Source organism: Chryseotalea sp., assembly GCF_057350905.1.
In genome coordinates, this window is the sequence record NZ_JBMRCF010000009.1 from 1 (window position 1) to 57,671 (window position 57,671).

The 57,671-nt window shown below is 40.6% G+C and carries 50 protein-coding genes and 1 riboswitch (1 of these 51 running past the window's edge); of the genes, 25 read left to right on the forward strand and 25 right to left on the reverse strand.

Features of this window, described 5'->3' with window-relative positions:
- Positions 1-243: 243 nt before the first annotated feature.
- The 3 genes from ACO1XM_RS12820 to ACO1XM_RS12830 form a co-directional block, all read right to left on the reverse strand.
- Complete coding sequence (locus tag ACO1XM_RS12820; RefSeq protein WP_486229562.1) at positions 244-4,431, reverse strand: tetratricopeptide repeat protein; 4,188 nt, start codon at positions 4,429-4,431, stop codon at positions 244-246.
- A 292-nt stretch (positions 4,432-4,723) separates the two neighbouring features.
- Entirely contained in the window at positions 4,724-5,527 is an 804-nt protein-coding gene (locus tag ACO1XM_RS12825) for an anti-sigma factor (RefSeq protein ID WP_486229564.1), read from the reverse strand.
- Positions 5,524-6,027 (reverse strand): RNA polymerase sigma factor, encoded by a 504-nt coding sequence (locus ACO1XM_RS12830; RefSeq protein ID WP_486229566.1) that lies wholly within the window; start codon positions 6,025-6,027, stop codon positions 5,524-5,526. The genes ACO1XM_RS12825 and ACO1XM_RS12830 overlap by 4 nt, the downstream gene beginning before the upstream one ends.
- A gap of 599 nt (positions 6,028-6,626) precedes the next feature.
- Here ACO1XM_RS12830 and ACO1XM_RS12835 point away from each other — a divergent pair.
- Positions 6,627-7,169, forward strand: coding sequence for a fasciclin domain-containing protein (locus ACO1XM_RS12835; RefSeq protein WP_486229568.1), 543 nt, complete (start codon positions 6,627-6,629; stop codon positions 7,167-7,169).
- Between the two features lie 71 nt (positions 7,170-7,240).
- Here the strand turns inward: ACO1XM_RS12835 and lpdA are convergent, their stop codons facing one another.
- Complete coding sequence (gene lpdA / locus ACO1XM_RS12840; protein ID WP_486229570.1) at positions 7,241-8,632, reverse strand: dihydrolipoyl dehydrogenase; 1,392 nt, start codon at positions 8,630-8,632, stop codon at positions 7,241-7,243.
- Between the two features lie 98 nt (positions 8,633-8,730).
- On the opposite strand from lpdA, the gene ACO1XM_RS12845 reads away from it, so the two are divergent.
- From ACO1XM_RS12845 to ACO1XM_RS12890, 10 genes are all read left to right on the forward strand, one after another.
- A complete protein-coding gene (locus ACO1XM_RS12845) occupies positions 8,731-8,919 on the forward strand; it encodes a hypothetical protein (protein ID WP_486229572.1) in 189 nt (62 codons plus the stop codon).
- Positions 8,900-9,646 (forward strand): 3-oxoacyl-[acyl-carrier-protein] reductase, encoded by a 747-nt coding sequence (gene fabG / locus ACO1XM_RS12850; protein ID WP_127121403.1) that lies wholly within the window; start codon positions 8,900-8,902, stop codon positions 9,644-9,646. The genes ACO1XM_RS12845 and fabG overlap by 20 nt, the downstream gene beginning before the upstream one ends.
- Positions 9,647-9,684: 38 nt before the next feature.
- Positions 9,685-9,993 carry a DUF3566 domain-containing protein gene (locus ACO1XM_RS12855; protein ID WP_486229574.1) on the forward strand — a complete coding sequence of 103 codons (309 nt, stop codon included), beginning with the start codon at positions 9,685-9,687 and terminating at the stop codon, positions 9,991-9,993.
- Positions 9,994-10,169: 176 nt separating this feature from the next.
- The gene (locus ACO1XM_RS12860) at positions 10,170-10,634 is read left to right on the forward strand and encodes a DinB family protein (RefSeq protein WP_486229576.1); all 465 of its coding nucleotides are present in this window, start codon (positions 10,170-10,172) and stop codon (positions 10,632-10,634) included.
- 99 nt (positions 10,635-10,733) lie between these two features.
- A riboswitch (SAM riboswitch) is annotated at positions 10,734-10,847 on the forward strand.
- A 299-nt stretch (positions 10,848-11,146) separates the two neighbouring features.
- Positions 11,147-12,496, forward strand: coding sequence for an O-acetylhomoserine aminocarboxypropyltransferase/cysteine synthase family protein (locus ACO1XM_RS12865; protein WP_486229578.1), 1,350 nt, complete (start codon positions 11,147-11,149; stop codon positions 12,494-12,496).
- Between the two features lie 15 nt (positions 12,497-12,511).
- A complete protein-coding gene (locus ACO1XM_RS12870; protein ID WP_486229580.1) occupies positions 12,512-13,552 on the forward strand; it encodes a homoserine O-acetyltransferase family protein in 1,041 nt (346 codons plus the stop codon).
- Between the two features lie 25 nt (positions 13,553-13,577).
- Positions 13,578-14,804 carry a homoserine dehydrogenase gene (locus ACO1XM_RS12875; RefSeq protein WP_486229582.1) on the forward strand — a complete coding sequence of 409 codons (1,227 nt, stop codon included), beginning with the start codon at positions 13,578-13,580 and terminating at the stop codon, positions 14,802-14,804.
- Positions 14,805-14,977: 173 nt separating this feature from the next.
- Positions 14,978-16,273, forward strand: coding sequence for an NADH:ubiquinone reductase (Na(+)-transporting) subunit F (gene nqrF, locus ACO1XM_RS12880; protein ID WP_486229584.1), 1,296 nt, complete (start codon positions 14,978-14,980; stop codon positions 16,271-16,273).
- Between the two features lie 203 nt (positions 16,274-16,476).
- Positions 16,477-16,818 (forward strand): DUF6970 domain-containing protein, encoded by a 342-nt coding sequence (locus tag ACO1XM_RS12885; RefSeq protein ID WP_486229586.1) that lies wholly within the window; start codon positions 16,477-16,479, stop codon positions 16,816-16,818.
- A gap of 59 nt (positions 16,819-16,877) precedes the next feature.
- The gene (locus ACO1XM_RS12890) at positions 16,878-18,014 is read left to right on the forward strand and encodes a formimidoylglutamase (protein ID WP_486229588.1); all 1,137 of its coding nucleotides are present in this window, start codon (positions 16,878-16,880) and stop codon (positions 18,012-18,014) included.
- Positions 18,015-18,133: 119 nt separating this feature from the next.
- On the opposite strand, the gene ACO1XM_RS12895 is transcribed toward ACO1XM_RS12890, so the two are convergent.
- The 6 genes from ACO1XM_RS12895 to ACO1XM_RS12920 all read right to left on the reverse strand — a co-directional run bounded on the left by ACO1XM_RS12895 (position 18,134) and on the right by ACO1XM_RS12920 (position 27,107).
- Positions 18,134-18,523: a fibronectin type III domain-containing protein gene (locus ACO1XM_RS12895; protein WP_486229590.1), complete on the reverse strand. Its 390-nt coding sequence runs from the start codon at positions 18,521-18,523 to the stop codon at positions 18,134-18,136.
- A 346-nt stretch (positions 18,524-18,869) separates the two neighbouring features.
- The gene (locus ACO1XM_RS12900; protein WP_486229592.1) at positions 18,870-21,191 is read right to left on the reverse strand and encodes a prolyl oligopeptidase family serine peptidase; all 2,322 of its coding nucleotides are present in this window, start codon (positions 21,189-21,191) and stop codon (positions 18,870-18,872) included.
- A 349-nt stretch (positions 21,192-21,540) separates the two neighbouring features.
- Positions 21,541-21,765: a CDGSH iron-sulfur domain-containing protein gene (locus tag ACO1XM_RS12905; RefSeq protein WP_486229594.1), complete on the reverse strand. Its 225-nt coding sequence runs from the start codon at positions 21,763-21,765 to the stop codon at positions 21,541-21,543.
- Complete coding sequence (locus tag ACO1XM_RS12910; RefSeq protein WP_486229596.1) at positions 21,765-22,643, reverse strand: YicC/YloC family endoribonuclease; 879 nt, start codon at positions 22,641-22,643, stop codon at positions 21,765-21,767. Before ACO1XM_RS12910 ends, ACO1XM_RS12905 begins: the two co-directional genes overlap by 1 nt.
- A gap of 64 nt (positions 22,644-22,707) precedes the next feature.
- Positions 22,708-26,022 carry a TolB family protein gene (locus ACO1XM_RS12915; RefSeq protein WP_486229598.1) on the reverse strand — a complete coding sequence of 1,105 codons (3,315 nt, stop codon included), beginning with the start codon at positions 26,020-26,022 and terminating at the stop codon, positions 22,708-22,710.
- A complete protein-coding gene (locus tag ACO1XM_RS12920) occupies positions 26,019-27,107 on the reverse strand; it encodes an NAD(P)/FAD-dependent oxidoreductase (protein ID WP_486229600.1) in 1,089 nt (362 codons plus the stop codon). The genes ACO1XM_RS12915 and ACO1XM_RS12920 overlap by 4 nt, the downstream gene beginning before the upstream one ends.
- A 58-nt stretch (positions 27,108-27,165) precedes the next feature.
- Here ACO1XM_RS12920 and ACO1XM_RS12925 point away from each other — a divergent pair, with 58 nt between their 5' ends.
- Genes ACO1XM_RS12925 through ACO1XM_RS12945 form a run of 5 tightly spaced genes read left to right on the forward strand, consistent with a single transcriptional unit; the run spans position 27,166 to position 34,348 of the window.
- Positions 27,166-27,813 (forward strand): MBL fold metallo-hydrolase, encoded by a 648-nt coding sequence (locus ACO1XM_RS12925; protein ID WP_486229603.1) that lies wholly within the window; start codon positions 27,166-27,168, stop codon positions 27,811-27,813.
- Complete coding sequence (gene pssA / locus ACO1XM_RS12930; protein WP_486229605.1) at positions 27,810-28,502, forward strand: CDP-diacylglycerol--serine O-phosphatidyltransferase; 693 nt, start codon at positions 27,810-27,812, stop codon at positions 28,500-28,502. Before ACO1XM_RS12925 ends, pssA begins: the two co-directional genes overlap by 4 nt.
- A 16-nt stretch (positions 28,503-28,518) precedes the next feature.
- The gene (gene porU, locus ACO1XM_RS12935) at positions 28,519-31,887 is read left to right on the forward strand and encodes a type IX secretion system sortase PorU (protein WP_486229607.1); all 3,369 of its coding nucleotides are present in this window, start codon (positions 28,519-28,521) and stop codon (positions 31,885-31,887) included.
- 28 nt (positions 31,888-31,915) lie between these two features.
- Positions 31,916-33,088 (forward strand): type IX secretion system outer membrane channel protein PorV, encoded by a 1,173-nt coding sequence (gene porV, locus ACO1XM_RS12940; RefSeq protein ID WP_486229609.1) that lies wholly within the window; start codon positions 31,916-31,918, stop codon positions 33,086-33,088.
- 3 nt (positions 33,089-33,091) lie between these two features.
- A complete protein-coding gene (locus ACO1XM_RS12945) occupies positions 33,092-34,348 on the forward strand; it encodes a M16 family metallopeptidase (protein WP_486229612.1) in 1,257 nt (418 codons plus the stop codon).
- 43 nt (positions 34,349-34,391) lie between these two features.
- Here the strand turns inward: ACO1XM_RS12945 and ACO1XM_RS12950 are convergent, their stop codons facing one another.
- Both ACO1XM_RS12950 and ACO1XM_RS12955 read right to left on the reverse strand, forming a co-directional pair.
- Positions 34,392-34,709 carry a DUF6787 family protein gene (locus tag ACO1XM_RS12950; protein WP_486229614.1) on the reverse strand — a complete coding sequence of 106 codons (318 nt, stop codon included), beginning with the start codon at positions 34,707-34,709 and terminating at the stop codon, positions 34,392-34,394.
- A complete protein-coding gene (locus ACO1XM_RS12955) occupies positions 34,706-35,377 on the reverse strand; it encodes an RluA family pseudouridine synthase (RefSeq protein WP_486229616.1) in 672 nt (223 codons plus the stop codon). Before ACO1XM_RS12955 ends, ACO1XM_RS12950 begins: the two co-directional genes overlap by 4 nt.
- Before the next feature lie 121 nt (positions 35,378-35,498).
- On the opposite strand from ACO1XM_RS12955, the gene ACO1XM_RS12960 reads away from it, so the two are divergent.
- Together ACO1XM_RS12960 and ACO1XM_RS12965 are read left to right on the forward strand one after the other, a co-directional pair.
- Positions 35,499-36,773, forward strand: coding sequence for a Glu/Leu/Phe/Val family dehydrogenase (locus ACO1XM_RS12960; protein WP_486229618.1), 1,275 nt, complete (start codon positions 35,499-35,501; stop codon positions 36,771-36,773).
- Between the two features lie 120 nt (positions 36,774-36,893).
- Positions 36,894-37,550: a phosphatidylserine decarboxylase family protein gene (locus ACO1XM_RS12965; RefSeq protein ID WP_486229620.1), complete on the forward strand. Its 657-nt coding sequence runs from the start codon at positions 36,894-36,896 to the stop codon at positions 37,548-37,550.
- A 133-nt stretch (positions 37,551-37,683) separates the two neighbouring features.
- Here the strand turns inward: ACO1XM_RS12965 and ACO1XM_RS12970 are convergent, their stop codons facing one another.
- Both ACO1XM_RS12970 and ACO1XM_RS12975 read right to left on the reverse strand, forming a co-directional pair.
- On the reverse strand, positions 37,684-38,145 hold the full coding sequence (locus tag ACO1XM_RS12970; RefSeq protein ID WP_486229622.1) for a hypothetical protein: 462 nt from the start codon (positions 38,143-38,145) through the stop codon (positions 37,684-37,686).
- Positions 38,146-38,172: 27 nt separating this feature from the next.
- Positions 38,173-38,622, reverse strand: coding sequence for an acyl-CoA thioesterase (locus ACO1XM_RS12975; protein WP_486229624.1), 450 nt, complete (start codon positions 38,620-38,622; stop codon positions 38,173-38,175).
- A 73-nt stretch (positions 38,623-38,695) separates the two neighbouring features.
- Between ACO1XM_RS12975 and ACO1XM_RS12980 the strand changes: the two genes are divergently transcribed.
- Entirely contained in the window at positions 38,696-39,550 is an 855-nt protein-coding gene (locus tag ACO1XM_RS12980; RefSeq protein ID WP_486229626.1) for a bile acid:sodium symporter family protein, read from the forward strand.
- 178 nt (positions 39,551-39,728) lie between these two features.
- On the opposite strand, the gene ACO1XM_RS12985 is transcribed toward ACO1XM_RS12980, so the two are convergent.
- From ACO1XM_RS12985 to ACO1XM_RS13005, 5 genes are all read right to left on the reverse strand, one after another.
- Positions 39,729-40,136: a GxxExxY protein gene (locus ACO1XM_RS12985; protein WP_486229628.1), complete on the reverse strand. Its 408-nt coding sequence runs from the start codon at positions 40,134-40,136 to the stop codon at positions 39,729-39,731.
- A 225-nt stretch (positions 40,137-40,361) separates the two neighbouring features.
- The gene (locus ACO1XM_RS12990; RefSeq protein WP_486229630.1) at positions 40,362-40,769 is read right to left on the reverse strand and encodes a DUF3592 domain-containing protein; all 408 of its coding nucleotides are present in this window, start codon (positions 40,767-40,769) and stop codon (positions 40,362-40,364) included.
- Between the two features lie 4 nt (positions 40,770-40,773).
- Positions 40,774-41,967 (reverse strand): homogentisate 1,2-dioxygenase, encoded by a 1,194-nt coding sequence (locus ACO1XM_RS12995; RefSeq protein WP_486229632.1) that lies wholly within the window; start codon positions 41,965-41,967, stop codon positions 40,774-40,776.
- A gap of 40 nt (positions 41,968-42,007) precedes the next feature.
- Entirely contained in the window at positions 42,008-43,189 is a 1,182-nt protein-coding gene (locus ACO1XM_RS13000; RefSeq protein WP_486229634.1) for a cation:proton antiporter domain-containing protein, read from the reverse strand.
- A gap of 46 nt (positions 43,190-43,235) precedes the next feature.
- Positions 43,236-44,864, reverse strand: a complete 1,629-nt coding sequence (locus ACO1XM_RS13005; protein ID WP_486229636.1) for a S41 family peptidase — start codon at positions 44,862-44,864, stop codon at positions 43,236-43,238.
- Between the two features lie 129 nt (positions 44,865-44,993).
- On the opposite strand from ACO1XM_RS13005, the gene ACO1XM_RS13010 reads away from it, so the two are divergent.
- Positions 44,994-45,749 carry an iron-sulfur cluster repair di-iron protein gene (locus ACO1XM_RS13010; protein ID WP_486229637.1) on the forward strand — a complete coding sequence of 252 codons (756 nt, stop codon included), beginning with the start codon at positions 44,994-44,996 and terminating at the stop codon, positions 45,747-45,749.
- A gap of 167 nt (positions 45,750-45,916) precedes the next feature.
- On the opposite strand, the gene ACO1XM_RS13015 is transcribed toward ACO1XM_RS13010, so the two are convergent.
- The 4 genes from ACO1XM_RS13015 to ACO1XM_RS13030 all read right to left on the reverse strand — a co-directional run bounded on the left by ACO1XM_RS13015 (position 45,917) and on the right by ACO1XM_RS13030 (position 50,909).
- Positions 45,917-47,332 (reverse strand): DUF5723 family protein, encoded by a 1,416-nt coding sequence (locus ACO1XM_RS13015; RefSeq protein WP_486229639.1) that lies wholly within the window; start codon positions 47,330-47,332, stop codon positions 45,917-45,919.
- Positions 47,329-48,921 (reverse strand): hypothetical protein, encoded by a 1,593-nt coding sequence (locus tag ACO1XM_RS13020; protein ID WP_486229641.1) that lies wholly within the window; start codon positions 48,919-48,921, stop codon positions 47,329-47,331. Before ACO1XM_RS13020 ends, ACO1XM_RS13015 begins: the two co-directional genes overlap by 4 nt.
- A 187-nt stretch (positions 48,922-49,108) precedes the next feature.
- The gene (locus tag ACO1XM_RS13025; protein WP_486229643.1) at positions 49,109-49,873 is read right to left on the reverse strand and encodes a ZIP family metal transporter; all 765 of its coding nucleotides are present in this window, start codon (positions 49,871-49,873) and stop codon (positions 49,109-49,111) included.
- 4 nt (positions 49,874-49,877) lie between these two features.
- A complete protein-coding gene (locus ACO1XM_RS13030; RefSeq protein ID WP_486229645.1) occupies positions 49,878-50,909 on the reverse strand; it encodes an FAD:protein FMN transferase in 1,032 nt (343 codons plus the stop codon).
- A 90-nt stretch (positions 50,910-50,999) separates the two neighbouring features.
- Here ACO1XM_RS13030 and ruvB point away from each other — a divergent pair, with 90 nt between their 5' ends.
- Both ruvB and queG read left to right on the forward strand, forming a co-directional pair.
- Positions 51,000-52,034, forward strand: a complete 1,035-nt coding sequence (gene ruvB, locus ACO1XM_RS13035; protein WP_486229647.1) for a Holliday junction branch migration DNA helicase RuvB — start codon at positions 51,000-51,002, stop codon at positions 52,032-52,034.
- Between the two features lie 143 nt (positions 52,035-52,177).
- Positions 52,178-53,104 carry a tRNA epoxyqueuosine(34) reductase QueG gene (queG, locus tag ACO1XM_RS13040; RefSeq protein WP_486229649.1) on the forward strand — a complete coding sequence of 309 codons (927 nt, stop codon included), beginning with the start codon at positions 52,178-52,180 and terminating at the stop codon, positions 53,102-53,104.
- 57 nt (positions 53,105-53,161) lie between these two features.
- Here queG and ACO1XM_RS13045 read toward each other — a convergent pair whose 3' ends face one another.
- The gene (locus ACO1XM_RS13045) at positions 53,162-54,283 is read right to left on the reverse strand and encodes a fatty acid desaturase family protein (protein ID WP_486229651.1); all 1,122 of its coding nucleotides are present in this window, start codon (positions 54,281-54,283) and stop codon (positions 53,162-53,164) included.
- Between the two features lie 242 nt (positions 54,284-54,525).
- Positions 54,526-54,894: a DUF1573 domain-containing protein gene (locus tag ACO1XM_RS13050; protein WP_486229653.1), complete on the reverse strand. Its 369-nt coding sequence runs from the start codon at positions 54,892-54,894 to the stop codon at positions 54,526-54,528.
- A gap of 146 nt (positions 54,895-55,040) precedes the next feature.
- On the opposite strand from ACO1XM_RS13050, the gene ACO1XM_RS13055 reads away from it, so the two are divergent.
- From ACO1XM_RS13055 to ACO1XM_RS13065, 3 genes are all read left to right on the forward strand, one after another.
- Positions 55,041-56,309, forward strand: a complete 1,269-nt coding sequence (locus tag ACO1XM_RS13055) for a sensor histidine kinase (RefSeq protein WP_486229655.1) — start codon at positions 55,041-55,043, stop codon at positions 56,307-56,309.
- A complete protein-coding gene (locus ACO1XM_RS13060) occupies positions 56,306-56,998 on the forward strand; it encodes a response regulator transcription factor (protein WP_486229657.1) in 693 nt (230 codons plus the stop codon). The genes ACO1XM_RS13055 and ACO1XM_RS13060 overlap by 4 nt, the downstream gene beginning before the upstream one ends.
- A 62-nt stretch (positions 56,999-57,060) precedes the next feature.
- On the forward strand, positions 57,061-57,671 hold the 5' portion of the coding sequence (locus ACO1XM_RS13065) for a tetratricopeptide repeat protein (protein ID WP_486229659.1). It continues 340 nt past the right edge of the window; the window shows 611 of its 951 coding nt (coding positions 1-611); its start codon is at positions 57,061-57,063; its stop codon lies off the right edge, out of view.

Below are 57,671 nucleotides of genomic sequence, written 5' to 3' on the forward strand. Positions count from 1 at the left end.
ATTTAGAATTTAGAATTTAGAATTTAGAATTTAGAATTTAGAATTTAGAATTTAGAATTTAGAATTTAGAATTTAGAATTTAGAATTTTTAAAATCCAGTAAATCTTGCTCCTTTTGGTGTTAATTTTCGGTATCAGGATTTTTAGGATTTAAAGATTAGCAAGATTTAGTGATGTTTTATAAATTTTTAGATGAATTATTTGCTCTAATCTTGTTCACGCAGTAAATCCTTAAATCCCGTTCTTACTTGCAATATGAATCAATTGAGAACCTTGCTTTAGGGTCACCCAGTACAACGGCTTGTCTCCAATCAACACAGGCTTTTTTAGTATCCTCCATTTGATAATAGAAATTACCCCGCTGCTTAAAATAAGAAGCATTTTTTGGTTCTATGCGAATCGCTTCGTCCATGTCGGATATCGCAGCGCCAACATCTTCATTGTTAGCCTTACATGTGGCACGATTATAATAAGCCAGACCATCCTCAGGGTTGAGCTGAATAACACGGTTGTAGTCCAGAATAGCACCTTCAAAATCTTCAATCTCCTCTTTGATCAATGCTCTGTTAAAATAGTTATTGGGATTTTTTGGATCAACATTAATGGCATTGCCAAGCTCTGTAATAGCAGATTTTGTATCGTCTAATCCTAGATAAGCTTTGGCCTTGTCGGCAAAAAGTATGGGTGTATTCTCACCTGCCTTCTGTGCCTCATCATAGCTCTTGATGGCCTCTCTGTACATCTCCTGCTCCAAACTTACGCGACCACGCCTGTAGAAAATATTTTTATCCTTTACACCAGAAGCAATGAGTCGATCTAAATATTCCTCGGCAGCCACAAAATTATTTCCATTGTAGTAGGCATCAGCCAACTGGCGGTTCAGTTCAGGATCAGGTTTTTGCGTAATCTTTTCCACCATGCGAAAGTCCTTGGCGGCTTCATCAAACTTGTTTGTTTTTACAAAGAGGGAGCCTCTGTTTTGGTAGGCGCTTACGTACTCTTTATTACTGGTAAGTGCTGTGTTAAAATCTTTTAGCGCATCAGGATAATTCTCCATTTCCAGATAAACGCGACCTCTGTTGTTGTAGAGTGCAGGGTCACGATGGCCCAATGTAACGGCTTGTGTATAATCATCTAAAGCAGCAGTAGCATTTTTTAGCCAATAACGCGCGTCACCACGGTGAAAAAAAGCAACAGCTAGTTTAGCGTCTTTTTCTATAGCCGTTGTGAAATCACTTTGAGCATCATCATACCTTTTAGCCTCCAGCTTACAAACACCACGCATATCATAAGCCACTGCATCATTAATGCCACTGTTAATAGCATTGTCTAAATCAGTAAGGGCTCCGGTGTAATCTTTTAATTGATAGCGTGCAGTGCCGAGCTGGTAATATACTTCTGCAGTTCGTTCTCCCATTTCAACTGCTTTGGCTAAATCACTAATAGCCTTGTCGTATGTTTTAAGTTTAAAATGCGATCCACCTCTTGCTTCATACACTTTGGCATTGGTGGTGCCGGCATCAATAGCTTTAGTAGCAGGATCAAGCGCACCTTTATAATCTTCTGTCTTGTATTTGGCGATGGCTAATATAGTAAATTCATCTACCCCCGCCTGATTGCGAGAGGCAACGATCGCCATATCAGCAGCAGCACCTTTAAAATCATTTAAAGCAAAGCGTGCCTTGCCACGGTTATTAAAGGCAAGTGTGTATTCATTTTTTAATCCGATGGCGCGGTCAAAGTCTGAAAGTGATTCCTGCACGAGTCCTGCATTGACTTTGGCCTTACCTCTGTTATTATAAATGACTTCATCATTCTGGCCTAAAGCAATGGCTTTGTCGTAAGCTTCTATACTGCCCGTAAAATTATTTTGTTTAAAACGACCATTACCTGCAGCATAGTACACCTCTTTATTTTGAGAATTTAATGTCACAGCTTTTTCAAGAATGGGTTGAGCCTCTTCTTCCTTTTTAAGCTGTAGTTTACTAATAGCCAGATTTTCAAAAGCCACTAAGTCGCTGGTATTTTTGGCAATTGTTTTTTGCAGATCAATCTCGGTTGCCACATAATCTTTTAATTGAAAAGAAGCCTTGCCCCTTTTTTCGTACACACCATCTTCCTTTTCCCCTGCAACTTCAGCAGCAGTTAGTGCTTCAACGGTACCCTTATAATCTTTTGCATCATAACGCAAATAGCCTGCATAAAGCAGCACCTTTGCGTCTTTTACTCCGGCTTTAATAGCTTTTTCCAGATAGTCTTTTGCTGCATCTTTTTTAGCTGTGTTGTAATTGGCCAGTGCAAGCATTTGTAGTAATTCAGCTGTTTCCCCTTCAGCTACTTTCGCTTTTTCCAGATCAGGTAGGGCGCCTGCATAGTCTTTTGTATTGTATTTGGCGGTACCTCTGTTTAAATAAGCTTTCGAATAATCATTTTTCAATTGGATAGCTTTGTCGAAATCTGCGATGGATGCAGTCACTTGATCGCTATTCATTTTGGCTTTTCCTCTGTTATTGAAGAGTACTGGGTCTTTGTCATTCAGCACAGAAGCTTCGTTGTAATAAGAGATTGCCTTGGAAAAATTATTTTTCTTGAAATTGATATCGCCCAGATTTTTGAAAGCATCAAAATCTTTAGCCCCCAATGAAATGGCTTTTTCCAAATCCGGTTCAGCAAGATCTGGTTTCTGCAGGTTGATGGCAGACAAACCTTTCATTAAGAATAAATCGGCACTACTGGCACCGGCAGTTGCCGCTTTGCTCAATGACTCCAGTGCGCCACTAAAATCTTTATTCTTGTATTGGCATGTACCTAACTGATTAAGTGTTTCAGCATCGCTGATGCCCATACTTACTGCGGCTGCCAGGTTTTTAGACGATTCTATACAGTCAGCATTTTGTGCCTGACTCAAGCCCAGCATTTTGTAAACGTCTTTATCTTTTATGCCTTTAGCAACTACTTTACTCAGAGCATCCGCACTTCCCTTAAAGTCTTTAAGCGTGTATTTGGCTGTACCAGTTTTTTGCAGAAATTCTGTTTCAGTTTTACCTGACGCAATCAGTTTATCAAAATCCAATGAAGCTTCTTTCCAGTTTTGTAAAGCGTAATGTGTGTTAGCACGATTTTCAATGGCCTTATCGTAATCTGCTTTAAGTGAGATAGCTTTATCAAAATCAGGGATGGCATTTTTAAGATCTTGTGTGTTTGCTTTAGCCTTACCACGATTATTCCAGACAATTGGATCTTTGTCGTTTAGGGCGAGTGCTGCATCGTAATGTTTGATGGCTGCTGTAAAATCATTTTTCAAGAAACTGATGTCTGCCATATTTTTGAAGACATCATACTCCTTAGCACCAAGCGAAATCGCTTTTTCATAATCTTTGGCAGCAGCTTCATTATTTTTGGTGTTGAAGTATGCATGACCACGCATCACAAATACATCGACTTCATTGACCCCAGCAGTAATGGCTCGACTTAATGATTCGATAGCGGGTGTGAACTCTTTGTTTTTAAACTGACAGCTTCCGAGTTGACGAAATACATCTTTATCGGTGCTACCCATAGCTACAGCAGCACTCAGGTTTTTTTGTGCTTCTGTACAGTCACCTGAGGTGGCCTGACTGAGACCAAGCATTTGAAATACATCTTTATCGCGAACACCTTTGGCTGTTACTTTACTCAGTGCTTCAATAGTACCCTTGGTATCTTTTAACTCATATTTGGCTGTTCCTGTTTTCTGAAAAAGTTCTATTTCAGTTTTTCCGGCAGCAATCATTTTGTCGAAATCTTCCACACTGCCTTTCCAGTCTTTTAGAGCATAACGTGTGGCAGCTCTGTTTTCAAGGGCTTTGTCATAATCGCCTTTTAATGCCAGGGCTTTATCGAAATCAGGTAAGGCATTTTGAAAATCTTGTAAGTTGAATTTGGCCTTACCGCGGTTATTGTAAAGTATGTGATCTGCTTTACCGAGCGCTATGGCCTTGTCGTAATTAGCAATAGCATCTTTATAGCTTTCCAGTTTAAATTTGGCATTCCCCAACGTAGCGAAGACATCGAAATTATTAGCGCCCATGCTTGTGGCTTTTTCCAGATCAGTAGCTGCTCCTGTAGCATCGTTCAAATTGTATTTGGCGAGCCCGCGGTATTCAAAAAGTTCGGCAGTATTGATGCGTGCCTTTACCGCTTCATCCAGGTCTAACCGGGCTTTGTCATATTGTTGTTGTTTGGCATAGGATAGTCCTCTTTTTACATAGACTTCTTTATTAGCGAAGCCAGAGTTAATCAGTTGAGTGAATTGGAGGATGGCATCATTCAAATCATTAGCCTCCAGTTTTTTTAATGCGGAAGCATATTGCACCTGCATGATTGAGTCTTGCTTTTGCGCGTGCAGTGTTAAACTGAAAAGGAGTAAAATGCCAATAGTGTATGCCTTCATGGTTGAAGCTGTTTAGTCTGCTAAATTATCAAAAAAACAGCGCTTATCTGAAGGCAATCAGATCAGGAATTATACCAATTATAGAGGTATATAAGGGTAAGAATGGCTAAAATAGCTATAAGCATGAAGCCAAAGACTTTTGCTCTTTTGTAATAGCCTTGTACGGGTAGATTCTTTTTCACTTTTAATTAATGGTCAAAGATACGCTTTAGTAAACCATTGTTGGGGTAAAAAGTCTAAAAAGGCTGTTAAAAAACAAAAAAACAAGGCGATTTAAGTCTTTTGAAAGACATTAACCTGCAGTTGTATTGCCAAGTACTTGCATGGTTTCAAGTGTAGGGCTTGCTTTGCCTCCCTTAGGTTCAATGGTTACAGCGAAGGCAGCTGCTCCTTGTCCGATGTTTTTCATTTTAATAAGTCCTGCCAGATTGCCATCAAAAACTCCAGCATCAACAGGTTTACCATCAATAATTGCCCAAAGCTGGTATTGATTTTCTGTTGAGAGCTCCTTCATATTTTGAAGACTCAGGTATACTTCCTCGGTGTTTTCATTCCAATACACTGCTGCAAGCGCCTGTGGTGCATTGGCTGTGCCTTTCATCACAATTCGTTTGAAGTCAGGACTGTTGATTACGCGCAAATCAGTTTCAATTTGACTAATACGGTTGTTAACAGTGTTATAATCTTCAGCAATCTGCTGGTTGCGTGTCATCAGATCGTTTAGGCTAACAACAGTAGTGCGCCATTTATTATAATAGTTGTAAGCTAAGAATGAACTGATTATCGCTAGACTTAAGGAGGCGGCTACCGCAAATTGCCAGAAGCGTGTTTGATTACTTGAAGGCCTTAAAGGAATTACTTTCTTATCTGCTTGCTGATCGAGTGCTTCAAAAAGTTGATTTTTAACTTTGGCAGAAGGCTGAATAGCTGTTTTCATTAACAGTAGCTCCTGCGTTGCTTCTATCTGCTCCAGTTCAATTTTCAGCGCGGGGTATTGTTGCAAATGCAGTTCTACCTCCCTGCGTTCATTTTCCGCAAGTAAGCCGGCAGCATAAGCCTCTAAAACTCCACTCGATATGTATTCTTCTAAATTCAAGCGCCTACTATTGATCGTAATTGTTGCATGGCTGAACGCAATCTCGTTTTTACTGTACCCAACGGAATATTGAACTCTTCCGCCAGCTCAGATTGTGAATAGCCTTTAAAGTAAAGGTGCTCCACAACAAAGCGTTGTTCTTCCACTAATTTGTTTAAAACCTCTTTTAGGCCTATGCCGTCTATATTTTGTTCAAGAGCATCTTGCCTGTCGATTGTATGTACGAGAGAATCAATGCCTTTGGTTTTCTGATCCTTAGAAATTTCTTTAGAGCGGGTTTTGTCTATCGCCTGATTACGGGCAATGTTCAACATCCAGGTGAATAACTTGCCCTTAGAAGCATCATATTGGTCAATGCGATCCCAGATTTTTAAGAATATATCCTGTAAAACCTCCTCCGCAATGTCTTCATGTTGAAGAATACGATGAATGACTCCATATAAAGCGCCTGAATAATGATCATAGAGATAGGACAGGGCTGACCTGTCTTTGGCCAGCAAGCGGCTGACCAGTTCTTTCTCCTCTATGTGTATTCTTAAAGCGATGGTTGTAGTGATTAAAGCCTCAAATTATTAAAAAAGAGTCATATTGAAAATGTTTGCAAGGAGCATTTAAAAATTAAGTAGGACACCGAGTTATTGCCAGATAAATACCTTGAACAAAGTCTGTACTGAATACATCCTAATAAATAGTCAGGTTTGATCTCTGGTTCTTAAGCTTCTACAGATTGACCTATTGCTTTAGTTCTATGTTGTTCCATACGCAAGGGCAGGTTAAGTGGCGATAAAAAAGTAATGAGCATCAAAATAGTTTAGGTGTTAAACAAAATGAATACTGTTATAAAGTTAGATTTTGAATAACCGTACCATTTTTATAAGCAGTGTATTGTTTTAATTCTCAGCATGGAATATGATTTCGAGGTACTAAATGGTTAAAAGACTATGTTACGTTAAACAAAACATTTTTATATTCTTTTCATGTTACTCATCACCCGTTAACTACCGTTTAACGGTGTGATAAGTATTTTTTTGATTTAATAAAATCCAACCGATAACCATCGTTCGTAAGTGGTGTTAATTAAATAAACAAAACTCATTTTATGAAAAAAGTATTGATTGCATCATTTAGTTTATTGTTATCTGTTGCGGCATATGCACAGAAACCAGTTACTGTAGGAGGCTCACCGATGTATCCGACAAAGAACATCATTGAGAATGCAGTAAACTCAAAAGATCACACAACACTTGTGGCCGCAGTAAAAGCAGCAGGTTTGGTTGAAACATTATCAGGTGCAGGTCCTTTCACCGTATTCGCTCCAACAAATGCAGCATTTGAAAAATTGCCTGCTGGCACTGTAGAAAATTTATTGAAGCCTGAGAACAAGGCAACACTTACTGCAGTATTGACTTACCATGTTGTAGCAGGTAGATTAAGCGCAGCGGATGTAGCCAATGCTATTAAAGCAGGTAAGGGTACAGCTACCTTAACAACAGTGCAAGGTGGTAAACTTCAGGCGATGATGAGCGGCAAGGACGTATTGTTGAAAGACGAAAAAGGAAACACATCTAAAATCTCTATCTTCGATGTGAACCAGTCCAACGGTGTGATTCACGTGGTAGAATCAGTAGTGTTACCTAAATAATCAGCAACATTGAAAAATAAAAAAGCTCACCAGAATGGTGAGCTTTTTCTATTCATTAAAATGTGTAAGACCTAGAGGTGAATCACTTCACCATAGGCTGCTGCAGCCGCTTCCATAATGGCTTCGCTCATGGTAGGGTGAGGGTGTACAGATTTCACAATTTCATGACCAGTAGTCTCCAGGTTACGGGCCACTACTACTTCAGCAATCATTTCAGTTACGTTAGCACCAATCATGTGTGCGCCTAACCACTCGCCATACTTGGCATCAAAAATTACTTTTACAAAACCATCGGGAGCACCACCAGCTTTCGCTTTGCCTGATGCCGTGAATGGGAACTTGCCAACCTTTACTTCATATCCGGCTTTCTTGGCTGCTTCTTCTGTATAACCTACTGAAGCAATTTCAGGCGATGCATAAGTACAACCAGGAATGTTATTATAGTTAAGCGGATGAGGATTTTGTCCTGCTATTTTCTCTACGCAAATAATGCCTTCAGCTGAAGCTACGTGTGCCAGGGCAGGGCCTTTCACAACATCACCAATGGCATAGATGCCTGGTACGTTTGTTTTGTAGTAATCGTCAACGATAATTTTTCCTTTCTCGTGTTTCACACCGGTTTCTTCCAAACCAATACCCTCCAGGTTGGTTACAACTCCGGCAGCCGATAACACGATATCAGCTTCTATCTTGATTTCACCAGTAGGCGTTTTAACAGTTGCCACACAGCCTTTACCACTTGTATCAACACCGGTTACTTCTGAGCTGATGTGTATGGTCATGCCTGATTTTTTGAAAGACTTTTCCAATTGCTTGGAAACCTCTTCATCTTCTACAGGCACAATGCGTGGCATAAATTCAACAATGGTTACTTCCGTACCGATGGCGTTGTAGAAGTAAGCAAACTCAACGCCAATAGCGCCAGATCCTACCACCAATAATTTTTTAGGTTGTTCTTGCAGCACCATGGCCTCGCGGTAGCCAATAATTTTTTTGCCATCGAATTTCATGGAAGGTAACTCGCGTGAGCGACCGCCAGTAGCAATAATAGTGTGCTTAGCTTCGTAGTCAGTTTTTTTGCCTTCGGCATCTGTTACTTCTACTTTACCGCCTTTTTTTACTTTACCGAAGCCAACAATATGGTCGATCTTATTCTTCTTAAATAAAAATTGAATGCCTTTGCTCATACCAGCCGCTACATCGCGACTGCGTTTTACCATGTCTTTAATATCAGCTTTCGCCTCGCCTACCGTAACGCCATAATCTTTGGCGTGCTTGATATATTCAAAAACGTTGGCACTCTTTAATAATGCTTTTGTAGGAATACAGCCCCAATTCAGGCAGATACCGCCCAATTCTGCTTTTTCGACCACACCCACCTTCATGCCCAGTTGAGAAGCACGGATGGCGGCCACATACCCACCAGGCCCACTGCCAATAACGATTAAATCATATTTAGACATAGCTATGCTTTTAAATTCGCTGCCAAAGATAAGCCTGCATTTGCGCTTTCAAAACTCAAAATTTAACAGATTTATGGCTTTTGCTTACTTTTGACAAAATGAAGATCGTCCACATTGTACTTTTATCCATCAGCTCGCTGGCCATAGTGGGTGGTACTTTTATGAATTTAAAATTCCACATGGTTGAAGGGCTTTTTGTGCGCGATGCCGGACTGGTCGGTATAGTCGTATTTATCATCCTATTTTATAAACACCTAAAATCCAACAATGAAACTACTTCAAAATAAAACGGCTTTGGTTACCGGAGCCTCTAAGGGTATTGGAAGATCCATTGCTTTAAAGTATGCTGAGCAGGGTGCAAATGTGGCTTTTACCTATTTATCAAGTGTGGAACAAGGACAAGCACTGGAGGCAGAACTGGCCGCCAAAGGGGTAAAGGCAAAAGGCTATCGCTCGGATGCCTCTGATTTCGCACAAGCCGATAAACTGATTGCTGATGTAATTGCTGATTTTGGTTCATTGGATATTTTAGTAAACAATGCCGGCATTACCATGGATAACCTGTTGCTTCGCATGAATGAAGAAGCCTGGGATCGTGTGATCAACGTTAATTTGAAATCATGTTTTAATACGGTGAAGGCGGCCACCAAGCAAATGATGAAGCAGAAAAGCGGCTCTATTATTAATATGACTTCTGTGGTTGGCTTAAAAGGCAATGCAGGTCAGGCCAACTATTCAGCATCAAAAGCAGGTATTATCGGTTTCACAAAATCAGTAGCCCTTGAGTTGGGTTCGCGCGGTGTGCGCAGCAATGCAATTGCGCCTGGTTTTATTGAAACAGAAATGACTGGTAAACTAGATGAGAAAACAGTGCAGAGCTGGAGAGACGCCATTCCTTTGAAACGTGGCGGCAGTCCGGATGATGTGGCAGATGCTTGTGTTTTCTTAGGTTCAGATATGTCGGCATACATTACCGGACAGGTACTTCAGGTTGATGGGGGAATGCTCACTTAATCAATTGTTCATTGTAAATTGTCAATTATTAAAAGATCATGGCTAAAAGAGAAATTAAAAAAGTAGATCCTTTTTCACTGGCAAAAGTGCTTGGAATTCTTTACGCTTTATTGGGAGTGATCATCGGGTTGATGTTTGCTGCGTGGGGCTCTGTGATGTCAAATTTACATATGGCAGAAAGTGATGAGACAACGAAAACCATTCTCAGCTTTTTTGGAATTGGCAGCATCATTTTCTTTCCCATTCTTTACGGCATCATTGGGCTGGTTGCAGGTGTAATTACAGCTGCACTTTACAATGTAGTAGCAGGTTGGGTAGGTGGTGTGATGATTGAAGTAGGTGAGTAAACTTATTCACTTTGTAAAACTATAATTGATGACCAGTCTTGTACTGGTCATTTTTATTTCTGATAGTCCGTGTAGATACCACTAGTTTTGAAAACAGTAGGGATTAATAAAATGGATCATCAGTCAGGCGGATTTTAGATAAAGACGAGGATTAGTAATTTTTTATTTATTGATGTATGAAGAAAACAGAAATTCAAAATCTTATTGACACGCTATCGCATACTTTTGAAAAAAACGCCTGGCATGGGCCTGCAGTATTGGAAGCACTGGAAGACGTGCGTGATGTACAAGCTGACCAACGAATGGGGAACTCGCATACTATTATTGAATTAATTGCACACATGACAGCGTGGAGAAATTTTGTCTGCGAAAAATTGGAAGGGAATGCTGCCTTTGATATTGATACCGATGAAATGAATTTTCCAAGCACTAAAAATCTGAAGACAACAATACTGGAGTTAAAAGCGAGTCAAAAACGATTGTTAAGATTGCTCGAACAAACACCAATTGAAAAATTAGAAGAAAAAGTTCCAGGCCGTCCTTTCAAATTTAAGGTCATGCTAAACGGCATCATCCATCATGATTTGTATCACACCGGTCAGATTGTGTTGTTGAGGAAATACCATAACGAACAGCTGTAAGGCAAAAAATATTTTAAAATATTTCTTGAAGTATTTGGAAACTCTACTAAACCAGTATACGTTTGTGTCATCATAGTCGAGAAGGCCATTCGCCCAATCGATTTATAAAGAAGTGCTGAGAGAACAGGCTCAAAGAAGCACTAGCAACCGCCACCAAATGTGGAAAGGTGCTAAATCCTGCTCCCAACAAGGTGTTGAGGAGAACTATAAAACGATTGAAAATGAAAACAATTAACTTCATTCACATCACAAAGCAGGTGCTTCTAAGCTTAAAAGCTTCTATTCACGACTTAACTCAATCCATCATTTATTGTTGCCTCCCTTTTGCCACGCATAGGGAAGCACATACAACTTATACGTGTTGTATGTGTATGCCTGCCGCCAATGCAGGTTGTTGTTGTTAACGATTAATCTTTTTTCGTAACACAACACTCAAGGCTTGACAAGTCATGTCATCGCTTTGCTTCTTACTATTTTCTCAAAACATTTTTAACAATCTAAATACTATTATCATGTCTAATTTACGTTTTGAAACACTTCAGCTACATGCTGGTCACGAAATTGATGCTACAGGTTCACGTGCAGTTCCTTTGTATCAAACAACTTCTTACACTTTTAAAAACTCGGAGCATGGTGCCAATCTATTTGCTTTAAAAGAGTTTGGTAATATCTATACACGCATTATGAACCCCACCACCGATGTGTTTGAAAAACGCATCGCTGCTTTAGAGGGTGGTTTGGCGGCCTTGGCAGTAGGTAGTGGTCAGGCAGCACAGTTTATTGCACTCAACAACATCTTACAAACAGGCGATAACTTTGTAAGTACTTCATTTTTATATGGCGGTACCTATAATCAATTTAAAGTTGCTTTTAAACGCCTGGGAATTGAAGTAAGATTTGCAGAAGGAGATAAGCCTGAAGCATTTGAAAAACTAATTGACAATAAAACAAAAGCGATTTACCTCGAAACCATCGGTAATCCTGGTTTTAACATTCCCGACTTTGATGCCTTATCAGCATTGGCCAAAAGCTACGACATTCCATTGATTGTTGATAATACTTTTGGTGCTGGCGGATTCTTGTTTAAACCAATTGAACATGGTGCTGCAGTGGTGGTGGAGTCTGCTACGAAATGGATTGGTGGCCACGGTACCTCTATTGGTGGCGTGATTGTCGACAGTGGAAATTACAATTGGGGTAATGGCAAGTTTCCACAGTTCACTGAACCATCAGAGGGTTATCACGGATTAAAGTTTGCCGAAGTATTTGGTGTTAACAATCCGCTCGGATTGCCCAACATTGCTTTCATTATTCGTGCAAGAGTAGAAGGCTTACGCGATTTTGGTTCAGCGATTAGTCCGTTCAATTCTTTCTTGTTAATACAAGGCCTTGAAACCTTATCGCTGCGTGTGCAGCGCACAGTAGACAATGCCTTGGCTTTGGCCCAATGGCTGGAGCAACATCCGCAGGTTGAAAGTGTGAACTACCCCGGTCTGGAGAGCAGTACTTATCATAAACTGGCTAAAAAATATTTACGCAATGGTTTTGGTGGCGTACTCTCCTTCACACTAAAAGGCAGCAAAACACATACAACTAAGTTTGTAGATTCGTTGAAGTTAGTAAGTCACTTAGCCAATGTAGGTGATTCGAAAACACTCATTATTCAACCTGCCGCCACTACGCATCAGCAATTAAGCGAAGAGGAACAATTATCAACAGGTGTATTGCCAACCTTGCTTCGCGTGTCGGTAGGCATTGAACATATCGATGACATTAAAGCCGACTTTGTTCAGGCACTCGAAAAAGTTAGCCTCACCCCCATCCCCTCTCCAGAGGTAAGGGGTGAATACCAAGTAAAATAACTTCAGATAAAGTTTATGAAGCAAACATCAACATATTATTTCAATGAATCCTTTGAGTTGGAGCTGGGTGCTTATTTACCCGGCTTCCAACTTCAATACACCACAGTAGGTAAGCTGAATGCTGAACGCGATAATGTGATTTGGGTTTGTCATGCCTTAACAGGAAGTTCTGACTTTACCGAATGGTGGGGAAAACTTTTTACCAAAGAAGGCGTATACAGTCCTGATAAATATTTTATTGTTTGTGCTAATATTCTAGGTAGTTGTTACGGATCAACCAACGCTTTTTCCATTAATCCTGAGACAGAAGGAATTTATTTTCATGATTTTCCTACGCTGACTAACCGTGATGTGGTAAGGGCCTTCGACTTATTGCGCAGGTCACTCGGCATTCATTCTGTTCACACACTGATAGGAGGATCCTTAGGCGGACAACACGTGTTGGAATGGGCCATTCAGGAACCTGATGTTTTTGAATACATCATTCCCATTGCCACCAATGCTGTGCATTCTCCCTGGGGTATTGCATTTAATGAGGCACAACGTATGGCCATTGCAGCAGATAATACCTGGAAAAATAAAGATTATCTGGCAGGGGCAGAAGGATTAAAAGCAGCGAGAGCCATTGGTATGCTATCATATAGAACATACGATACCTATAAACAAACACAAGCCGAAAATAGTACTGATGTTACAGAAACTTTCAGGGCGGCCACCTATCAGCAATACCAGGGCGTAAAACTGGTAAAGCGTTTTAATGCCTTTGCCTACTGGACATTAACAAAAATGATGGACAGTCAGCAAGTGGGGCGTGACAGATCAGGTATTGAGGATGCGCTGAAAAAAATTAAAGCAAAAACCCTGGTAATCGGCATTGACAGTGATGTACTCTTTCCGTTAACAGAACAACTCTTTCTGGCAGAGAATATTCCGCAGGCAGATATTGCCATTATACAATCTCTTTATGGACATGATGGTTTTCTGGTTGAATATGATCAGTTGACTAAAGCCATAACAAAATTTTATCAGCAAGCAGAAGTATCAACGAGTAAATAATTTTTAGATAGAAAATACATAATAAATGAAAAAGAAATTAACAATTGGTCTTTTCGGATTTGGTGTAGTCGGTCAGGGACTCTATAATGTGCTTAGCCAAACCCACGGTGTTAAGGCAGAGATAAAACGAATAGCCATTAAGGATAAGAACAAAGACAGAACCTTACCTCAGGAGTTATTTACTACGGATAAGACTGAGATTCTCAACGATCCTTCTATTGACATAGTCATAGAGTTAATCAACGACCATGAAGCGGCATATGAGATTGTCAAAGAGGCAATAGAGAAAGGTAAGCACGTAGTCACTGCTAATAAACGTATGCTGGCAGAAAACCTGGAAGAGTTTTACGAATTACAACAGCGTTATGGTAAATCAATTTTATACGAAGGGTCAGTATGCGGAAGTATACCCATCATCCGAAACCTTGAAGAGTACTACGATAATGATCTGTTAACTTCCATTGAAGGCATTTTTAACGGATCAACTAATTACATTTTAACAAAAGTTTTTGAAGAGAAGAAATCCTATGCCGATGCTTTATTAAAAGCACAGGAATTAGGCTTTGCAGAAACTGATCCCGCACTTGATGTTGAAGGTTATGATGCCAAGTTTAAATTAGTGATTGCTATAGCGCACACTTTTGGCGTATTTGTTAAACCTGCAGATATTATCAATATTGGCATCAATAAAATTTCGGCAACGGATTTGAAGTACGCTAAAGAGAATAATCTTTCAATAAAGCTTGTGGCGCGCTCATTTAAGCAAGGCGATAAAGTTTTTGGTTTTGTTGCACCTCAATTTATTGAGGCACACCATCCTTTAGCTTCTATCCGTAATGAATACAATGCAGTTTTAGTAGAGGGGGCATTTGCCGAAAAACAAACTTTTGTAGGCAAGGGTGCAGGGAGTTATCCAACTGGGTCGGCAGTGTTATCAGATGTATCTGCGCTAACGTATGGCTATGCGTATGAGTATAAGAAGCGGGCGCAGCATGAAGCGCTTACCTTTTCCAACGATTTGCTGGTAGAGGCTGTAGTAACTTTTGAAGACGAGAACGCGGTAAGCATCAAAGATTTTGAGACTTTTAAATCAGGGTATGCTGCCAATGGCAAACAATTGTTGCAAGGCATTTTAACATTAGCCCAATTTAAAGCGTTAAGTGAGCGTGATGGTGTAAGTGTTTTATTGGCAGCAAATGCCACCTTTAGTCCTGTTAGGGAGTTGATATCAGTCGGTGTTTTAGCATCCTGAAAGCAGGTCTTTTTACCACCAAAAATGACTAAGTCTGATGGAAGGTAAAGACTTAAGGGTAGTATTTAGTTAAACAATTAATAATCAAACGTTTAACCAATCAAAAATTATAGGCTTTGCGAAACAAAAATTCGCGACCAGCCTTATATTTGTGGACTTAAATTTTACCTGTTATGGTTATTACCTCTTCCATTCTGGCGTTCACCATTGTTATCCTTTTGCTGGTGGCGCTTCTTATTTTTGCTCAGGCTAAATTGGTGCAATCCGGACCAGTAAAAGTTGTGATTAACGGTGAAAAAGAAATCACTGTATCGGCCGGTAGCTCTTTATTGTCAACCCTGGCAAACGAGAAAATATTTTTGCCTTCTGCCTGTGGTGGAGGGGGTACTTGTGCCATGTGCAAGTGTGTTGTAGAATCAGGAGGCGGAGATGTATTGCCCACAGAGATGGGTCACCTGAGCCGCGCTGAGAAACTCGGCAATGTACGTTTAGGTTGCCAGGTAAAAGTAAAGCAGGACATGAACATCCGCATCCCTGACGAAATCTTCGGTATTAAGAAGTGGGAGTGCGAAGTGGTTTCTAATTATAACGTGTCAACGTTCATTAAAGAATTTGTAGTAAAACTGCCTCCTGGAGAAACACTGCATTTTGAGGCGGGGGGTTACATCCAGATTGATGTGCCAGCCTTGACGGTTGACTTCAAAACGATGGACATCACACCTCACCCTGAATTGGGTCACAGCAGCAAAGATGTTTTCAAAGGCGATTGGGATAAGTTCAAGTTATGGGATCTGAAAATGAAGAATGATGAGCCCATCTTCCGTGCCTATTCAATGGCCAACCACCCGGCTGAGGGTAATATCGTGATGTTGAACATCCGTATCGCAACGCCACCATGGGATCGCGCCAACAATAAATGGATGGATGTAAATCCTGGTATCTGTTCTTCATACGTTTTCTCCCGCAAGCCTGGAGATAAAGTAACTATTTCAGGACCTTACGGTGAATTCCATATCAATAAAACACAACGTGAAATGGTCTACATCGGTGGTGGTGCCGGAATGGCTCCATTACGTGCGCAGATCTTCCACCTATTTCACACAGAAAAAACAAACCGGAAAGTATCTTACTGGTATGGCGGTCGCTCTAAAAAAGAGTTGTTCTATGTTGAGCACTTCCGCAAAATCGAGCAAGAGTTTCCTAACTTCCAGTTTAACATCGGTTTGAGTGAACCATTACCTGAAGATAACTGGAAGGTGAAGAAAAACCTGGAAGACAGAGAAGCAGATGGCTATGTAGGTTTCATCCACCAGTGTTTATTTGATAATTATTTGAAGAATCACCCTGCACCTGAGGATATCGAATTCTACCTATGCGGACCTCCATTGATGAACGCAGCGGTATTGAAAATGCTCGATGAAATGGGTACACCAAAAGAAAATATTCGCTTTGACGATTTCGGTGGCTAATCTTCACCAAACTATACAAGGAAGCCTTCCATTTTGGAAGGCTTTTTTGTTTTATAAAAGTCAAGTTGTAGTGGCCACAGATTTACACAGAACCAAAGAAAAACCAAGGGCACATTGGAAGTGTGACCGAGGATATAAGGTATTCGCTGCTGATTTTTCCAACGCATAAAGCTCATGGTGTGTCTAAATGGAAAACTCAGGTTATGATTAAGGGAATTGTTATGCTGCTGATGCTTGGTCTTTCGCTTTCGGCATTCTCCTGCGAAGACTCACTTGACTTGCCATGTGCTAATAACGACTGGTTGGAGGCAAAGGTGAAGCAGATGAAAAGAGCAAGCTGGCAAGAAGGACTGATAGAACAGTATGAGTACGAAGGCCAGGCGGTGATTTCGATCAATAACTGTTTTGGTTGTGCTGATGCCATGACAGTGGTATATGATTGCTCAGGAAATGAATTATGTAAGTTTGGCGGTATTGCAGGCTATAACACCTGTCCGGATTTTGCGACTGAAGCGAGATTTGTAAAAGTAATTTTTAAGTCATAACCAGCAAGTGTTCAAGTTCAGATTTGGAATGATTATATTCACACTTCATTCCAGCCAACATGGACTTAACCATTTTCTTCTCACCCGTTGACGAAAGCATTTACGAGAACATTTCGTCCACCTCTTCTTTCTATAAAAACATTCGTGTATATGGCGATAAGATGCCTGATTACCGCGATGCACATATTGTAATTATTGGCGTAAGCGATCCTGACACAAAGGCTGCAGATGAGATCAGAAAGAAATTATACAATCTTAAGCGTGGTGCGGGTGCTTTCAGAATCGTTGATTTGGGAAATTTAAATCCTGGTCACGACAGAGATGAAATGTATACACGCATTAGTGAAGTGTGTCGCATTGTGCTGGAACAAAATGTATTGCCAATCATTATTGGAGGTGCACACGATTTGGATTTCGGTCAGTACGCGGCCTATGAAACCTTTGAGAAGTTAGTAAGCTTTTTAAATGTTGACGCTTTTCTTGATCTGGAAGATGATCCACAAACGAGTATTGAAAGAAAACATGTGCATAAGATATTGCTGCATGAACCAAACTATCTCTTCAATTATATTCATTTAGGTTATCAGAGTTATTTGATTGATCCTTTATCTGTGTCTGTATTGGAGAAACTTTACTTTGAAGCTTTTCGCATAGGGCAAATGCGCACCAATATGCAAGAGATGGAACCAGCCATCCGCCATGCCGATTTACTTTCTTTTGATGTTACCGCTATTCGATCCAGCGATGCACCCGGCAATCGTTATGCTCAACCCTTTGGCTTAACTGGCGAAGAGGCTTGTCAGATTTGCTGGTATGCAGGATTGAATGAGAAGTTGAGCTCGGTCGGATTTTATGGTTACCATCCTGAATTGGATGATACGCATCAGAAGACAGCATCAGTTATTGCCACCATGATCTGGTATTTTATAGGAGGCTACTATAACCGTAAGAACGAACAGAATTTTAAAGGAAACGATTTCACCAAGTATACGGTGTCTATGCCCTCTGATCCTGAAACCATTTCTTTCTATAAAAGTAAGATGAGCGAGAAGTGGTGGCTGGAAGTGCCTAACCCCAATGGCAAAAAACGCTATTCCAGAAATAGTATTATTCCTTGTAGCTATAACGATTACCTAGCCGCCACGAAAGGTGAGGTACCTGAAAGGTATATCAGTACCTTGGCAAAATTGATCTAATAACCTGTTTCGAAAAATCTTCTCTATAACGACTAAATATTAGTTAATGATAGCTGAAGATGAACAGTATGCAATCAAACAGGCTTTTGTTCTGCAGCACAAAAGCCTATCGGATTTAATTAAAGTGTAGTAGCATCTTTGGTTGCTGAGGCAACAGAAGTAGCAGTCCCTTTTTTAGCGTATAAGCGGAAGTAGTATTTTGTTTGCGCTGTTAACCCTGTTACATTGGTTGATGTTCCTGTTACTTCTTTTTTGCTGAATCCTGTCACCGTTGTCGCAAAGGTATTAGAAGTAGAGACATCTAATAAATACTTATCAGCTCCGGTAGCAGCAGTCCAATTGACCGTAAACCCTGTTGCTGTAATTGCAGAAGCATTGCCCAGTGTTGGCGCAGCAACCACAACGGGTGAGTCATCATCCTCGCAGCTTGCTGTAACAAACAGCATAGCGCAAAGAAGCAATAACAAGGACAAACGATTTGATAATGTGTTGTGAATTACTTTTTTCATTTTTAAAATAGTTTTGTTTAACAGCCAATAGACACACCGTTGTAATTATTCGTTGGTCTATTGTTTATAAATATTTAGATAATTTTTATGGGGTTGTTCACTTGAAGAATGAACAACCTTGCATAGACACAAAATGTAATGCTTCCGTTGGATTACTCGCTTAAGAAAAAAATATTGTTGTGCGCACGTACTGTTCTTAAAAAAACCAACGTTGTATAAAATTTTGTTTTTGATAATCATGGCCTTAGCAACAGATCCTGAATGATCATGATATTAAATCGTGTTAATAAAAAATGGCTTGTGATTTCACAAGCCATTTTTATTTTATGGTGAGAGAAGAAATCGACTACTTAAGTTTTTCCTCAAACAATTTCAATATTCGTTTATATTCATCCGTCCAACTGCTTGGCTCAACAAAGCCATGATCTTCTACAGGATAGACGGCCAACTCCCAGTTTTCTTTCTTCAACTCCATTAATCGTTGCGAAAGTCTTACCACATCTTGAAAATGAACATTGACGTCTACCATACCATGGCATATCAACAACGAACCTTTTAAACCTGCTGCATGATAAATAGGAGAGCTCTTTGCATAGGCAAGGCTATCCAGTACAGGTGTGTTTAATATGTTAGAGGTATAACCATGGTTATAATGTGCCCAGTCAGTAACCGGACGTAAAGCAGCACCGGCAGCAAATACATCCGGTGTAGTAAACATACCCATTAAAGTAATAAAGCCTCCATAAGAACCACCATAGATACCAATGCGTTTCGGATCAATGCCATGTTCCTTTACTAACCATGCTGCACCATCTACATGGTCAGTCAAGTCTTTGCCACCCATAAATTGATAAATACCTGTACGCCAGTCACGACCGTAACCGGCACTGGCACGATAATCCATATCTATTACTGTATAGCCTTTATCAGCCAATAAATTGTGAAACATGTATTCGCGGAAATAGCTGCTCCACCATTTGTGCGCATTTTGTAAATAGCCAGCACCATGCACAAATATTACGGCAGCACCATTTGGTTTAGCGGGTTTGTACAAGCGTGTGTAGATGTCTGCACCATCGCGTGCCTTAACAGTGGTAACAACAGGGTCGCGCCAGCTATACGAAGTAAATTCCGGAGTTAGCGACTGTGTAATTTGTTGTGCTTTAGCACCTGCTTTGTTTTCAGCTAAGAACAATTCCCAGGGTTTGTTGCTGTATGAGTAACGATAAGCCAGCATCTTTTCGTCAGGGGACAATTCTACTTCATGGGCTCCTGTGGCTGAAGTGATTTTTTCTGCAGCACCACCGGTTACGGCTAATTTGTAAAAATGCTTTTCTCCTGGATGGACCTCATTTGTTGTTAAATAGAAATGCTTTTTAGTGCGTGATAATGACACTTGCTGCACCTCATACTTGCCTGTGGTGAGTGCCTTTTGTGTTTTGCTAACTACATCATAACTGTACAAATGTGCATAACCAGTTTCTTCAGAGATAAACCATAAACTGCTGTTGCTGATCCAACCCATACTAAAACTACCGGGTCCTCCCACCCAGGCATCATCGTGTAGGCGGTGTACAGGTGTTAGTTTTTGTGTAGCTGCATCCAATAAAACAATCCAGCGATCTTTGTTATCAACTGCACGTAATATGAGCATAGCCTGCTTACCATCATCCGACCAGATTGGGCCAAAAAAAGTGACGGCTCTGTTAACAGGTTTCTTCTCTTTCGAATCACCTTTTACAAAAGCAAGCTTTTCAGTAATTCCAGGCAGTTCATCGACCTTTACCTGTAATACAGTGTCGCGCTTAATGTCGTAAACAAAAAGTTCCGAAGTATTCTGCGCTGCGCCTACTTTAGTGCGGGCGGGTATATTTTCCGTAAAACCAGAAGCTGTTACATAATTAGGGACGATGGTATTTTTGGCATTACTGCTTTTTGTCAGTCTGAAGGTTACAAAATTACCATCCGGACTAAGCCTTGCCTGGTCTACATTTTTATCATCCAGGTAAATTTCTTTGGGCCTTTTTACTTGTTCGGTTTTTCTGATACGTGCTGTTTCTGCTTGAGCATCGTTGCGTTCTTTTAAGATTTGGATGTATGCCAACTGATCTTCCTTCAACCATTTCTCTTGTTCATTTAATGGAGGAGGCATGTTCTTCTTTCCTTTTTTGAAATCCGTCAGTTGAGTCAGATTGCCATTAGCAATTTCCCAGCTGAAAAGATTCTGCTCCGCAGTAAAAATGATCTTACGCTCATCTCCTGAAAATGTAGGGTTACTTTCTCTATTGATTGTGTTGGTAATCTGTCTGCTTTTAGCAGTTGCAATGTCATAGAGAAAAATATCTCCATTTTTTTCAAACAAAAAGCTTGTATTGGCTTTGTTGTATGTGCCATTACCAGCGGGCAAATTCATGCGCTCTTGCTTGGATACTTTTTGGGGCGTTCGGTTGGTGAGCGTTATTTTATAGAGCGAATCAGACTTTGCCTTATCAGGATTCCAGTTGAAGTAAATGGTTTTGCCATCCAGCGACCAGCTTACATTGCTTGGTGCTTGACCAATCCATAGAGGATCGCGCATAATTTTATCAACGGTAAGTTCGCCCAGTGTTTGAGCCTCTGCAAGGCCAACGATGAACAGGTAGGTAATGAAGAGCAGACGTTTCAGCATACAAGTTTATTTTAAGCTAAGATAGGCACCAAGCCGTCTTGCTTAAACATAATTACATGAGCAGTTAAAACTGTCCATGAGATGCTAAGACCTATAGTATATTTAATAACAGGTAAACAAGAAAGATGATAACAAGTAAGAGGGCGGTCCATTTGATTCCCTGACTGTAGTCGGTAAATTCATATTGACAGATGGGGCATACCTTTGCCTTCTCGTCAATTTCCATGGCACATGAAGGGCACTCTTTTAATTTCACGTGTTAATATTTATTTTTTTGCTTTAGGACACACGGAATCGCTCATTATTATGCTTCTGGGTGTGCATCAGATCATGACGATTTCATAAAGCCTTAAACTTTACGCGGAGGTAGTTCAAAAGCACTTCCTTCATGCTCGAAGCCACTCTTATGAGAGCCATCACAAAAGGGTTTGTTCTTTGAGTGACCACAACGGCAAAGAGAAAGAACCGTTCTGCCTTGCAATCCGTAAATATTGCCCTGTGCGTCTACAATTTCGAAATCACCTTCTACTTTTAAAGAGCCGTTATTATTAACAGTAATTTTTGTTGTAGCCATTATAAAATGTTGTTGAGTTGTTCTTTAATTTTTTCCAGTTCTTCCTTCATCACCACCACTACTTTTTGCATAGCAGCATCATTACTTTTGCTGCCGATGGTGTTAATCTCTCTTCCAATTTCCTGTGCAATGAAACCGAGTTTTTTTCCGTTCGATTGTTTATCGCCTAACACTTGTGTGAAGTAATCAAGGTGGGTACCCAGGCGAACAATTTCCTCCTGTATATCGAGTTTTTCTATGTAGAAAATAATCTCCTGTTCAAGTCTGTTTTTATCAAAGCCTTCATCGCCAAAAAAGTCATGAATGCCTCCCTTTAGTTTTTCTCTTACCCGTTGCACACGTTTTGGATCAATCTCTTTAACGCTCTCCAATCCTTTGCTGATGGTATTGATGTACTCCTGAAATTTCTGAAGTAAAATAGCGCCTTCTTTTACCCTGAACACTTCACAATCCGCCATTGCTTTTAAAAGCGTGCTTCTGAGATTATTCCAATCCTCTTCTGTAAGTGTTTCATCAAACTTATTTTCGGTTACACCAGGAGAGTTGAGAGCAAGCTGGAATAAAGCATCCTGCGGAGCCTCTACAGTGTTGGCTAATTTTTGCAACTGAATATAATAAGCCTTAAACAAGTCTTTGTTATAAGCTATTTGTGGTTCTTGTTGCCCCTGTTGCTGGTAGTCAATTGAAATAGAAACCTTTCCTCTTTCTAATTTTTCGGTAATGAGATTCCTGATCTCAAGCTCTTTTTCTGTGAAGAGTTTTGGGAGACGAAGATTTAAATCAAGAAACTTGGAGTTTAGGCTTCTCACCTCTATGTTGAGTTGAAAGTGACCACCTTCAAATGAAGCCTGGCCAAAGCCTGTCATGGATTTAATCATAGGTGCAAATAAAGCAGCAAGATACTATTTAGTATCGGCAATGAACAACTATGATAGTGTATGCTTAAAAATCGTAACCAAGCGTTATAAACAGCCTGGGATCCTGACGTTCGAAGTTCTCCACCGGCCAGGCAAAGTCAAACTTCATGTAATACCCCAGAATAACAGAACGCATACCAAAACCGTAGCTGTACAGCCATGGATTCAGGTAATTCTTGATTTCAATCTCAAATGGCGGCTGTTTGATTACTTCGTAACTAACACTATTGCCTGATGAGAAAGGAGCTTCTCCTGACCAGCTGGTACCAATGTCATAGAAGGCTGTAAGTTGCAGGTTTCTGAAGAAGTTAGAGGCAACGGGTCCATCGCTTAGCGCGCGCACCAATGGTACACGCAGTTCTGCATTTGCCAACAGCACAGTGTTGCCAAACAAGGTGGCATAATTAAATCCGCGCAAACTGGTGGCATATTCGACAAAAAGCAATTCCTGATTCTGCCCCTGTGCGCCTAAAGGATTTACCTGCCCTGTTGCGCTGCTGCCTCCGGTGCGTGAGCGATTAAACGCCCAATTGTCCATACCACCTAATAAGTATTGCTTGGGTGCATTACCAAAGAAGCTCCCACCAAATCCGCGAACAGCCAAAACAATCTCTTTATAAAGTTTTTGGTAATGTCTTACATCAGCCGATATCTGACTAAAGCTGAGCTGACTGTTGCCAAAATTTTCGTGGTGTGTAAAAGTAATTTTACCTCTTGAGCCCTCAATAAGATTTGAGCCAGTCATAATAGAATTATCATAAATTAATTCTGACTTCACACCACCATAGTAGACATTCAACGGAGCAGCTGTTGGTGAATTTTGACCTAGGCCACTAGGGCCAATATTAACAGACCGCGCCAGGGTTGCAAAAGGTTTTACTGTAAAACGTGTTCTATCGTTTAACGGCAATGAGGCACCGAACTCCAGCTTATTTAAAGAGTAGTTGTAGTTATCAGGTGTGCTGTTATCAATGGAGGGTGGTGTTTCCCAATAGATAACCTTTCTGTCAAATCGGGCACTGAAATCTATGTAAAATGGTAAGTATTGAAATTCCCCAAAGACATCACCACTTTTAAAATCGAAAGATTGCATCACACCACCATAGATGCGATAGTTCTCCAGCATATCGTTCATTTGTGTTTCCAGTTGTATGCCCAATCCACGCAAAGGATCAATCACTAGCGAGGTTACAAGATTGCTTGCACTGAATTTAGGGTCGTAGGGGAATGGGCCGGTAACGCGTTCACGTTCACGTGCACGTGCATAACGACTTAAGAAACTTTCTGTAGTAGTTGGTTCTTTTTTTATCACTTCATCTTCGAAAGTGTAGTCATCTGTGTTGAGGGGCTTTTCTTTTACAACAACAGGCGTGGTGTCTTTAGCTAACACGGGATTTTTATCCAGGTTTACGCTAATACTGTCTGTTTTAGCCGACAATGAATCATTTACATCCACAACAATACTGGTTGTATCACTTGAGGCTGCTTTGAGACGGGCGTTCAGTAATTCCTTTACGCTCATGTTTTTGTTCTCAGTAGCTACCTTTCTTTCGCGAATGGTGCGTGCCTGCAGTAATTCTTTTCTTCTGGTAGAAGGTGTGAAAACTTGTCGGTTAAAATCAAAAGCCTTATCGACATAGATGTTTTGCTCAAGACTTTTGCTGGTAACAAAAGCAAGTGTTCTGTTTTCAATGTTTAAATCATAGTTAATAATGCTTGAACTATAATTTGATATTTGCGAATAGATACCCGTTGTTCTATCGAACTTGAATAAATTAATGATACCTCTTTGATCGCTCAGGTAATAGAAAACGTTACTGTTCAGTGCTTGCGGAGCAAAATCTTTACTTAAGGTATTAGTAATGCGCGTTAAATTATTTCTTGTACTGTCAAGATCGTACATGAATAAATTATATTGATTGGTAAGTTGAGACAAAGGCACTTTTCTTCCGGTTTGCAAGGAATCATCAGGCCTGTTGGAAGAAAAAACGATGCGGTTAGTTCCGGGAATAAAAGACGGATCAAGGTCATCAAAAGTATCGTTGGTGAGTCTGCGTGTTCTGTCACGTCTGGTGCTAAGCAGGTAAAGGTCGTTCTTGCCTTCAAAGTCTGCACTCATAATCGCAAGTCTTCCGTTGGCGGAGAAGCTAATGCTTCGGATGTTATTAAACTTATCGAGCTGGCGTGGCAGCTTAGATTGTGTGGTGAGATCATATAGCCAGAACCAATACTCTCCCTGCTTCACACCGATAACACCAAGTGTGTTGGCATCAGACCAGCCGATCAGTGGAACAGTGTAATCCACCCGTTGACCAATTACCTGAGTGCCACCGCGCAAAATATTTTTCTCCTTACCATTTTCTAATGATTTTACGGTAATTGAAAACCTGCCCCTGTCATTCTCTGCATAGGCCACATGTCGGCCATCCGGACTAACTTTCACAGATGTGTAATAGACAGTGCGTTGTGGTTGTTTGGTAAACTGATTGTTTTTTGGAGCGACTACATACGAGTTGTTGGCCTGATCTGCCATTTTTTTATAATAAGCCTCCCACTCATTCATGAGTCTTTTGTAACTAATACCTAAAGTGATCAGCAGACTTTTTTCTTCGTTGCGCGTTACCCTGGTATAATTAAGAATATTATGTACACTGCTTTTGCCATATTTTTCGGCAATAAAATTCCAGAAAGATTGTCCGGCAAGCGCGGCCTCTTTACCTGATAGTTTAGTGAAGCGTTGTGCCTTTTTGGTTTGTACAAGATCGCGTACAAAATCATCCATCTCAGCATTCCAGCCCTTGGCAACATAATGAATGGCACCCTGAACAAACCATTCGGGCAGGTTTAGTAAAAGAGCGTTCTGAAAGATGTCTTTCAAATTGCCACCGTACATCATTTCGTTAATTAACAACTCCGATGTTTTGAAGAGCAGTTCTTCTTTGAATTCCTGAGCAGTACCTGTATAAGCAACCTCGATATAAGGCTTAATAAACTCTGTTTCACCCCCAACTTTAAGGGCAGTATGGTTCAGGCCCACATTGCTCTGACGCAAATCGGTAAGGGAGTTGTATAAAAAAACTTTGGTTTTAAAGTAAGGAGGGAAGCCGATCAGATCCGTAATGCGATCAAACTCTGATTCCAGAAAGGTGAGTGCCTCCGTGGCGTTGCCCTTGCGAAGATCGTAATAGTAAATGTCAAAATTCTCACCGCTAATGTATTGCCAATCGAAAGGGCGATACTGAAAGCGATTTTTACCAAAACTTTCGCGCGATTGCTGGGCAAAAGCACTGCCCAGCGCCAACAATAAAAAGAAACCTAGGAGTAAAAAACGTTTTTTCATCTCTTGTGTACAGCCTTCCAATATAAAGAATAATAACGACTTACGTCCACCACATCGTATATCTCAGAACGTATTCCCTTAACTAAAAATTCAGTCAATAGCCTGGCTACAAATGGTGCCAGACTTACCCCTTTTGTGCCCAGTCCGTTGCATACCATAACCTTGTTATACTCAGGATGTTCACCGATTATGGGCCTTCTGTCTGGAGTAGTGGGTCTATAGCCCCATTCCTGATTTACCACAAGGTAGGGGAGAGATACAATTTCCTTAAATTTTTCCTTTAATTCTTCCAGCCCTTTGGTGGTGGTGGCTGGCGATAAATCCCGGGTTTCATAGGTTGCACCGAGTTTGAAAATACCTTTTGCTAAAGGCACCCCGTAAACGCCACGGTTAATAATTACTTTGTCAGGAAGAGGCGTTTGTACCGTTAATGTTTCTCCTTTTAAGGGGCGTATAGGCAGCCAGTTGAAATATGGATTTTGTAAGGCATGCGTGCCCTCGCAAAAAATTATCTTCTCTGACACATATTGCTCATAATTGATTGAATCTGCTGTAATACTTAGCCTATCAAAATCCAGCGAGGTCTCCAGAAATTGTTGTTTCTGACTAAAATAATTCCGGATGGCATCCATGAAAGTATTGGTATCCAGAAAGCCTGTCTGCCTGAGTAAAAGGCCTCCGAAAGGATCTTTAACGCCCTGCCATGCTGCACTTTTTGTATAGATTTTTTCTATAAAAACGGACCAGTCGGGTGATGCACTTCTCCCCATCCATTCATTTTGTTCTTCTATGGAAAGAAATGGTCTGTAAATAGGCATGGGATGAAAGAATTGTTTCCCGCTTACGCTTTCTGCCGAAGTATAAAAGTTATGCAATTGATTAAAAATCTCCTCTGCTTTCCATGTTTTAGAAAGCACCTTGCCGGTGATAGGATTAAACAACCCGGCAGCAACAATGGAGGAATGATTATGCTTGTTGCCAATAAGCATTACACGCTTACCCTGCTGATCTAGCATAAAAGCCAGCACACTTCCGGCCAAACCGCTACCAACAATTAAATAATCAACAATCTTTTTTTCGCTCACCTTGCAAAATAGCTTTATTGTTAACTCTTCTGCAATGCCTAACTTGCGGTCATCAATTATGCTGAAACTTCAACGATTTACTTTCAACGATTTAGCAGAGAACACCTGCGTTCTTTACGATGCTAACGGACTATGCCTCATCATCGATCCGGGTTGTTATTACAAAGAGGAACAAGAAGAACTCGTCAATTTTATTCAGACAGAGAAGCTTAAGGTATTACAGGTATTAAACACGCATTGTCACATAGATCATGTGCTGGGTAACTATTTCGCAACAAGCACTTTCAAAGCACCCCTTTTTATTCCGGCTGGAGAAGAGGCAGTACTGAAAGCTGTGAAAGCATATGCACCCAATTATGGATTTCAACAATACCAGGAGGCAGAACCGACTGGGTATTTGACAGAAACCACTTACTTAAGTTTAGGCGGAGAGATGATTCAGATTTTGTCAGTACCCGGACACTCCCCTGCACATGTTGCTTTCTATATTGCCAAGCAGGCTATTCTTATTGGAGGCGATGTGCTTTTCAGAGAAAGTATTGGCCGAACAGATTTGCCCGGTGGCAACTTCGATACTTTGATCAAAAGTATACATACCAAACTGTTTACTTTACCCGATAATGTTACGGTTTATCCAGGCCATGGCTCGGAAACAACCATAGGATACGAAAAAACGCACAACCCTTTTTGTGCCATTGCAAAATGAAGTTATTAAAGCATATTCCTAATTCACTTACCTGTCTTAACCTGCTTTGCGGCTGTGTGGGTATTGTGTTTGTTCTTGAGGGCTATCCAGTGCCGGCAGCTTATTTTGTATGGGCAGCCTGTGTTTTTGATTTTTTTGATGGTTTTGCCGCCCGTTGGTTAAAAGCGAGTTCACCTATTGGCAAGGAATTGGATTCATTGGCGGATATGGTAAGTTTTGGTGTATTACCCTCTGTGATGATGTATAGCTGGTTAAACAGTCAGAGTGATCATGCCTACCTCCCATTCATAGCCTTTACCATTGCTATTTTTTCAGCACTTCGCCTGGCTAAATTTAATATTGATGAGCGTCAGACTACCTCCTTTATTGGTTTGCCAACACCAGCCAATGCCTTGTTTTTAACAGCACTGCCTTTTTTACCCGAAAATATACTGGCATTTACTCAACAGCCATGGGTGCTTATTATTATCATTCTTATTTTTTCATTGTTATTGGTGGCAGAAATTGAGCTTTTTGCCCTGAAGTTCAAAAATTTTGCCTGGCAAGGCAACGAGTTGCGCTTTGCCTTTTTAGGTCTGGCGCTTCTTTTAATTGTGTTTTTAAACAAATCTTCTTTGCCAGTAATTATACTATTATATGTGCTGCTTTCGTTAGCAGCTAGTTGGGGTCTTGTTGGAAAAAAAGTATAACCTAAGTCTATAGCCATTGCTTAACCTAAAATCAATAGTGTTTTGTGCAGCTTTTACCGCTTTTTGTGGGTGGGTAAATCCTTTGTTGGCACAATCCTCAGTATTGAGTGAAGGCACATGGCTTAAAATTCCCGTTTCCAAAACAGGGGTTTATAAAATCACCTATGCTCAACTCAAAAGTGCAGGTGTAGATATTGACAAAGTTGATCCGAGAACAATTAAATTATATTCAAACCCTGGCGGCATGTTGCCCCAGTCTAATGCAATTGAAAGACCCAACGATCTTTTAGAATCCGCTATTGCAGTACAGGGTGAAAGCGATGGTGTATTCAATAATTCAGACCTGGTTCTGTTTTATGCTCAAGGGGCAGATCAGCGTTACTACAATCAAACCAAACAAATTTTTTATTATGAGCACAACCTCTATGCCGATAAAAATTATGCATTCCTGACCTTTGGCGGCCAGCCGGGCAAAAGAATACAACAAGCAGAAAGCCCGGAAGCCACCGTTGATGTTACAGAATACCAGGATGTGGTTCATCATGAATTAACCAATACCAATATTTTAAAATCTGGCAGAGAGTGGTTTGGGGAGCGATTTGAGAACAATGTGGAGCAAACCGTAAGCCTAAACATAGAAGGTATTGTTGCAGGAAGCACGATAAAACTTGTTTCGGATGTGGTAGCTTATTCGCTGGCAGGATCTACTTTTGCCATAAAAATAAATGATCAGGAAGTGGGCACGCAGTTAATTGATGCCGTGCCCAATTCGCAATATGGTTTAAAAGCCAGACACAAGCGAGATACTTTCTTATTGAATGCCAATAGCCATGGCGTTGCAGACCGCACGTCACAACGATTTACCTATCGCTTTACCAGAAATGGCAGTGCCAGTGCCTATGGTCATCTGGATTTTTTCAATATACATTTTACGCGCAAGCTGGCTGTGTATAACGATCAGACCTCCTTTCGTGCTGCGCAAAGCCTGAATCAAAGCACTTCACGTTTTGTGCTTGAAAAAAGTAACAACAATACACAAGTATGGGATGTAACAGCACCTGCTTCTATTGCAGCTTATGCTGTTCAGCTTGCAGGAAATACAGCAAGTTTTACCGCCCACACCACTACACTTCGCGAGTTTTTTGCTTTTAATCAGCCACTAAATGCAGAAACACCTGTTCGTATTCAAAACCAAAACCTACACGGCAGTGCAGCACTTCATCTGCTGATTGTAACTGATGATGAATTGAAAAACGAAGCATTGCGTCTGGCTGCACACCGTACTGCCCACTCAGGCATAGCGGTTGAAGTGGCAACCGTTAATCAGATATACAACGAGTTTTCGGGAGGCAGACCTGATGTAAGTGCCATACGCGATTATGCCAGGCTGCTGAAGGATAGATATCCGCAAACATTTAAAAGTCTTTTACTTTTTGGAAAAGGCACATATGATTACAAAAATATTTTACCTAATAACACAAACCGCGTGTTCACCTACACTTCACGCAACTCGGTAAGCCCCCTTGAAACATATTCATCTGATGATTTTTATGGTTTACTGGAAACACATGAAGGTGAGTGGCGTGAATGTTTCTCATGCAACGAAACACTGGATATTGCAGTAGGTCGCTTACCCATCAAGGAGGCCATACAGGCAAAATATATTGTCGATAAAATTATTGATTACGAAACAAAACCGGATGCCCGGGGAAGTTGGCAGAGCCGAATTGCTTTTGTTGCAGATGATGGTGACTTTAATGTGCACCAGGCACAAGCTGATTTACTGGCAGCCCAGGCGGAGGATATCAATAATTCTGTATTCAATGCCGAAAAAATATACATCGACAACTACGCTCAGATTTCTCGCCCTGCCGGACAAATTGCACCTGATGCCGGGATAGCTATTGAAAATATTTTTGATAAAGGCGCCCTAATTATTAATTACACGGGGCATGGAAATGAATACCAGTGGGCACAAGAAAAAGTTTTTGATGAATTAATGATTCTCGAGTTAAGGAATGAGCAATTACCATTTTTAGTAACGGCCACCTGTGAATTTGGTCGACATGATGATGTACAGGTTCGGTCTGCGGCAGAAGTTATTCTCTTACGCGAAAAGTATGGTGTTATTGGTCTTGTTACAACAGCACGCCCGGTTAATTCCAGCACCAACTTTGACTTGAACAAAGCTTTTTATGAAGCCTTTCTCCAGCGGGAAAACGGAAACTTCAGAACATTGGGGGAAATTTTCAAGGACACAAAAAACAATTCAACCAGTGGGGTGTCGAACAGAAATTTTTCTTTACTCGGAGATCCGTCAATGCACCTTGCCTTGCCGCAATCATCTATAAAAATTGAATCGATAACAACGGATCAGGCAGTACCTACACTGCAAGCATTATCTCATGTAACAGTAAAGGGATATGTGGAAGGTGCACCGGGGCAGGCCGATGAAAACTTTACAGGAATTGTAGAAGCGGCCGTTTACGATAAGGCTGCTTCACTACGAACTCTGGGTGATGAGAATCCACCTTTCAATTACAAGCAATGGTCTTCTTTGCTTTTTAAGGGCCAGGCTCGTGTTGAGGCTGGATTATTCGAATTCAGTTTTATTGTACCCAAAAATATTGCCTATGCCCTGGGTGAGGGAAGGATAAGTTTGTTTGCCAAAGCGGAGAACAGAACTGCGGCTGGCCTTGCTACTATGCCGGTGGGGGGATCGGCTGCCATTTCGGCCAACGATGAACAAGCTCCACAGCTTACTGCATTTATGAATGACACCACCTTTGTGAATGGTGGCATTGTTTCTACGGATAGTCGCCTGGTTGTAAGGATACGTGATGAGAGCGGTATTACTATTTCAAATTATGGTATTGGCAATGACTTAGTGGCCGTGCTGGATGATGAAGCTATTTATGAATTAGGCGATTATTTTTTGGCTGACGTAAATGATTTCACAAAGGGCACAGTAGTTTTTCCGCTACGCGATATAAAGCCCGGTAAACATCGACTTAAGGTCATGGCTTGGGACACCTACAATAATCCGGGTGAGGCTACAGTTGACTTTGTGGTGAGTGACGGCAATAACATGGTTATCGAAGCATTTGGAAATTACCCCAACCCCTTTTCCATAGAGAGCACCTTGTTTTTTACCCATAATACAGCCGGTGAGGATGTATCTGCACAAATTGTGATATACAGCCCACAGGGAGATCAAATTTTCAGCGAGACTTTTCTTACTGAAAATAGTGCCTTCCGGGTAGACCTTGCCACTTTAAAGCGCAATGATTTAAAGGCTGGTGTATATATTGCCAGACTGTTTTTACGTTCTGAAACAAGTGGCCGACAGGCAAGTGCCCAAGCCAAGCTTATTATATTGAATTGATTATCTTTGAGTTTAGAACCCATTTCTAATGAAATATCTAATTGCTGCAATCTCCGTTTTTTCATTTGCAGGTTCAGTTTTAGCGCAAACGGTTACCGGCTCTTCCGGCCCGAATGTAATTACAACGTCTGCGCCCTTTCTGACGATCACGCCTGATGCACGCCATGCCGGTTTAGGTGAAGCGGGGGTAGCCTCATCAGCAGATGCCAACGCAGCCTATTGGAATCCGGGTAAACTGGTTCATATTAAAAGCGCCTATGGCGGTTCCCTGTCTTATACACCGTGGTTAGGCAAAATTGTAAACGATATGGATATCATTTACCTGTCCGGATTTTACAAGCTTGGCTTTGAGGAGGTGATTGCTGTATCCATGAAATATTTTAACATGGGGGAGGTTTTTTTCAGAGATGCTAATAACCAATCGCTGGGTGATTACAATCCACGTGATGTAGCTATTGATGCTACCTATTCTCGTCTTTTATCAGAAAATTTTAGTGTGGGTCTTACGGGCAGATATATTTACTCCAACCTTACAGGTCAGTTTCAGAGCACAACTTTTGATGCCAAACCCGGCCAAAGTGTAGCTGTGGATGCAGGCGTTTATTATACCAAAGCATTACAAAGCGCTAAACTTTCTCAGCTTTCCCTAGGTGCTGTGATCTCCAACATAGGTGCTAAAATCTCCTATTCAGATGCGAATAACACCAACTTCCTTCCGGTTAATCTTCGAATAGGTTCGGCTTTTAAAACAGAACTTGATCCATTTAACTCCATTACTTTTCTGCTTGATTTCAACAAACTAATGGTGCCCACTCCTCCTATTCGCGATCAACAAGGCAATATTATTGCAGGCAGAGATGACGACAGAGCTTTACTCAGTGGCATGTTTGGATCTTTCTCGGATGCACCCGATGGCTTTGGTGAAGAAATGAAAGAGATCACAACATCAGTAGGTATTGAGTATTGGTATAACGCAGTATTTGCCGGACGTCTGGGTTACTTCCATGAAAGCGAAGACAAGGGCAACAGAAAATATCTAACCGTTGGTCTGGGTTTTCGCAAAAATAATTTTGGTTTGGATGTGGCTTATCTTGCACCTACTAATGGCCGCGAGAATGCCTTGGCGGAAACTATTCGTTTTACTTTAATGCTACAGATGCCGGAAGTTCAGTCTGCGCTGAATGAGTCGGTAACTGACTAAAACATGCTCGACAGAACCCAAGCACCTCCCTTTAAAAAAAATACTGTTTTAACACTGCTTACACCACAGCAATACAAATCTGCTCAGGGAACAAGCCTGTTTGTGCTTAGCGGTGGAACACAAGAAGTAGTTCGTGTTGAGTTGATTGCCAAAGCAGGAAAATGGTACGAAATATCTTCTGGCACTGCCCACTTTACCGCAGGTCAATTGGATAAAGGCACAAAAACTAAAAGCAGTTTTCAGCTGGCTTCTTTATTTGATGCGTATGGTGCTCACCTTGATGTAAGTGCCGGTAATGATTTTTTTTCCATCACTATATATTCACTCAGCAGAAATTTAAAAGAAGTATTGGCTGTAGTTGAAGAGATGATCCATGAAGCGATTTTTCCAGAGCAGGAATTATTGCTTTCAAAGAATATTTCACTTCAAAACCTGAAAGTTAACGAAGAGAAAACCAGCTACCTGGCGGGTAAGTATTTTCGTAAAGCCATTTTTGGTGAACATCCCTATGGAAAAGAATTGGATGCACAGGCCATTGGGCAGGTAGAAAGAGAACAACTGACTGCTTACCTGAAAAACTTTCTTTTCAACTTTCAAATTATCGCCTCAGGCAACATAAATGACAAAACGCTTCAGGTGCTGAAAGCATTTGCTGAACAACTACCGTTTGGAGAAACAAAAGAAAAGGAAGCGTCTTTCGTACTGCCAGGTGCTGTAACTGACTATCGGATTAAAGAAGGAAGTGTTCAGAGCACCATTCGCTACGGCAGGCGCATCATCAACCGCCAGCATCCTGACTTTTTTGATCTCTTGTTTACCACCCATTTACTAGGCGGCTATTTTGGTTCGCGTCTGATGAAAAATATTCGTGAAGAGAAAGGATTGACTTATGGAATCTATTCATCAGTACAACCGCTCTTGCGCGAATCATACTTTATTATTGGTGCAGATGTAAACCGTGAGAATCGTGAGCTCACCATGGTGGAGATCAAAAAAGAATTAGAAAAACTCGCACAAGAACCTGTGAGTAGTCCTGAACTTGAAACGGCACGCAATCATTTTATCGGATCACTTCAGTCAGAAGTTACCACAGCCTTTGCACATGGTGATAAGTTTAAAACCATTTTGCTCAATGCTTTACCTGGCGATTATTACCAACAGATGATTAATCGTGTAAATGCTATACAGGCTGAAGATGTACAGCGCTGCGCAGATCATTATTTTAAAACAGAAAGCTTTACAGAAGTGACTGTGGGCTAAAATAATTCAATTTCCGATTCAACACTACTATGGTGCCACGGGCTTAGTTTTTCTTCCGTGAGAATAAATTTACGATGCGTGAGAAGAATCGTTTTTCAAATGCCCAGAAAAATTCAAACTGACCAAATATAAAACCGTAGATCAGCAAGATGACATTGTATAAAGGCAGTATTAAAATATAGTAAAGCACCGTTGCATGTGTGCTACTACCGGCTTCTCCGGCAAAAAAATGCAAAATTGGTTTTTTGATAAAAAGCACTGTAAATCCAGTACAAGCAAATACAAGAAGCACCACCAATACTTGCCAGGCGCTTTTTAGCTGCCAACGCTCTTTCAACTTTTCAGTCCAGGGTTTACTCATACTTTATTCCAATATTCTTCTTCAGGCAAGGGTGCCTCAAATTCGATTAAATCTTTTTTAACGGGATGAATGAAGGACAGTTTTCTGGCGTGTAAATTAATGGATGCATCCTCATTAGCCATAGGATAGCCATATTTAACATCTCCTCTGATAACGCAACCCATACTGGCTAACTGCACCCTTATTTGATGTGGCCTACCTGTTACCGGATTTACTTCCAATAAATAATGATCAGCCACTGGTTTTATAAGGCGATAACTGAGCTCAGAAAGCAGTGCTCCCGGAGTTTCTTTGCTAAAAGCCGTTGTTTTATTCTTGCGTTCGTCTTTTTGAAGCCAGTGAATGAGGGTGTCCTCGATTTGCCTGGGTTTGTTCTTCACAATTGCCCAATAGGTTTTTTTGGTTTGCCTGGACCGGAAAAGCTCATTCATACGCTCCAAAGCCTTGCTGGTTCTGGCCAATACCACAATACCACTTACCGGGCGGTCTAATCGGTGCACAACCCCCAAAAATACAGCCCCTGGTTTGTCATACTTTTTTGCGATATAATCCTTACAAAGTTCTACCAAAGGCCGGTCGCCTGTTGCATCCCCTTGAACCAGTATACCAGCCGCCTTATTCACCACCAATAAATGATTGTCTTCAAATAATACTGTAAAGGCTTTCACACGTTTGCTTAAGGTGGAAAATGGTATTTTGCTATCTTTGCGGCACCTTTGCGGATTCGTAAAAAACGCTGGGCTAAAAATAGACACTGAGCACAAGAAAATTCAAAATCAATAAAACTTTATGGGATATATAGAACCGGCTCCACTCGCAGACAAGGAAAATCCGTTTGAAGCCATGATGTCACGCTTTAAGGTGGCATCGGAGAAGTTAGGTCTGGAAGAAGAAGTTTACAACGTATTAAAAAACCCTGCCAAACAGGTCATTGTCTCGCTCCCGGTTACGATGGATAGCGGCCACATTCAGGTATTTGAAGGTTACCGTGTTATCCACTCAACCATCCTGGGCCCTTCAAAAGGTGGCATCCGCTATGATGAGCATGTAAATATTGATGAGGTGAAGGCTTTAGCTGCCTGGATGACCTGGAAATGTGCTGTAGTGGATATTCCTTATGGTGGTGCAAAAGGTGGTATCACCTGCAACCCACGTACGATGTCGGCTGGTGAAATTGAACGCTTAACCCGTGCTTACACCAGTGCAATGATTGATATTTTCGGACCTGATAAAGATATTCCTGCGCCTGATATGGGTACAGGGCCCCGTGAAATGGCCTGGTTAATGGATGAATACTCTAAAACACAGGGTATGACAGTTAACGCGGTGGTTACGGGTAAACCAATTGTGATGGGTGGCTCTTTGGGTCGTACTGAAGCTACCGGCCGTGGTGTTATGGTAACTGCTTTGGCAGCAATGGAGAAATTGAAGATTAACCCTTATAAAGCGACTTGTGCTGTACAGGGTTTTGGTAACGTAGGTTCATGGGCAGCACGTTTGCTTCACGAACGCGGTTTGATTATTCAGGCTATCAGTGATGTGTCTGGTGCTTACTACAATGAAAAAGGCATTGACATTGAGAAAGCTGTTGCTTACCGTGATGCTAACAAGGGTTCATTGGCAGGCTTTACAGAAGCAAGCATAATCAGCAACGATGATTTGTTGACATTGCCTGTGGATGTACTCGTACCAGCAGCGATGGAAGATCAGATTACCGCTACTAATGCTCCGAATATCAAAGCAAAATTGATTGTAGAGGGTGCCAACGGCCCTACTTCATCTAAAGCGGATGCCATCATTAATGAGAAAGGTATCATGGTAGTGCCTGATATTTTGGCAAATGCCGGTGGTGTAACAGTGTCTTACTTCGAGTGGGTACAAAACCGCTTAGGATATAAGTGGACAGCCGATCGCGTAAACCGCAGAAGTGATAGAATTATGAAAGACGCTTTCAATAACGTTTATAAAACGTCACAAGACTATAAAGTGCCTATGCGTATTGCTGCTTATATGGTGGCTATTGATAAAGTAGCCAAGACTTATAAGTACCGCGGAGGATATTAAGTAGATTTTCAAGGGTCAATGAATAACTGACAATTGAAGATATATTCTAATTTTGTACAGCAGGTCGAAAGGCTTGCTGTACTTTTTTAAATCGTATTCCACATTTTATATTATACTTTTATGATACATCGCGAAGGAAGAACCCTACTATTTGTTTTATTGATCATTTTAGTAGCCATTATTTATGGTTTTGATTACTTCCTGCCGGGACAGAACATAATCAGAAATGTAATTACAGGTGTGGGTTTGGTTTTCTTCTTGATTGTATTGCAGTTTTTCAGAAACCCATCACGCAATACTGTTAAAAATGCTAAGCATATTATAGCACCAGCAGATGGTAAAGTGGTAGTAATTGAGGAAGCAGAAGAACCTGAATACTTTAAAGGTAAGCGCAAACAGATTTCCATTTTTATGTCGCCTTTTAATGTGCACGTAAACAGAATGCCTGCCGCGGGTTCAATCAGCTACTTTAAGTATCATCCCGGAAAATATTTAGTGGCCTGGCATCCTAAGTCAAGTACTGAAAACGAGCGCACCACCGTTGTGGTAAAGACGCAAGGAGGGACAGAAGTTCTCTTCAGACAGATTGCAGGCGCTTTAGCGCGTAGGATTAAGTGGTATGTTAAAGAAGGTGATAAACTTGATCAAGGTCAGGAGTTTGGTTTCATTAAGTTTGGCTCGCGTGTAGATATTTACTTACCACTCGATGTAAAAGTAAAAGTTAACATCAACGATGTAACTACTGGCGGAGAAACAGTCATTGCTGAATTAGTATAAGAATAATTTCTCTACTCCATTGTAAAATAATAAAGGCCTGGAATCTTACAGGCCTTTATTATTTGTATAGCTTCAGGCTACGCGATTAACTTCATCAAGTGGATCATGTTACTTTATAGAGATGATTACTCCATTAACGTATTCTTTTAAAATCCATGATCCAGTTTAATTCCCAGGTGGCACCATTGTCGTTGGAAACGGATTGCTCCCAGTAAGCAAAATTACTATTCACTTTTGTCCATTCAGCCCAGACTAAAACTTCCTGCTCATGCAATAGGCCTCTGGAAATAAAAGAGCCTTTATTTTTCCAAAAAGTTCCCTTTAGTGATTGCAAGGCAAGGGCAGACATTTGATCCATCCGGTTAATTTCCCAGAATTGATAGTTGTCGTTAAATTTTCTAAGCACACTTCGCTCGTATAAGGCATGATTAAAAACGTATTGATGAACAGCAAAATTACCTGCACCAAGACTATGTTTTTTTTCAATGTGTTGCGATTCAAATTGTATCCATTCATTACAATCGCACATCCAGTTTTTTAAACGATTGTTAATCACTTTCCACTGACCAATAAGAAAATCGAAGTCTTCTAACATAGTATAACTTAGCTGTAAGCTGAGTGTTTATTTTTTACTTAAATCAATTATGCTAAAATCTTTTGACTTGGGTAAATCGTTAAAAATATTTTGAATGAAAGGCGTTGGTACTGCCAGTTTACGCTCCACTATATTTATCCAGGCACCATCAATATTAATAATAGCAGATAATGTTCCATCAGGCTTGATAAAATTGTGGCGCATACTCCATCTTGCATAGTCGGCACTGGCTTTTACCAATTCAACATCAACATTAACACTGTCGCCAAACTTAATTTCTCTTCTGAAAATCGCCTCTTCCCGAAAAAGGATTGGCCCCATGTGTAATTCTTCAAATTTTTCTGAAGTAAGACCATGGCTGTTTAAGAATTCAATTCGGGCCATCGCTCCATAATCATAGTAAACACTATGGCGCAGATGTCTATTTTGATCAATATCTGACCAACGAATTTGTATGGGGGTAGAAAATTTCTGCATGATGTTTATAACGTAAACCCAAAGCTAAGGATACCATCGATAAAATAAGTATTTTAGCTTAAACCATTTACCTATGCAGCAGTCCGATCTTACCTCTTTATTCCTCCCGATCGCCCTTGGCATTATTATGTTGGGCTTGGGCTTGTCCTTAACCATTGAAGACTTTAAGCGTCTGACTAAGTACCCTAAGGCCATGACCATCGCTTTGTTTTGCCAGATGGTACTTTTGCCCTTGTTGTGCTTTGGGCTAGTAGTAGTTTTTGATTTAAATCCTGTATTGGCAGTGGGTTTAATGCTGTTGGCTGCCTCTCCTGGTGGTGCTACTGCAAATTTATACAGTCATCTCTCTAATGGAGATGTGGCATTGAATATTACACTTACGGCAGTGAACAGCGTGCTTACTTTATTCACATTACCGTTGTTAGTAAATCTTTCACTTGATTATTTTTTGGATTCAGGTCAGTATGTACCTATACAATTCAAGAAAGTAGTAGAAGTATTTGCTATTGTTTTAGTGCCCGTCACCATTGGTATGCTTATTAAAAGTAAGGTGCCTGCTTTTGCACTGCGCATGGATAAGCCGGTAAAAATCTTATCAGCTTTAGTACTGCTGATTATAATTGTTTCTGTAACTATCCGCGAGAAACAAGTATTGATTGATTATTCAGGTGAGTTGGGCTTGCCTATATTATTATTCAATGTGTTAAGTATGGCCATCGGATATTATGTACCACAGTTTTTTAAAGTAGAGAAGAAACAGGCCATTGCTATTGGTATGGAGATTGGTATTCACAATGGTACGCTCGCTATTTACATTGCTTTAAATGTGTTGAATAACTCTGCTATGTCTGTCCCCCCGGCTATTTATAGTTTGTTGATGTTCTTTACAGCGGCAGTGTTTGGTTTTTTGGTAAGGCAGAAGAAGTAGTATCAGGATTTGTTGGATGTAAGGATTAGCAGGATTTTGTTTGTGGTGTATTTGAGTTTTTTTACTCTATCCATATAATCTGTATCGGGATTTTTTGGATGTTGGGGTTAACAGGGTTTTTCTTGCGAAGAATTTAAGGGGTTGTTTTTTGATCTATTCATAAAATCTGGGGCAGGATTTACTTGATTTGAGGATTGAAAGGATTTTTGACTGAGTTATACTTAGGATTAAAAATTTTCTTGTACTGCAAACTTTTAGCGCCAAAGTTAAGAAGCAACCCGGTTGCCATATCATAAGCGACTGCATAATTTTTAGCTTGGGCAAGGTGTACATCTTCAAGATTAATAACTGCTTTTATTTCAACAACAATACTGTTCTCCACAATGAAATCTGCTCTTCTTGTGCCTTCGCTGATTCCTTCATAATAAATAATTTGCTCTAATTCTCTTCCAAAACCTAAGTGAGCGCGTTCTAATTCGATTGCTAAACATCGTTGGTAGATAACTTCCTGAAAACCATTGCCAAGGGTGTTGTGAACTTTCATAGCACACCCAATTATCTTATAAGTGATTTCCTCTTCCTTCATTCCTATAAATCCTGTTTATCCTGTAATCCTGCAAATCCTGATACTTACAGTGAAGAAAAATAAACAGAATATGAATGAACCACGTTTTTTAAACCAAGGAGAACAAACATAGAACTATTCAGACCACGAATATTATTCAGTATCCCCGCGCAATGACTGGTAAAGATTTAGCATCGGTTTTAAAACAAGGTGAGATCAGGGAAGGCTTCGACAATAAGCATTCAACTACTTAAGCCGCATATAGATGAAAATGAATAAAGGGACTAAAAGAAACAGAATAATTGACCCATAGAAAACATAGAAAAGCCATTGTGTATCAACAACGCTTTTAAGGGCAACCTTCTCAGGGCTTCCAGGTATGTAGAGTAGTTCTACGGTAGATCCCAGTGGATACAATTCCTTTCCTCCACGAATGGCAGGTTGATGTTCATGCACAAGTCGTTTACCCTCTACTGTATAATCAATAATAGGTGCAGTTCTTTCACCACGCCCATGATAGTAGTGCACAACAACACCTTGAATAGTTTTTCCTTCTTGCAGCAGTTGTTTGTAAAAAAAATAGTAGTAACCGCTGATGCTACCAAACAAAATGCCCAAAAACCAAAAGAGGATAAAGGGGAAAAGCCGCTTCATGATGTTATGGTGTATTCACTTCATTATAAGGTTCGGTGGAAGGATCAGTCCAACTCATTGGATAATTTTTATCTAAAAATTCTAAAGAGTCGGTAGTCAGGTAGAGTGGTTTAAAGGTGTCAATCATAACAGCAAGTTCATGCGTTTCTTTTGCGCCAATACTTTTTTCTACAGTGCCGGGATGCGGACCATGAGGTAAACCACCAGGATGTAGTGTAAAAGAGCCACGCTCTATGCCTCTGCGACTCATGAAATTGCCTTCAGCATAATACAGCACTTCATCACTGTCGATGTTGCTGTGATTGTAAGGCGCTGGAATGGCGAGGGGATGATAATCGAATAAACGAGGCACGAAGGAACAGATGACAAAATTGCGCGCCTGAAAAGTTTGGTGCACTGGAGGTGGTTGATGAATTCGGCCCGTGATGGGTTCAAAATCATAGATAGAAAAAGCATATGGCCATAAGAAGCCATCCCAACCTACAAGATCAAGTGGACTGTAGTCGTACATGTAGTGATGCAGATAACCCTGCTTTTTAATCTTCATTAAAAAATCACCCTTGCTTCTATCGGTCACTAATTCGTGTGGAGGTCTGATATCGCGTTCGCAAAACGGAGCATGTTCAAGTAATTGACCTAATTCATTCCGATAACGGTTGGGTGTTTCAATAGGGGAGGCTGATTCCACGATGAGTAAGCGTAAAGGGCCTTCCTCAAATTCTAGTTTATAAATAACCGTGCGTGGTATGACTATATAATCACCTTGGCGAATGTCCAGTTTTCCAAATTGTGAAATTAAAACACCCTTACCATCGTGTATGTAGATTACTTCATCGCCTTCAGCATTTTTATAAAAATAATCCATTTTACGTTGCACAGGCGAGCAGATGGAGATAGAGCAATCATTGTTCATCAAAAGCACTTTGCGTGCGCTGAGATAATCATTACCAGTAGTAGTTACTTTAGAAGTATTTAAATGTGTCTGTCGAAGGCTGTAATCGTCAATACGTTTAGCGCCATAGGGTTCTTGTTTGATAATACCTTTTATCCTGGTTGGTGCATTGATGTGGTAAAGGTTAGAGTAAATATTTGAGAAGCCCTCTGAACTCACCAGTTCCTCTTTGTATAGGCTGCCATCGGGTTGGCGAAATTGTGTATGGCGTTTCGAGGGGATATTGCCGAGTTTGTGGTAATACATAAGTAATGACTTTGATCTTAAAGCGAATTTACAAAATTATTTACGGATTGCTTTCAACTGGTTTAGCTCTTAACAATCCAATTGTCATAATAATACTGGTAAGCAATATAACCAATAGCATAACGCCCTCACTAACTTCAATAATACGCTGGTCTGCTGGGATACTCATGAAAAGTAAAATGCTGATTAATCCACGAGGCGATAAGAGTAATTCGGTAATCGTGGCACTTTTCATCCAGGTTTTTTGATACACCAGGCGGACAAGATAAATCAGTATAACAATGAGTGCGCCCGCTAGAAAAACATGGGTATTTATCAATGAAGTCAGGTCTAAGCTTAATCCAAAAATCAGGAAAAAGAAAGTTCGCACAAGAAAGGCCGATTCTCCGGAAAGTAAATGAAGTTGCTCAAGATCCTGTTCATAATTCTTGTAAAGAAAAAACCTTCTAAAGAGTGTCGAGCGTATAGCTGTTGCGTTGCTAAGGAATAAACCGAATACAAGCACAATCACCAATGATGACAAGTGGTAGAATTTGCCGAAAGCATACACCAACACCAATACAGAGATTACCAGAAAAAACTTCAGGCGATGTGTAATGCGAGACAGTAGGTATAAAAGGGCAATACAAAAGGTTGCAGAGAGTAAGGTGATAATAACAGTTTCGCCAATCAGTTTGGAGAAGGACATGAAACCGTAATTGGTATTTGTGATGGCAAAATTAAATAGCATGATGCCAAAAATATCTGAAAGCGATGATTCGTAAACCACAAACTCTTTACGCGCAGCAGGTAAACTGGTAGCAGAAGGTATAGCTATGGCAGAGCTAATAATGCTGAAAGGTATGGCATTGATAAAAGCACTCCGCAAGGAAGATTCAGTGAGGTAATAAAACAGCAAGGTTATTGCGAATGTAGTGCCAAGTAAAATAAAAAAAGATGCTGCTAAAGATTGTTTTAAGAGGGTCTTCTTTTCGCTGTTTAATTTTAACTCAAGGGATCCTTCCAGTACAATCAGGATTAATCCGACTGTGCCCATCAGGGGAAGTATTCTCTGAATAGTTACAGTAGTGAAACCGAAATAGGAAGCTGCAAATTGTAAACCTATACCAGTAGCTAACAGCAGCAGGATGGAGGGTATCTTTGTTTTGCGTGCAAAGAGATCGAAGATGTAAGAAAAAATAACTAGAGAACTAAGTATGAGTAACGGTATTTCTACTTTCATAAGCGTTCAAATGTGTAGAATTACTTTGTACAAACCATCTTTAGTCTCACATTTTTTGTCTGTTTAATTCCGGTAAACGATCAAACATTTTTATAGCCTTCAGAAACACTTCATTGGTTTCATTGAAAACAGGAAAGAAACCGGCATTACCCCAAATCTTGCGTGCTATTTGCGCTTTCACATGGATTTGAAAAACTTTTTTTCTTTCTCTAAGCTCCTGATAATCTGGTTTTACTTTTGCACGCCTTCCGGCAGCGACAAGTTCATCAAGCATTTGATCGCTTACATCAAAACCTGTGTAGAATTTTTCCCAACCCATCTTCTCCAAAGTTTCACGGTTTTTATCTGCATAATCAAAAGTATACTCGTTAATAGCATTGGATATGTACAGTTCGTTAAGGTAATGACTGTTTAAGGTTGTATCTAATGAAACAAAATAGTCGGGCATAATCCCTCCGCCACCGTACACGGTGCGACCGTTTTGTGTAGTGTACTTCAGTGAATCGTTAAACTTGATGCTATCAGCGTGGAAAAACTCTCCACGCGTATATCGGCTTACAATGTCACGATCATATTCAGTGCCATCATCATAGGGCTTTTGTATAGAGCGGCCACTGGGTGTGTAATAGCGTGATATGGTCAGACGCATTTCTGCACCACCATCCAGATCGAAAGTGGTTTGTACTAAACCTTTACCAAAAGTTCTGCGGCCTACTACTAAGGCTCTGTCGTTATCCTGTAAGGCGCCTGCAACAATTTCAGAGGCCGAGGCACTGCCTTCATTCACCAGAACAATTAAATCACCTTCTTCAAAAGAACCTTTGTTTGTAGCAAAAGCATCCTGATCGTAACGACTAGCCTTGCCTTTGGTAAAAACAATTTTGTTGCCCGAAGGCAGAAAGTCATCCAGCATGTTAATAGCCATGTCCATATACCCACCCGGATTTCCTTGTAAGTCGAGTACCAGTTTTTTCATGCCCTGACCTTTCAGCTTTTTTAAGGCTTCCTCAAATTCCTTGTATGTGGTGGCAGCAAAACGGCTCACTTTAATGTAACCGATTTCATTGTCAACCATGTAAGCCACATCTACAGAATAAGTAGGTATTTTATCGCGGATAATAGTATACTCTTGTAATTCGGATTCACCTCTTCGTGCAATAGACACTTTAACCTCTGTGCCCCTCGGCCCTTTTAAATACCGCATTACGTCAGCATTGGTAATGCCAATGCCTGCAACAGTGATACTATCTACTTTTATAATTTTGTCGCCAGAGCGAATGCCCAGGGCTTCAGATGGGCCACCGCTCAACGGTGTGACTACTGTAATCGTGTCATTGAAAATGTTAAACTCAACGCCTATGCCGTCAAAATTTCCGCGAAGACTTTCATTGGCTTGGGAGGTATCGCGGGCGGCAATATAAACCGAGTGAGGATCAAGCTTGGTAAGCATGTGCTCAATGGCATCATCTACCAATTCGGTGGTATTTACTTTGTCGACATAATCCTTTTGGATATAGGTAAGCGCCTCTCTGAATTTCTGAACGTCCTTGCCCACATCGCTGGTTAAACGATTGCCGGAGGAAAGCTTACTGCCAATAAAAATGCCTGCTGCCAAACCTACGCAAAGGACGAGGGGAAGGGCTATTTGGGTCTTAGAATTACCAATTTCACTCATGATGCAACTATAACGGAAATACGAATCTATTTGTTGGTGACGTTTATCATATTAAAAGCATGAACAAAGCACCAATATTGGGCAAAAATGGATATTTTTTTCTGGATTGATTTTTATATTTGATAGATAATGGAACAAGTAAGCTGGAAAAACCGCAGAATTGGGGAGCTCGTGGAGGAGAACTATGTGCATGCTTATGTGCTCTTTTATTTTGGGATAAAATTTTATGAGTTTTCTGAGCTTACCCTGGAACAGGTCTGCCTTCAGAAAGGCTTGCGTTTTGAGCAGGTTTTAAAGGAGTTGGAGTCACCCAGCCTGCTCCGGGAAACAGATCTTCCTCTTACTTCCTATCCTATCGATCTGATTATCGAGTACCTTAAGCATGCTCATTTTATATTCATCAAGCACAAATTGCCATATATGGCCGGTCTGGTGCAAAGCTTTAATGCTTCGCATGACCAATACGCGGGTGTAGAGAGAGATCTAAAGGTGGTTTTCCCCCTTTTTGTAGAAGATTTTATACACCACATCTATGAAGAGGAGGATACTTTATTCAGCTACATCAGAACCTTGGAACGCGCTGTAAAAGGTAATTATAATCCAACCCGCTTGTTTTATTTATTAGAAAGAAGTTCGCTGCATAAGTTCGCTGCTGAACATGAAGCCCACGATGATGAAATGGAGGGAATAAGAAATATTACCAAAGATTATAAAATGAGCAGCGACACACCGCTGCATATTAAAGTGCTTTACAATGAGCTAAAAGAGTTTGAAAAAAACCTGATTGTTCATGCCCGCATCGAAAATGAAATTCTTTTCCCGAAAGCCATGGCGCTTGAGAACAAGGTGAAGAAACTTTACTTTGAGAAAACAAAATTCAACTAAGCAAAATCATCTTTGCAATTTGTTTTTTGTGAATCCTGAAACTCGGCCGTGGAAAAACGGAAAGAATGTTTGCTAAGTTGTAATACAAAGAAATCGGAAAAACTTAAAACAAAAAGTGCATATCAAGTTGATTACACCTGATATGCACTTTTAGTGATAATTAAAATTTATTTTTTTCGTTGATTGTATGCCTTTTTCTCATGCGAGCGATCTCTGCCGAATACAATGTTCATACCTGCTCTTACGTTGAAGTAACGCACATTGCTGGCAAATTTTTCATAGCTGCCATTGACTAAGTAAGACAGGGGCATACGCAACAAATTATCACCCACCACATAAAACTGAAAAGGAGTAAGGTTAAGATTAAACCCTGCACCTAAATTACCAAAGCCTCGGTTGATGGCTGAATAACTCAGCGATACACCAGCGATGCGCCAGAATTCTTTATGAACAGATGCGGAAAGCCCAGGATGGAATCTTCCTTGAAACTTTTCCATGAAAAGTAACGCGCCAAAAGTAATCTGCTTTTTCATTTTATAACTGGCATTAAAATACATTTTACCAGGCAGGGGCGTTCGGTAGCTACCAGTTGCGCCTTCCTGTAATTCAAACTTAGATTCTAAGGAATCCATTTCTGCATCAAAATAATCCTCATCACCATCAATAATTCTCTGCAGGTCTACACCGGCAAATGTGTAAGTAGCTACGCTTGGGTCAAGTGTATAGGCATACGTATCATTTTTCCAGTTAATGGCACCCACATCGAGTAAACTGGCACCGACTGAAAGTTTTTCGGTAAGATTAAGTGTGGCCCCCAGGTCAATAGCGAATCCTTTGTTTTTCAAATAATCATCTACATTAGCATTATCAGCATTTTGAATACCAGAAGTGCGTGCGTTCACATCGCCTGTTAAAGTCATGGTGTAATCGTCAGCAACAGCCAAGGTAAGCTCAGAACTTTCTGTACTGGCATTTACAATACCACGAAGTAGTTTTAAGCGACCACCAACAGTTAGTTTCTCGTTCACTTTAAATGATGCACCAAAGGCAGATTCTAAATAAGAGGTTGCTTCTAATTGAGGAGAGAAGGAGGCCGAACTGTTTACAAATCCTGCCGTGCCATTAATGAATAATGAAGTCAGGTCTTGAGGAATCATCTGTCGTGCAAAAACCTTTGTGCCCACTGTCCAGTTAAAATAAAGACGTTTGCTTAGCTGAATACCCAGGCGAAATGCTTCTACATCGCCAGCGGTTGTGATGTAATTCTTTTTATTGAGAGCACCATTAAACTTAACAAGATCTGCCACCAATGAATCGCCTCTGCGTACAGCCAAATCGCTATAGGCGAAACTACTATTCGAATAATGAGCATGTACAGAACCGGGTCCTATGCTCAACACAAATTTATAGTTGGGAACAAAAGCAGGATTATAATTGACATGCTGCGGTACACCTGAAAGCGTATACATGGTAGCTTCTGGTTGTGCGAATAGCTGTGTTGAGCACAGTAAGCATATAGCTAGACTAAAGTATTTCATGCGAAAGTCGATTGAACGTAAGGAAAAAATTAATGTATTCATCATAGGTCAACATTTAATTTAACCTTGGCTTTCAAGCCTACTTTTATTTCGAGCTTATCGGCTGCACGAAACTTTACATCTTTGGGATTGTCTGCTGTTTCGAGTTCAGCCACAATCACCAGTTGATTAGCTTCAAACAATTTGTTAATTTTTTCCTTGCTGATATTGATTTCCATAACCTTTTCTCCAGGGCTGGTCGGTGTGCCACTTGCATCGGTGGTGGCACCTTCAATAATGCGGTTATCGTTTGGATCTAATAAAATATCAAGTTGAGTAAGATCCGCATTTAGCAAGTAAAGCTGAAGGTGAGCATTTAAGGGTAAATGATTAACTGTAGCAATGCGCAATAAGGCATCTTCTATTTCAGATGACTCAAGGTCACCAAGATCAAGATCAACAGTATCTCTTAAAATGATATTTGAAGCATTGCCGATAAAGGGTATCTCAACCGACATGCGCACGTTCAGCTCTGCATCACTTTTACAAAAGTTGGTCCCATCGGTAAGTCCCTGATTGATACGTGCACTTACATTGTAGTAAAACTCTGTTGGCGCAAAATCAAGTAGTGCTCTTGCGTTGGTAACGGCCACTGTAGTAAAAGCAGAGTCGCCCATTATTTGCGGTATATTGGTAACAATCGGGCTGGCCGGATTTAATTGCACCGCCAGACTACTACCTGGCTTGCGCGCCTCAAGTGTATTGAATATTACATTTACCGGAATACCATATTCATTAATTACCACAAAAGAAATTTTTGGACTGGCTAAAGAGATGTCTACACCATCAAATGCATTTTCAAAAGCACCGATCTCCAGTGTTTCATCTGGAAGATCAGCAGTCTGATCGCCAAAGAATCCTTTTACGTAATCAAAATTAAGCCCCGCAAAATCGAGTGTAAAATTGAATTGTGTGCCTGGGGGAACGGCAGATGGGGTCGCGCCACTCCTAACACGTACCGTTACTTGCGCCTCAAACAAATTATCATTTAGCACTGCACTGTATCCGGCAACAGAAATGAGTTGTGAACTGCTTCCATTTTGCAATGTCTGACTCAGGGGCACACCGTTTCTGGTAAATGAGGTTAGTGTTATCTGTCCTTCAAATTGCAGATTGGGGATAATCGGATTGGTTTGTGCAATAATGCGAAGATTGCCTTGCGTGAAGAGAATTTCACTAAATTTTTCGGGATTAAAATCAAGATCGAAAGTAAGATTGCCCGGACTTAAGTTCACTGTGCTATTCGCAGGTACCGGAATAGGAAAAGCAGTGGGATTAATATTTAAGCCACGTGTAATATTTTTATCTGGGAACGTAAGCAAGTCGCGTATACCCTGTGTTTTTAACGTCTGCTGATAGGATAGATACACCACACCCTGATCAGGGCCGCTTTCATAAATTCTGATGTTGGCAGAATCTTCATCGTTTAAAAAATCCTGAATACTTAAACTTCCATATCCCAATGGTATTGCGATAGTAGGCGTGGTGCTAATAGATTCAAAATCGGTGTCGAGCAGGTTGTTAAAATCACAACTGGATAAGAGGGCGATACAAATAAAACCCGTGCGCCACCAAGCAGAGCGGAGATTCTTCATTTATAGTAGATTAAAGCACATAAAACTATTGGAAATATTCCAACTAATAAAGGTTTATTGTTGGTTTTGCGATTAAGTAACCCGTTTGTAACAAAGAAAGCTACATTCTATTCATAAGAGCAATGATCAGGATCATTGCTCTTAATGGTAAGCTAATTTAATATTCTGAAAAGCTATTTACAGAGGACTATAGGATGTATTCTACCCCAACGGCTAAAAGTGCACCAACCATAGCTACGGCTAGTTTTTTAGCATTAAAATGATGTTCAGGGCTGCTCTCAAATACGATGGTGGTTGATATATGGAGAAAATTGCCACTGACAAGTGCGTATAAGTAAATAAGTGCGTTCCCTGATAATATTTCTGTTTCTGCCAAATAAGTACTGATCAATAAACCAATGGGTGCAGCAATAGAAAAGCCTATCAAATAAGGAATGGATTTGCGCTTAGACCCTAGTTGGAAAGCAAGCACTGTCATTAGCGCAAATGCTGCAGGGGCGCGATGCAAAGCGATACCAAGCAAAATGGCATTCATATCATAGTGTGGCCCCATGGCCAGGGGTTGTGCCAGCATACCACCTTCCAAAAATGCGTGCAGACAAAGTGCGGTAAGCAATACAATGGCAGAAACTTGTCTGTGATGATGCGAATGACTGTGATGGTCTGATCCGTGACTATGCACGTGGATATGACCGTGTTCAATACCTGAAGTAAAGTACTCCAATACTTGTTGCAGAAAGAAACCCGCTAATACAAACAAGCCGATTAATTCGGCACCAATAGATTGATGATAGAGCTCAGGCAGAATGTGTGTTACCGTAATGCCAAAGAGGTAAGAACCGGCAAAGACAAGCAACAGACGAAAATTGCTACTTCTGGCGTTAGGCACAAAATAGACCAACAAACCCGACAGCAGCGGTGTTAGAAAAAGTACAAGCAGTTTTATCGTCATGTAATTAGGGGTTGAGGGTAATGGACGATTTAATTTTTTCTGTTACAAAATGTTGTATGCTTCCATCATCGGCTGTGTAAAACAGGAGCACATCAAGCTCAGGATGTTTTTTAATAACTTCAATCGCCTTTTCATGGCCCATTACCATAATGGCTGTACCCCAGGCGTCTGCTGTGGTGCAGTCGTTCGCAAAAACGGTTGCACTTAACAAAGCACGCTTAACCGGATAGCCGCTCTCCGGATCAATGGTATGCGAATACTTTTTGCCATCTACTATTTTATAATTGAAGTAGTTACCTGATGTGGTGAAAGCCTTATCACTTAAAGAGGCATAAGCCTTGAAAAACATATTGTCTCTGGTAGAGTTAGGATCGAGAATACCAATTTCCCAGGGCTTTTGCGTTTTCAGATTCATGCCTAAAGCCAAACCTTCGCCACCTAGCTCTACCAAAGCATTAACGATGCCTTTCGATTTTAAAAAATCAGCAATCACATCAGCGCCATAGCCTTGGCCAATACCGCCAAAATCTAATTGAGTACGTGCATCAGTTTTAGATACAGCATGAGTATGTAGTCGTATTTTCTCAAAGCCGACCAGGGATTTTAAGGAGTCGATTTTTGTACTATCCGGTTGTATGGTTTTATCCGGACCAAAGCCCCAATAATTAACCAGAGGCATAATGGTCATATCGAAGGCCCCATTTGACGCTGCAAATACCTGTTGCGCTTTTTGTAAGGCGGGTATTAAATAAGGCAACTCAAGGTTAAAAATACTGTCTTCTTTATTAAAGCGCGATACCTCCGAAGTGGGGTCGTAATTATTGATTGACTTATTTACCAGCACCAATAAGGAGTCGACTGCTGGCTTAAAGTTTCTGTTTTCGTGATCAAAATAAGAAATGTGGTAGGTGGTGGCCATGGTTTCACCCTCAATCTGGATAAAAGCAGGATTTTTAACTTTTCGGTATTGCCAAACAGCAGCCATGGCGGCCAATACGATCACCGAATAGAGAATATTCTTATTGCGAAGGGTCATGATTGTAAAATGAGGCGCAAGTTATCAAAAAAGGTGTAAATGCAACAATGTTGCTAAAACTCCTTTTCATTGTAATGCTTAACTTCGCGCATGCGAGAAGATTATTTGACGGGTGAAAGTGAAGGCCTGAGTGCCTCAGAGAAGGATGCGGAAAAGGCATTGCGTCCCCTTTCATTCAGCGATTTCACAGGACAAGAAAAGATAGTAGAAAATATTAAGGTATATGTGCAGGCAGCCAAGCAAAGGGGTGAGGCACTTGATCATGTTTTATTACATGGCCCTCCAGGTTTAGGCAAAACCACCTTGTCGCATATTATTGCCAACGAACTACAGACCAGTATTAAAATAACCTCTGGCCCCGTACTGGACAAACCAAGTGACCTGGCCGGCTTGCTCACCAATCTTGAAGCGAATGATGTATTGTTCATTGATGAGATACATCGCCTGAATCCGATTGTAGAAGAGTATCTGTATTCAGCCATGGAAGATTTCCGGATTGATATTATGCTTGACTCTGGACCTAATGCACGTTCTATTCAAATAGGACTCAATCCATTTACACTGATTGGTGCAACCACAAGGGCAGGTCTGCTTACTTCACCCTTGCGTGCGCGTTTTGGTATTAATGCGCGTCTTGAGTATTACGATGCCAATTTGCTAACCTCGATTGTGAAGCGTTCTTCTGCCATATTGCAAACACCCATTGCTGACGATGCTGCTTTTGAATTGGCGAGAAGAAGCAGGGGCACGCCACGCATAGCCAATACCTTGTTAAGAAGGACCAGAGACTTTGCACAAATAAAAGGCGATGGCACCATTGCCATGCATATTGCTAAGATGGCCCTTAGCGCACTTGATGTAGATGAGAATGGTTTGGATGAAATGGATAATCGCATTTTGTTGACCATCATAGAAAAATTTAAAGGCGGCCCCGTGGGTATTTCAACCATTGCTTCTGCAGTGGCCGAAGAAGCCGAAACCATTGAAGAAGTGTACGAGCCCTTTTTGATACAGGAAGGGTATTTAAAACGTACATCAAGAGGAAGAGAAGCTACTGAAAAAGCTTACAAGCACTTGAAGATTGCTATACCTGGTGGCAGAGGTGCAGGATTGTTTGATAGCTAAAATTGTTGTTTGTTGATAGTTGTTCGTTATTAGTTAATGAAATAACTAAGTTTCTGTAATGGGCCCCTAGTGTAAATCGCAACATTGTTCTTTATCGATACTTATTAACTAACAACCACCAACGAAAAACGAACAACCAAACTATGTCACAAACTGCCCATACCGCCATTATTAAGTCAGCGGCTGCTAACCTGGGGTTTAGTTTTTGTGGTATTGCCAAGGCTGAATTTCTGGAAGAAGAGGCTCCACGCCTAGAGGAGTGGTTGCAAAGAGGTTATCAGGGAAAAATGTCTTACTTGGAAAACTATTTCGATAAACGTCTTGACCCACGTTTATTGGTGCCGGGAGCTAAATCTATTATTACATTAGGTTACAATTATTATCCGAGTGAAGACCTCACGCAAAACAGCTCTTTAAAAATTGCCAAGTATGCTTACGGAGAAGACTATCACTTTGTAGTCAAGGATAAACTTAAAGCACTGTTGGAAGAACTTCGCTTAAGCATTGGCGAAATTGATGGTCGTGCTTTTGTAGATTCTGCTCCGGTGATGGAGCGTGCCTGGGCACAAAGGGCCGGCATAGGCTGGATAGGTAAAAACTCCCTGTTGCTCAATAAGCAAATGGGTAGTTTCTTTTTTTTAGCAGAGCTGATCATTGATCTAGCGCTAGACTACGACTCGCCAATTAAAGATTATTGCGGCACCTGTACAGCCTGTATGGATGCCTGCCCGACTGAGGCTATACCTGAGCCATATGTTGTGGATGGCAGTAAATGTATTTCCTATTTTACCATAGAATTAAAAGAGGCAATACCTGAGGACGTAAAAGGAAAATTTGATAACTGGGTTTTTGGTTGCGATATCTGTCAGGATGTATGCCCCTGGAATCGTTTCTCAAAGGCACACAATGAAAAAAAATTCGAGCCTACTACAGAGTTAAAAAACCTTTCTAAAAACGACTGGAAAGAAATTACAGAAGAAGTCTTTCAGCAAGTATTCAGAAAGTCAGCCGTGAAGCGTACTAAGCTTGAGGGGCTGCAACGCAATATCGATTTTGTAAAAGGTCGTTAAATAAAAAAGCTGTTTGAAAATAAATCCAAACAGCTTTTTGTAAGATGATGCTTTTAATTAGGCAGCCATAGCAGTTACATGTTGTACTGCATCCGGTTTTTTACCTAACATTTTCAGTTGACGTGCATGAGCTTGGATAGCCTGCCAGAATGTTTCTTTGGATTGATAAGGAACACCAAACTCTTTAGCAGTTGCTTCTACGATTTTTGAAATTTCTTTGTAGTGAACGTGACAGATATTAGGGAACAAGTGATGCTCTACCTGATAGTTTAATCCGCCCACATACCATGAGAAAATTTTGTGTTTGCGACCAAAATTTGTTGTGGTGCGCATTTGATGTATAGCCCAGTTATTTTCTAAGGTGCCACTTTCATCAGGCGTTGGATAAGCGGTGCCTTCAATAACGTGTGCAGGTTGAAAAATAATGGCCAGAATAAAACCAGCCAGATAATGCATAGCAATAAATCCTACTAATACTTGTGTGAAAGTAACATCAATCAAAAGCATTGGCACTACAAAAATATAGCTGAAGTAAACAAGCTTTGAGAAAATCATGATCGATAGTTCTTTAGCGAGTGAAGATTTTTGTCTTGCCAATAAACCTTCCTGATGGTATTTGAATACTCTGTAAAAATCTTTTGTAAAAGTCCATACTAGCGTCATCAACCCATACAACAACCAGCCATAGATGTGCTGAAAGCGATGAATAGGTCTCCACTTGGATTCGGGCGACAGGCGTAATACGCCTCTGGGGCTGATGTCTTCATCAGCATCGTGAACATTTGTATATGTATGGTGTAATACGTTATGTTGTATTTTCCAATTCATCATATGAGCACCTACCAGGTTGAGTGAATAACCCAGAAAAGTATTTACCCACGGTTTGTTAGAATAGGCACCGTGGTTCGCATCATGCATAATGGATAAACCTATGCCTGCTTTTCCAAAGCCCATCAGTATACATAAACCGAAAAGAAACCAAAGATTAGAAGTGATGCCACCAATAATTAAAAAGTATGGCGTAAAATAAAGTGAGAACATAAAGATGGTCTTGATGACCATTTCTGTGTTAGCTGTTTTGTCAATGTTGTTGCTTTTGAAATAGCCATTAACACGTTGACTTAGCGTAGAAAAAAATTCAGGGCGCTCTTTTGCAAATTGAAGTGATGGTAAACTCATGTACTTTTAATTTTAATACAGATAGTGCTTTAACTAATTTGGGCACACTACCTGCATCTCAAAGATAACACTCTAAAAGCTAAGAACATACCCTGAGCAATGATATTTACGGCCGCTTATATAAATACCCGATTTTGGCCATGCATACGTACATTTGTATGCTCAAATGAAAAGTGAGGCATTGAACAATACCTCACTTTTGTTTAAGAAATTAATGGTGTTTTTCGAACTTTAGAGCACATTTATTCTACAACAGTGCCCTTCAGTGTAAGTACGTGATTTTCGTTAGCGTTGGATTGCACCGTAACAGTTTTTACAAACGCACCCAATTTTCCAGCGTCAAAAGTGGCCGTAACAAAGCCGTTGGCGCCAGGGGCAATAGGATCTTTGGAATAATTGGTTACTGTACAGCCGCAAGAAGCTAAAACACTGGTAACAATAAGTGCCTCTGATCCTGAATTTGTAAATTCAAATTCGTGACTTACCGGAGTGCCCTTAGCAATGTTGCCAAAGTCATGCTGGATTTTGCTCCAGTTAAAAACGGCAGCGCTATGGCAATAGGCTACAAAGGCAATAAAACTGGCGAAGAAAATGATTGTTAATTTTTTCATGTTGTTTTTGTTTAGGTGATTATCAATTTTTAATAATGATGTAAAGATTGTGTGCTGCCACTTAGCATGCTGTTAAGGGTTTGCTAAGAATTGTTAACGATTGTTAAGCGAAAACCCGAATCAATGGTTTAACGTATTTTTACAATGTGAAAAGCTCTACACTTAGAATCGTAGTTGTTTTGGCTGCTCTCAGTATTGTGGGCATTACCATCACCCAGGTATACTGGGTAAGAAAGGCTTTTGATCTACAGCGCTCCGACTTTGACAGGCAAGTGAATACCGCTTTAATGTCAGTTGCCCAGCAATTTTTTGAACTGCAAAATACACCACCGCCAGCCAACAATCCTGTTGAACAGCTATCGACCAATTATTTCGTAGTGATGCTCAACAGTGACATAAATCCCGCCATGCTGGAATTTTTACTTCGCACTGAATTTGAGAAAAGAAATATAAAGGCAGACTTTGAATATGGCATTTACGATTGCTCGCAAGAATGTATGGTTTATGGTAAGGTTGCGGCCGCTGGTTTAATTAAAAGCGAGCCTAAGCTGGAAGCCTTACCCAAACTAAAAAATGTAAGCTATTATTTTGGCGTCCGTTTTCCCGGTCGTGAGCTACAACTCATCAATCAAATGGGTATATGGACGTTCTCATCACTGGTGCTTTTAGTTGTAATTGTTTTTTTTACCTATGCTTTATTTGTCATTCTTCGTCAAAGACGTTTGTCTGAAATCCAGAAAGATTTTATCAACAACATGACACACGAATTCAAAACGCCTCTGTCTACCATTTCACTTTCGGCAGAGGTATTACGCGAACAAGCCAGACAAAATAATGAAGCGCGATTACTCAATTACACCAATATTATAGATCAGGAAACAGATCGTATGCGTCAGCATTTAGAACGCTTGCTGCAAGTTGCCAAGCTGGATAAAGCGGACATGCAGTTGAAACGCGAAACACTTGACACGCACGAAGTGCTGCATCATGTGCTAACCAGTATGCAACCTCAGTTTAATGATAAAACAGCAACCTTATCTTTAGATTTTAAAGCAACCAACACGAAAATTAACGCGGACCTGCATCATATAAGCAATGTATTCATCAATGTATTTGATAATGCGTTGAAGTATACTGAAACCCTTCCGCGTATAAGCGTGGCTACGAGGCAAAGCGGTAAATTTATTTTGATTGAAATAACTGATAATGGCATTGGCATTGCACGTGAATACCAAACAAAAATATTTCATAAGTTTTTCAGGGTGCCAACAGGGAACGTGCACAATGTAAAAGGTTTTGGTCTGGGCCTCAGTTATGTAAAGCAGGTTATAGAAGCACATAAGGGTAAGATTAGCCTGAACAGTCAACTCAATGAGGGTACAACACTTAGTATATACTTACCAACGATAGAATGAAGCAACATAAAATTCTTTTGGTGGAAGATGATGCCAATCTTGGCTTTGTCATTAAGGATAATTTGAGCCTGAAAGGCTATGAGGTAACACTATGCAGTGATGGACGCCAGGCCATGGATAACTTCAAAGCATCATTGTACCAATTGTGTTTGCTTGATGTAATGCTCCCAAAAGCGGATGGCTTTGCCGTAGCACGCTACATAAGAGAGTACGATAAGGAAGTTCCTATTCTATTTCTGTCTGCCAAAAATATGACAGAGGATAAGCTGACAGGTTTTAGAACCGGTGCAGATGATTACATTACCAAACCATTCAGTTTTGAAGAACTCTTTTACAGAATAGAAGTATTTTTACGCAGAAGAAAGCCGCTGCTTGATGCTGAACATATTGTGGCCAAGCTGGGTAATTATGTGTTTGACTCTGCCAAACTTACCCTGGACTGTCCACAATGCTCAAAAACACTGACCCAACGGGAGGCGCTAATTCTTCAATTGCTCTGCCGTCATCAGAATAATACCTTGAAGCGTGAAGAGATTTTGAACCACGTATGGGGTAGCGATGATTATTTTATGGGCAGAAGTCTGGATGTTTTCATTTCTAAACTACGGAAGTATTTACAACATGACCCGGCTGTTCAAATAATAAACCAGCATGGGGTAGGTTTTAGCTTACGCGTGGAGGAAAAGTAATATTGCCTGGATGCGGCTAATCTTTTTTTGCGCTATCTTGTATTGCGTAAATTACACTCCCCATGATCAAAACCCTCTTCCTTCTTCTTTTTAGTTGCACACTTTTTGCACAAGGCAGTAAAATCACAACAGCCAAGAGCTTATTTGAGGCCAAGAAATTTACGGAGGCCAAAAAAATACTAACAGGTATAGACGATGGGGCAACTGAATTTGCAGCATCCCGGTATTTTTTAGGCAGGATAGCCTATGAAGAAAAACAATACGAAGATGCAGCCGATTATTTTGAAGAAGCGACAGAAGCCGATGGTAAAGTTGCTGATTATTTTAACTGGTTAGGAAATGCATTAGGCACGATAGCCAAGGATGCTAATCCTTTTAGGCAAGGCCTACTCGCGCCAAAAATGAAAAGTGCCTGGGAGAGTGCAATCACGCTTGATTCAAAAAATCTGGATGCCAGAAGATCACTCATTGAATATTATACACAGGCACCGGGTTTTATGGGTGGAAGTTTTGAAAAGGCGCATGAAGTTGCTCAGCAGATAAAAAAAATTAATACAGCGGAAGGGCATCTCGCAGAAGGGCGCATTTATATGAAAGAGGAAAAATTTGTTGAGGCCGAAAAAGAATTTGTAGCCATGACAAAAGCAAATCCTGATTATGTAGGCGGCCTGGC

Bases quoted from the DNA above. Each gene is read 5' to 3' on its own strand.
- ACO1XM_RS12970 (WP_486229622.1), bottom strand. From the start codon at position 38,145: ATGTTAGAAGACTTCGATTTTCTTATTGGTCAGTGGAAAGTGATTAAC.
- ACO1XM_RS12975 (WP_486229624.1), bottom strand. From the start codon at position 38,622: ATGCAGAAATTTTCTACCCCCATACAAATTCGTTGGTCAGATATTGAT.
- ACO1XM_RS12895 (WP_486229590.1), bottom strand. From the start codon at position 18,523: ATGAAAAAAGTAATTCACAACACATTATCAAATCGTTTGTCCTTGTTA.
- ACO1XM_RS12960 (WP_486229618.1), top strand. From the start codon at position 35,499: ATGGGATATATAGAACCGGCTCCACTCGCAGACAAGGAAAATCCGTTT.
- ACO1XM_RS13060 (WP_486229657.1), top strand. From the start codon at position 56,306: ATGAAGCAACATAAAATTCTTTTGGTGGAAGATGATGCCAATCTTGGC.
- porV (WP_486229609.1), top strand. From the start codon at position 31,916: ATGAAATATCTAATTGCTGCAATCTCCGTTTTTTCATTTGCAGGTTCA.
- ACO1XM_RS13010 (WP_486229637.1), top strand. From the start codon at position 44,994: ATGGAACAAGTAAGCTGGAAAAACCGCAGAATTGGGGAGCTCGTGGAG.
- ACO1XM_RS12995 (WP_486229632.1), bottom strand. From the start codon at position 41,967: ATGTATTACCACAAACTCGGCAATATCCCCTCGAAACGCCATACACAA.
- ACO1XM_RS12860 (WP_486229576.1), top strand. From the start codon at position 10,170: ATGAAGAAAACAGAAATTCAAAATCTTATTGACACGCTATCGCATACT.
- ACO1XM_RS12875 (WP_486229582.1), top strand. From the start codon at position 13,578: ATGAAAAAGAAATTAACAATTGGTCTTTTCGGATTTGGTGTAGTCGGT.
- ACO1XM_RS12985 (WP_486229628.1), bottom strand. From the start codon at position 40,136: ATGAAGGAAGAGGAAATCACTTATAAGATAATTGGGTGTGCTATGAAA.
- ACO1XM_RS12990 (WP_486229630.1), bottom strand. From the start codon at position 40,769: ATGAAGCGGCTTTTCCCCTTTATCCTCTTTTGGTTTTTGGGCATTTTG.
- ACO1XM_RS13045 (WP_486229651.1), bottom strand. From the start codon at position 54,283: ATGAGTTTACCATCACTTCAATTTGCAAAAGAGCGCCCTGAATTTTTT.
- ACO1XM_RS12845 (WP_486229572.1), top strand. From the start codon at position 8,731: ATGAAGATCGTCCACATTGTACTTTTATCCATCAGCTCGCTGGCCATA.
- ACO1XM_RS12980 (WP_486229626.1), top strand. From the start codon at position 38,696: ATGCAGCAGTCCGATCTTACCTCTTTATTCCTCCCGATCGCCCTTGGC.
- ACO1XM_RS13025 (WP_486229643.1), bottom strand. From the start codon at position 49,873: ATGACGATAAAACTGCTTGTACTTTTTCTAACACCGCTGCTGTCGGGT.
- nqrF (WP_486229584.1), top strand. From the start codon at position 14,978: ATGGTTATTACCTCTTCCATTCTGGCGTTCACCATTGTTATCCTTTTG.
- ACO1XM_RS12820 (WP_486229562.1), bottom strand. From the start codon at position 4,431: ATGAAGGCATACACTATTGGCATTTTACTCCTTTTCAGTTTAACACTG.
- ACO1XM_RS12865 (WP_486229578.1), top strand. From the start codon at position 11,147: ATGTCTAATTTACGTTTTGAAACACTTCAGCTACATGCTGGTCACGAA.
- ACO1XM_RS12965 (WP_486229620.1), top strand. From the start codon at position 36,894: ATGATACATCGCGAAGGAAGAACCCTACTATTTGTTTTATTGATCATT.
- ACO1XM_RS13005 (WP_486229636.1), bottom strand. From the start codon at position 44,864: ATGAGTGAAATTGGTAATTCTAAGACCCAAATAGCCCTTCCCCTCGTC.
- ACO1XM_RS12900 (WP_486229592.1), bottom strand. From the start codon at position 21,191: ATGCTGAAACGTCTGCTCTTCATTACCTACCTGTTCATCGTTGGCCTT.
- ACO1XM_RS12885 (WP_486229586.1), top strand. From the start codon at position 16,477: ATGATTAAGGGAATTGTTATGCTGCTGATGCTTGGTCTTTCGCTTTCG.
- ACO1XM_RS12835 (WP_486229568.1), top strand. From the start codon at position 6,627: ATGAAAAAAGTATTGATTGCATCATTTAGTTTATTGTTATCTGTTGCG.
- ACO1XM_RS12905 (WP_486229594.1), bottom strand. From the start codon at position 21,765: ATGGCTACAACAAAAATTACTGTTAATAATAACGGCTCTTTAAAAGTA.
- ACO1XM_RS12910 (WP_486229596.1), bottom strand. From the start codon at position 22,643: ATGATTAAATCCATGACAGGCTTTGGCCAGGCTTCATTTGAAGGTGGT.
- ACO1XM_RS13020 (WP_486229641.1), bottom strand. From the start codon at position 48,921: ATGAAGAATCTCCGCTCTGCTTGGTGGCGCACGGGTTTTATTTGTATC.
- ACO1XM_RS13050 (WP_486229653.1), bottom strand. From the start codon at position 54,894: ATGAAAAAATTAACAATCATTTTCTTCGCCAGTTTTATTGCCTTTGTA.
- ACO1XM_RS13030 (WP_486229645.1), bottom strand. From the start codon at position 50,909: ATGACCCTTCGCAATAAGAATATTCTCTATTCGGTGATCGTATTGGCC.
- ACO1XM_RS12870 (WP_486229580.1), top strand. From the start codon at position 12,512: ATGAAGCAAACATCAACATATTATTTCAATGAATCCTTTGAGTTGGAG.
- fabG (WP_127121403.1), top strand. From the start codon at position 8,900: ATGAAACTACTTCAAAATAAAACGGCTTTGGTTACCGGAGCCTCTAAG.
- ACO1XM_RS12855 (WP_486229574.1), top strand. From the start codon at position 9,685: ATGGCTAAAAGAGAAATTAAAAAAGTAGATCCTTTTTCACTGGCAAAA.
- ACO1XM_RS12945 (WP_486229612.1), top strand. From the start codon at position 33,092: ATGCTCGACAGAACCCAAGCACCTCCCTTTAAAAAAAATACTGTTTTA.
- pssA (WP_486229605.1), top strand. From the start codon at position 27,810: ATGAAGTTATTAAAGCATATTCCTAATTCACTTACCTGTCTTAACCTG.
- lpdA (WP_486229570.1), bottom strand. From the start codon at position 8,632: ATGTCTAAATATGATTTAATCGTTATTGGCAGTGGGCCTGGTGGGTAT.
- queG (WP_486229649.1), top strand. From the start codon at position 52,178: ATGTCACAAACTGCCCATACCGCCATTATTAAGTCAGCGGCTGCTAAC.
- ACO1XM_RS13015 (WP_486229639.1), bottom strand. From the start codon at position 47,332: ATGATGAATACATTAATTTTTTCCTTACGTTCAATCGACTTTCGCATG.
- ruvB (WP_486229647.1), top strand. From the start codon at position 51,000: ATGCGAGAAGATTATTTGACGGGTGAAAGTGAAGGCCTGAGTGCCTCA.
- ACO1XM_RS13000 (WP_486229634.1), bottom strand. From the start codon at position 43,189: ATGAAAGTAGAAATACCGTTACTCATACTTAGTTCTCTAGTTATTTTT.
- ACO1XM_RS12950 (WP_486229614.1), bottom strand. From the start codon at position 34,709: ATGAGTAAACCCTGGACTGAAAAGTTGAAAGAGCGTTGGCAGCTAAAA.
- ACO1XM_RS12925 (WP_486229603.1), top strand. From the start codon at position 27,166: ATGCTGAAACTTCAACGATTTACTTTCAACGATTTAGCAGAGAACACC.
- ACO1XM_RS12915 (WP_486229598.1), bottom strand. From the start codon at position 26,022: ATGAAAAAACGTTTTTTACTCCTAGGTTTCTTTTTATTGTTGGCGCTG.
- ACO1XM_RS12890 (WP_486229588.1), top strand. From the start codon at position 16,878: ATGGACTTAACCATTTTCTTCTCACCCGTTGACGAAAGCATTTACGAG.